Raw genomic sequence first — 57,671 nt, 5'->3', positions numbered from 1 at the left:
AGGCCGATCTTGCCGCCCTTGGCGTAGGGTGCCAGAAGGTCGAGCACCTTGATGCCGGTGATCAGGATCTGGGCTTCCGTCGACTGCTCGACATAGGTCGGAGCCGGCTGGTGGATGGAGCGCATTTCGGTCGCGTCGACCGGGCCTTCTTCGTCGACCGGCTCGCCGATGACGTTGATGATGCGGCCGAGCATGCCCGGGCCGACCGGCACGGTGATCGGCGCCCCGGTGTCACGCACGTCCTGGCCGCGAACCAGACCTTCGGTCGAGTCCATGGCGATGCAGCGCACGGTGTTTTCACCCAGATGCTGGGCAACTTCCAGCACGAGGCGGTTGCCGACATTGGTCGTCTCGAGCGCGTTCAGGATCGCCGGCAGGTGATCGCCGAACTGCACGTCGACGACGGCGCCGATGACCTGGCGGACCTTGCCGACAACGCCGGTTGCCTTGCTGGCCACTGCCGATGTCTTGGCCGCGGCAGCCTTGGTGGGTGCGGCCGCCGACTTTGCCGGAGCTGCCTTCGCTGCTGGAGCCTTGGCCGCCGCCTTCGCGGGGGCTGCGGTCTTCGCGGCTGCCGCCTTGGGGGCCGCCTTCTGGGGGGTCGCTGCTTTCGCCATCGTCTTTACCCTTTTTCGTCCTTTGTTTCTCACGCGGTCCGGTCGCGGATCGATGACCCGCGGACCGCGCCTAGAGCGCCTCGGCGCCCGAAATGATTTCGATCAGTTCCTTGGTGATCTGCGCCTGCCGCTGACGATTGTAGGTGATCGACAGTTTGTTGATCATCTCGCCGGCGTTGCGCGTCGCATTGTCCATGGCGCTCATCTTGGCGCCCATTTCACCGGCGGCGTTTTCGAGCAGTGCCCGGAAAACCTGTACCGAGATGTTGCGCGGAATGAGATCGGAGAGGATTTCGCCCGGCTCCGGCTCGTATTCATAGACAGCGTTGCCGCCGTCGTTCGCCTCGGCCGGAGTCGAAGCCAGGCCGGCCGGGATGATCTGCTGCGCGGTCGGGATCTGGCTGATCACCGACTTGAACTGCGAATAGAACAGCGTGCAGATGTCGAAGGCGCCCTCGTTGAAGAGGTGGATGACCTTCTTGGCGATGGCATCGGCATTGACGAAACCAAGCGTCTTGACCTCGCGCAGATCGACACGGTCAATGATCAGCGATGCATAGTCGCGGCGCAGGATGTCGAAACCCTTCTTGCCGACGCAGATGATCTTCACCTGCTTGCCGTCGGCCAGCAGCTTGCGGATATGGTCGCGGGCAAGGCGAGCGATCTGCGAATTGAAGCCGCCGCACAGGCCGCGCTCGGCGGTGCAGACGACGAGCAGATGCACGTCATCCTTGCCGGTACCGGTCATCAGCGCCGGGGCATCGCCGCCGCCGCCGATTGCCTGGGTGATGTTGGCCAGCACGGAACCCATGCGCTCCGAATAGGGGCGCGCCGCTTCCGCGGCCTCCTGCGCACGGCGCAGCTTCGCCGCGGCGACCATCTGCATCGCCTTGGTGATCTTCTGCGTCGCCTTGACCGAGGCGATACGGTTACGAAGGTCTTTTAATGAAGGCATGCTTCAAACCTGATCCCGTCTTGCAATTCGCTCAAGCGAAGGTCTTGGCGAAAGCGTCGATCTCGGCCTTCAGCTTGGCGCGCAGATCGTCCGACAGCGCCTTTTCCTTGCGGATGGCGTCGAGAACGTCCTTGCCGGCCGCACGCATGTGGCTGAGCAGGCCATGCTCGAACTTGCCGACCTGGTTGACCGGCAGCTTGTCGAGATAGCCGTTGACGCCGGCGAAGATCACCGCGACCTGCTCTTCCGTCTTCAGCGGCGAGAACTGCGGCTGCTTCAGGAGTTCGGTCAGGCGCGATCCACGGTTAAGCAGGCGCTGCGTGGCGGCGTCGAGATCCGAGCCGAACTGCGCGAAGGCCGCCATTTCGCGGTACTGCGCGAGTTCGCCCTTGATCGAGCCGGCGACCTGCTTCATCGCCTTGACCTGCGCGGCCGAGCCGACGCGACTGACCGACAGGCCGACGTTCACGGCAGGACGGATGCCCTGGAAGAACAGGTTGGTTTCGAGGAAGATCTGGCCATCGGTGATCGAGATCACGTTGGTCGGGATATAGGCCGACACGTCGTTGGCCTGCGTTTCGATGATCGGCAGTGCGGTCAGCGATCCACCGCCCAGATCGTCGTTGAGCTTTGCGGCACGCTCGAGCAGGCGCGAATGCAGATAGAAGACGTCGCCCGGATAGGCTTCGCGGCCCGGCGGGCGGCGCAGCAGCAGTGACATCTGGCGATAGGCGACGGCCTGCTTCGACAGATCGTCATAGCTAATCAGCGCATGCATGCCGTTATCGCGGAAATACTCACCCATCGTGCAGCCGGCGAACGGCGCCAGGAACTGCATCGGCGCCGGATCGGAAGCGGTAGCTGCGATGATGATCGAGTATTCGAGCGCGCCGCGCTCTTCCAGCACCTTGACGAACTGCGCGACGGTCGAACGCTTCTGGCCGACGGCGACATAGACGCAGTAGAGTTTTTCCTTCTCGGGGCCGTTGTCGTGCACCGACTTCTGGTTGAGCATCGTGTCGAGGATGATGGCGGTCTTGCCGGTCTGACGGTCGCCGATGACCAGCTCGCGCTGGCCGCGGCCGACCGGGATCAGCGCATCGATGGCCTTGAGGCCGGTCGACATCGGCTCGTTCACCGACTTGCGCGGGATGATGCCGGGCGCCTTGACGTCGACGCGCTTGCGCTCGACTGCCTTGATCGGGCCCTTGCCGTCGATCGGATTGCCGAGTGCGTCGACGACGCGGCCGAGCAGACCGGGACCGACGGGGACGTCGACGATGGCGCCGGTGCGCTTGACGATGTCGCCTTCCTTGATGTCGCGGTCGGCACCGAAGATGACGACGCCGACATTGTCGGCTTCGAGGTTGAGCGCCATGCCGCGGATGCCGCCGGGAAACTCGACCATCTCGCCGGCCTGGACATTGTCGAGGCCGTAGACGCGGGCGATACCGTCACCGACGGACAGCACCTGTCCAACTTCGGAGACCTCGGCCTCCTTGCCGAAATTCTTGATCTGGTTTTTCAGAATTGCGGAAATTTCCGCGGCGCGGATGTCCATCAGCCGACCTCTTTCAGTGCAAGCTTGAGCGAATTGAGTTTGGTTTTGAGCGACGTATCGATCTGGCGCGAGCCCATCTTGACCACCAGCCCGCCAAGCAGCGACGGATCGACGGTGACGGAGATGGCCACGTCCTTGCCGGCAACGCTCTTCAGCGCCGCCTTGAGTTCGGTCTGCTGCGCAGCGGTCAGCTCATGTGCCGACGTCACTTCAGCAGCGGTTTCGCCACGATGTTCGGCGGCGATCTGGCGGAACGCCCTGATCATGCCGGGAATGGCGAACAGCCGGCGGTTTCTGGCGACGACGCGCAGGAAATTGCCGGTGAGGCCGGTAATGCCAGCCTTGTCGGCGATCGCCGCGATGGCCTTGGCCTGGTCCTCGCTGGAGAACACCGGGCTGTTGATCAGACGGGTAAGGTCCGCGCTGCCCGCGAGCATGGCTTCGAAGCTGTTGAGGTCGCCTTCGACCTTGGCGACGGAATTTGCCTGCAGGGCGAGTTCGAACAGCGAACCCGCATAGCGTTCTGCGACACCTGAGATTGGCGATGACGATTGAGCCACGGACCGTCTTTTCTCTTGTCTGACAGGCCGCAGATTGTTGGCGCGAGCAAAAACTCTGGCTAAATCTTTGACCTTACTGCATTTTTTCGAGCACGGAGGCGCGGCTTCCGCTATCCCCGGCCGAAAGTCGATTGCCGTCTAGCACAGGCATTTTAAGACCGCAATGCGTCGTTCCGCATGGTTTTCAGGCACTATTGTCGCATCCGGCGAAAGTCACCCGTCTTCCATCGCGGAATACCCAACGATTCAAGGCAGAAAGCCGAAGGCAAAGGCAAGCGGCAATGCCGCCAGCACCAATTCCACCACGATGGAAACCCAATTGAAAGGCGTGTTGGCGCCATCCGACATCATCGACAGCAGCCGGCCGAAGGCGGTGAACAGCCAGGAGAAGCCGAGCGCCATGTAGATCAGCGGCTGCGCCAAGAGGATGCAACACAAGCCGACGCCGAGATAGAAGCCCGACATCCTGCCACGCCCCTCGGCGATCGCCGCCGCCTTCTCGGGCTTGACCTGCAAACGCAGGGCACGGAAGGCGAGGCTCGGTGCCAGAAAAAACAAAAGCCCGAGCAGCACGGTGAAGACGGCGCTCGACCACGCCAGCCATTCGCCCTGGCTCGTCGGCCACGGAAGCGCAAAATCCATCTTGTCCCCTCGAAATGCCTGTTTTGAAATTCCGGGCATTCTAGCGGAGGAAAACCCCCGCGCCAGATGGCTGCCGGCACTTTAGGAACTTTAGGAGAAGCGTATCAACCGAGCGCGAATTCCACTGCCGCCTCGGCATGAATGCGCGTCGTGTCGAAGACCGGAATGTCGAAATCCTGCTGGCCGATGAGCATGGTGATCTCGGTGCAGCCCATGATGACGCTGTCGGCGGCATCTTCGCGGCGCAGGCGTTCGGTCTCGGCGATATAGGCCGCCTTGGAGGTTTCCGTGACGATGCCCTGGCACAATTCCTCGTAGATGACGCGATGGACCATGTCGCGCCCGGCGGCATCGGGCACGACCGGCTGCAGGCCGTATTTGTCGGCGAGCCGGCCCTTGTAGAAATCCTGCTCCATGGTGAAGCGCGTCGCCAGCAGTGCCGGCCGCTGCATGCCGGCGCGCTTGACCGCCACCGCCGTGGCGTCGGCAATGTGGATCAGCGGGATCGACACCGACGCCTGCACCTGATCGGCCAGTTTGTGCATGGTGTTGGTGCACAGAAGTAGGCCTTCCGCGCCGCCCGCCTCGAGCTTGCGCGCCGCTTCGACGAGAAGAACGCCGGCGCCCTCCCAGTCGCCATGATGCTGCCGCTCGGCGATCTCGGCGAAGTCGAACGACCACAGCAGCAGTTTCGCCGAATGCAGCCCGCCCAGCCGCGAGCGCACGATCTCGTTGAGCAGGCGGTAGTAGATCGCGGTCGATTCCCAGCTCATGCCGCCCAGAAGGCCAAGGGTTTTCATAAGGGCTGTTCCTTTGCTGGGTAGCCGCGATATTATAAACACACGAGACTATAAAGGAGGTCGTCGTGAAAACTATTGAGCTTCGGCAGGCCAAGGTAGGACTCTCGGCAATCGTCGGGGCCGCAGGAAACGGCGAGCCAACCATTATCACGAGAAACGGCAAGCCGACCGCCATGGTCATTCCGGTTGCTGAGGGGCGAAAGCTTTATCCGCAAGACAGCCAGAAAAACTTCGGGGACTTTTTGCTTCGGTATCCGGGCGGCATCGAACTTGAGCGAAATGAATCGCCATTGAGGGACGTCGAATTTTGATCCGCTCTCTATAAGCCCATTTACCGAGAGTGGCCGGCGGCGTTCAACTCACAAAAAGCTCTGCGGATCAATATCGACCTGCACTCTGACTGAGCCGCGCTGTTTTGGCCCGTTGGCCAGCATGGCCCTGATAAAACCTTGCATGTCGGCACGCCGTTCGCCCTGGATCAGCAGGCGGAAGCGATGGCGGCCGCCGAGCAGTGACAATGGCGCCTCGGCTGGCCCCAGTACGAACAGATCGGTGGCCTCCGGCGCGGCGCGGCGCAGGCCGCGAGCATGGCCCTCGGCTTCCGCCCGCGTCACTGCACTGACGATGACACCGGCCAGCCGCCCGAAAGGCGGCAGGGCCGCCCGCTCGCGCTCGGCGATCTCGCGCTCGTAGAAGGCCTCGGCGTCGCCGGAGACGATCGCCCGCATCACCGGATGGTCAGGCTGGAAGGTCTGCAGCAGGCCAAGGCTCTTCTTGCCGGTGCGGCCGGCGCGGCCGGTCACCTGGCTAAGCAGCTGGAAGGTGCGCTCGGCGGCGCGCGGATCGCCATTGGCAAGGCCGAGATCGGCATCGACGACGCCGACCAGCGTCATGTTGGGGAAGTTGTGACCCTTGGCGACAAGCTGCGTGCCGATGACGATGTCGGCCTCGCCATTGGCGATCGCCTCCAGTTCCAGCCGCAGCCGCCGCACGCCGCCCATCAGGTCGGACGACAAAACGATGGTGCGCGCGTCGGGAAAATGCGCGACGACCTCTTCGGCGATACGCTCGACCCCCGGTCCGCAAGCGACCAGATGATCGAGTGTCCCGCATTCAGGGCAGGCTTCGGGACGGCGCTCATTGTGCCCGCAATGATGGCAGACCAGCTGGCCGCGAAAGCGATGCTCGACCAGCCAGGCCGAGCAGACCGGGCAGCCGAAGCGGTGGCCACAGACCCGGCACAGCGTCAGCGGCGCATAACCGCGCCGGTTGAGGAACAGCAGCGACTGTTCCTTCCTCTCCAGCGTCTGGCGCATCTGGTCGAGCAGCACCGGCGACAGGAAGCCGCCGCGCGCCGGCGGTGCGCGCCGCATGTCGACCGCCTTCAGGTGGGGAAGTGCTGCCTCGGCGAAGCGGGCGGAGAGCACCGCCCTGGCGTAGCGCCCCTGGCTGGCATTGACCTGGCTTTCGACCGATGGCGTCGCCGACGCCAGCACGACCGGAAAGCTACCGATATGGCCGCGCACCACCGCCATGTCGCGCGCATTGTAGAAGACGCGGTCCTCCTGCTTGTAGGCAGGATCGTGCTCCTCGTCGACGACGATCAGGCCGAGCTCCTTGAACGGCAGGAACAGCGCCGAGCGCGCGCCGGCGACGACCCGCACGCCGCCCTCCGCCACTTGCCGCCAGACTTTTTCGCGCATCCGCGGCGGCAGGTCGGAATGCCATTCGCCCGGCTTGGCACCGAAGCGCTGCTGGAAGCGCTCGAGAAAGGCATGCGTCAGCGCGATTTCCGGCAGCAGGATCAGCACTTGCTTGCCCTGGTCGAGCGCGGCTGCAACCGCCTCGAAATAGACCTCCGTCTTGCCCGATCCGGTGACGCCGTCGAGCAGCGCGACATTGAACACGCCGGCTGCGACATTGGAGCGCAGCATCAGCGCGGCGTCGTTCTGGTCCGGCATCAGTTCCGGTATGGCGTAGCCGGGGTCGGGTGCCGCCACGACCGGGCGCGGCGGGATCATCACCGTCTCGAACACGCCTTGCGCCCTCAGCCCGTCGATCACCGTCGACGATACACCTGCGGCATGAGCCAACCCGGACCGCGTCCAGGCAAGGCCGCCTTCGGCCGTCTCCAGCACGCGCTCTCTGGCTCCCGTCATCCGATCGGGTACGAGAAGCGTGCGCTGCAGCCCCTCGATCCACGGTTCGGGATCGAATGCTTCCGGTGCCCTGAGCAGCATGCGCGCCACCATGCCCGGCGGCGACAGCGTGTACTGCGCCACCCAGTCGACGAAACGGCGCATGGCGCGGTCGATCGGCGGGCAATCGAAGACCTGCTCGATCGGGCGCAACTTCTTCGCATCGACCTTCTCGACCGCGCCATCCCAGACGATTCCGGCGACCTGGCGCGGCCCGAGCGGCACGCGTACGATCGAGCCCGGCACCACGCGCATGCCGGCGGGCACGGCATAGGTGTAGGGGCGTTCGGCGGGCATCGGCACCAGCACCGGTGCGGCTGCGACAAAGGGCGAATCTTCGATCATGAGGCGTGACCTTGCCCTGACTTTGGTCTAGATCAAAGGCCGACCCCGAATGTGCATGACATGCACATGAGAATCTTCAGGAGACCCGCCATGAAATTTTTTGTCGACACCGCCGACGTCAAGGATATCCGTGAGCTGAACGATCTGGGACTGCTCGACGGCGTCACCACCAATCCGTCGCTGATCCTCAAATCCGGCGGCAAGATCGCCGAGGTCACCAAAGAAATCTGCGACATCGTCAAGGGCCCGGTCTCGGCTGAAGTCACCGCCACCGAATATTCCGAGATGATGCAGCAGGCCAAGGCTCTGGCCAAGATCGCCGACAATGTCTGCATCAAGGTGCCGCTGACGCTGGACGGGCTGAAGGCCTGCAAGACGATCCGCAGCGAGATGAACCGCCTGGTCAACGTCACGCTGTGCTTTTCGGCCAACCAGGCGCTGCTGGCGGCCAAGGCCGGCGCCTCCTTCATCTCGCCCTTCGTCGGCCGCATCGACGACATCGGTATCGACGGCATGGAGCTGATCCAGGAGATCCGGCAGATCTACGACAATTACGATTTCCAGACCGAAATCCTCGTCGCTTCCGTGCGCACTGTGAACCATGTCAAGCAGGCAGCACTCATCGGCGCCGATGTCGTTACCGCGCCGCCGGCGACCCTGAAGGCGCTGGTCAACCATCCGCTGACCGACAAAGGCCTCGCCGCCTTCCTCGCCGACTGGGCAAAGACCGGCCAGAAGATCGGCTGAGATGGCGATCGGCTGAAGCCGCACCACTTTCAATCAGAAAAGGCCGGGGTACCCGGCCTTTTTAATGCGCTTCAGACGAAGTCACGCCGCCAAAGGAGTCCGCGGATCAATCCGTGCCGTCATCGTCAGGCGCGGTCACCGGTGGGCGCCGCCCCATGATGATTTCGCGTTTGCCGACATGGTTGGGTGTGCCGACCAACCCTTCCTTTTCCATACGCTCGACCAGGGATGCGGCGCGGTTGTAGCCTATGCCCAGGCGGCGCTGGATATAGGACGTCGAACACTTCTTGTCGCGCACCACCACCTTGACCGCCTCGTCGTAGATGGCATCACTGTCTTCGGCTGCAACCGATCCCTTGTCGAAGACCGCGCCCTGGTCGGCTTCGGCTTCTTCCTCATCCTCGTCGGCTGTCACGGTTTCCAGATATTCAGGCCGGCCCTGCGCCTTCAGATGCGCCACGACGTGCTCTACCTCCGCATCGGAGACAAAGGGACCATGCACGCGGGAGATGCGTCCCCCACCCATCATGTGCAGCATGTCGCCCTGTCCGAGCAGCTGTTCGGCGCCCTGCTCACCCAGGATAGTGCGGCTGTCGATCTTGGACGTCACCTGGAAGGAAATCCGGGTCGGGAAGTTGGCCTTGATCGTGCCCGTGATGACATCGACGGAAGGACGTTGAGTTGCCATGATCAGGTGAATGCCGGCAGCGCGCGCCATCTGCGCCAGACGCTGGATGGCGCCTTCGATCTCCTTGCCGGCAACCATCATCAGGTCGGCCATCTCGTCGACGATGACGACGATGTAGGGCATCGGCGCAAGGTCGATTTCCTGCTGTTCGAAAAGCGGCTCACCGGTGCCCTTTTCGAAACCGGTCTGCACCGTCATGACGACAGTCTCGCCCTTGTCGCGGGCAGCGGCGGCACGCTCGTTGTAGCCGTCGATGTTGCGCACACCGAGCCGCGCCATCTTGCGATAGCGGTCTTCCATCTCGCGCACCGCCCATTTGAGCGCGGTGACGGCTTTCTTGGGATCCGTGACGACGGGCGTCAGAAGATGCGGGATGCCATCATAGACGGAGAGTTCGAGCATCTTGGGATCGACCATGATCAGCCGGCATTCTTCGGGCTTCAGCCTGTAGAGCAACGACAGGATCATGGTGTTGATGGCAACCGATTTGCCGGAGCCGGTGGTTCCGGCCACGAGCAAATGAGGCATCTTCGCCAACTCGGCGATAACTGGTTCACCGCCGATCGTCTTGCCGAGACAAAGCGCCAGCTTGCAGCTGGTCTTGCGGAAGCCCTCCGATTCGATCAGCTCGCGAAAATAGACGGTTTCGCGCATCTCGTTCGGAAGCTCTATGCCGATGACGTTGCGGCCAGGCACGACGGCGACACGCGCCGAAATCGCCGACATGGAGCGGGCGATGTCATCGGCGAGCCCGATGACACGCGAGGATTTGACACCCGGTGCCGGTTCGAACTCATAGAGCGTGACGACCGGGCCTGGGCGAACGTGAATGATCTCGCCGCGCACGCCGAAATCCTCGAGCACGCTTTCCAACAGATCGGCGTTCTGCTCGAGCCGCTCCTGCGACATGTAGAAGCCTTGCCCCTCCGGTGGCTGCTGCAACAGCTCTTCCGAAGGAAGCTCATAAGGATCGCCCGCGGTTGACAGCACAATTTTTCCAGCCCCGGGCAAGCGGGGAGAGCGAGCGGCAGCGACCCTGACAGTGACGTCCACACCTGGCGCGGCCGGCGCTGGAACGGCATCGCTTTTAGCAGCGGGGATTGCCTCGGCCCGCAGCGGCGCGTTGCCCGCAGATACGTCAGGCTGGACGACGGCCTGGTTCGAATTGGCCGGCCAAACGTCCGGCAACGGCTTCGAGGCCTGGCCTGGAAGACATTCGATGACACGAAACAGCGAGGTGGCATCGGCCGCCATCGGCAGGCTGGTATCGATCCGCGCGGTGGCGGCAGGGGCAGATGAAGCTGGGCGGGCCTGCCGGGCCTGGGACGAAACATCGACCAGATGGGGCGCCATAGCCTCGAAGAAGGCGTGATCCGAAAGATAGGGCCAGCGCGGCTTTTCAGGAGTGGCCGGTTTGATCGGGACGCCCGGAGCGGCGGTCCCGCGCGCGGACGCTCGTCCTGTTGCGGCCGTCATCGGCGGCACCGTAGCAACGACGCGCGCCTGCTCTCTGGCGCGCGCCGGGGGAACGAAAGCCGCAGCCGGCGGTGACGGCCTTTGCGTTGCGGCTCCACGGCCGGCCAATGGCTGGGAGGCATGACTTTTCACCGACGCCGGCAATGCCAGGAGCGAGGGCGCGGAGGATGCCCCATCGGCCATGGCTTGCGCGGCTGCTTGCTGCGTTGGGAGCGCATCTGCATCGCCCTGTTCGACAACACGTTCGTGCTGCGGACGATGCTTCTTGGCCTCATAGTCTGGTGTGCGGGTAAAACGCACGTTGGGCGCGAGGAAGAAATATTCTTGCCAGGCAGGACTTTCGATATCGCCGATTTTCGAGGACGCGTTGCTCGCCTCCGCGCTACCCCTCGGCTCCATATAGGGCCGCTTGTTACCGCCGAGATCGACAACCGGCGCGGAATAGCCGGCCTGGTGTGTGCCGGACTGCCGGCCATCCAGTCCCTTGTGAGCCGTACGATCCGGATTGTCTGTCGCGGCTGAAGACGTTCGCTGACCGCCCCTGTCGCTGATGCCATCGAAACGCTTCACCCCGGGATCATCGGGCGATGCTGCCTTCAACAAATTGACCCGGGAAAAACGCCTGGCTTCCATTCTCAAGACTCACTCTGAACTGTCTGCCGAGCAATAGGGAGCGAGTGGTTAACAGTTGCTTCCCGGATGGGTCGGCAACGATCCTTGAGCAGCAAAATCGCCGTGACAGCCTCTACAAGCGACGAGGCCGGATCGTCATCTCACAGCGCACGCCGGTGGCGCGATCTGCTCGCTGTGCCATGGGGAGTTTGATGGCGTATCGTCGCGGCGATGCCGCACAAGCTCTATTCGGGAACCTGATCGGGGTCTCACGATCATCCCATCATGTGGGGGCGCTAGACCGATAAGCCGCGCTAGCCGGCCTTGCCGTGCCTGACCAGGTCCTGGGCGATCGACAATTGCAGCGCTTCGGCCAGTTCGCGCGCGGCGCGATTCTCGGCATCGATCTGCGCCCGGTATGCGGCGAACTCCTGACGCGGCCTGTCGAAGGACGAGGTGATCGAACGCTTGCCGGATGCGATGACCACACCGGACTTCGCATCGGACAGCGTATAGTTGCCAGTCAGCGTCACAGAACCGGCGGTCGGTTCGTCCTCGTTGGTTCCAACCTGCACAAGTGCCGCTGATTCGACGGCTTCGGTCACGCCGAGATTGAGCGAATAGGCCGGCGAAGCCGGCTCGCCGGCCCCGCGTCCAACGCCGAAAATCAGATCGTTGCGCACCTGCTTGGCATAACGCGAGCTGACCGGCTTGATGGCGATCGAAGCCAGTTCGGCACTGGCGCGCGCCTGCGAACCCGACAGCGACGCGCTCGAATAGAGCGGTCGCACCGTGCAGGCCGAGACAAGCGCGAGCGAGCCGACCAGGCCTGCGAACGCGATATGGCGCAGCACACGGCTCAGCCCTGTCTTTTCCCGATCAGGCAACGACATTGACGATCCTCTGCGGCACGATGATCACCTTGCGCGGAGCCTTTCCTTCGAGCGCTTTCTGCACGAAGTCGAGAGCCAATACCGCTTTTTCGACCGCACCTTGGTCCGCGTCGCGGGCAATTGTCAAATCCCCCCGCTTCTTGCCGTTGACCTGGACCGGATAGGTGACTTCGTTGTCGACGACCAGCGCCGGATCGAAGACCGGCCATGGCCGTTCGGCAACCAGATCGGTGCCGCCGAGCGTTTCCCAGCACTCCTCGGCCAGATGCGGCATGACCGGCGCGATCAGATGCACGAGGATCTCCACGGCCTGCCGACAGGCGCCTTTCAGCGCCGGGTTGGCCTTGCCTTCGGCCACCTCGTTGAGCGGCGTGGTCAGCGCGTTGGCCAGTTCGTAGATGCGGGCGATGGCTCGGTTGAAAGCGAGCTTCTCGATATCCTCGCCGACCGCCTTCAGGATCTTGTGGGCGGCCTTGGAAACCACCGCGGCCTCGCCGCTGCCGGCGGCCGCGGGCTCGATGCCGGCCAGCGTCTCGGCCGCCGTCGACACCAGGCGCCAGATGCGCTGGATGAAGCGATGCGCGCCGGCGGCGCCGTCGTCGGTCCATTCGACATCGCGCTCGGGCGGCGAATCCGACAGCATGAACCAGCGCGCCGTGTCGGCGCCGTAGCCATCGGTGATGTCTTCCGGGCTGACCGTGTTCTTCTTCGACTTCGACATCTTTTCCAGCGGGCCGATGGTGACGGCCTCGCCGGTGGCGATGTCGATGGCGCTGCGCTTGCCGTCGACGTCCTCCAGCCGAACCTCCGTGGGCGCCAGCCAGCGGCCATTCGATGCCGAGCCGACGCGATAGGTCTCGTGCACCACCATGCCTTGCGTGAACAGGCCCTTGAACGGCTCGGCCAGATCGACATGGCCGGCCTCGCGCATGGCGCGGGTGAAGAAGCGCGAGTAGAGCAGATGCAGGATCGCATGCTCGATGCCGCCAATATACTGGTCGACCGGCAGCCATTCATTGGCCGCCTTGGGATCGGTCGGCTCATGCGCCCACGGTGCCGTGAAGCGGGCGAAATACCACGACGAATCGACGAAGGTGTCCATCGTGTCGGTTTCGCGCCGCGCGTCCTTGCCGCATTGCGGGCACTTCACATGGCGCCATGTCGGATGGCGGTCGAGCGGATTGCCCGGCCGGTCGAAATCGACATCGTCGGGCAGCTTGACCGGCAGGTCGGCCTTCGGCACGGGCACCACGCCGCAATCCTCGCAATGGATCATCGGGATCGGGCAGCCCCAGTAGCGCTGGCGCGAAATGCCCCAGTCGCGCAGGCGGAAATTCACCTTGCGCTCGGCCATCGGCCGGTTACCGATGGTCTTCTGTTCCAGCAGCTTCGCCACCTCGTCGAAAGCCTGATCCGGCTTCATGCCGTCGAGGAAGCGCGAATTGATCATCACGCCGTCGCCGTCATAGGCTTCATCGATGATCTGGAAGCTCGCCGGATTCCCGCCTTCCGGCATCACCACCGGAATCACCGGCAGGCCGTATTTGTTGGCGAAGTCGAGGTCGCGCTGGTCGCCCGACGGACAGCCGAAAATGGCGCCGGTGCCGTATTCCATCAGCACGAAATTGGCTACGTAGACAGGCAGCGTCCAGCTGTCATCAAACGGGTGAACAACCCGGATGCCGGTATCAAAACCCTTCTTCTCAGCCGTCTCCAGCGCCGCCACGGAGGTGCCCATATGGCTGATATCCTCGATGAACTTCGCCAGCGCCGGATTGCTTGCCGCGGCCTTCTTGGCCAGCGGATGATCGGCGGCGACCGCCATGAAGGAGGCGCCGAAGATGGTGTCGGGCCGTGTCGTATAGACTTCCAGCTCATGCTCGCCATCAGAGGCGACGGCCAGCGGCCAACGGATCAGCAGCCCTTCCGAGCGGCCGATCCAGTTCTGCTGCATCAGCTTCACTTTTTCAGGCCATTCATCGAGGCCGTCGAGCGAATCCAGCAGGTCCTGCGCAAAGTCGGTGATCTTGAAGAACCACTGCGTCAGTTCGCGCTGTTCGACCAGCGCGCCCGAGCGCCAGCCGCGCCCGTCGATGACCTGCTCGTTAGCGAGCACCGTCATGTCCTCCGGGTCCCAGTTGACCTTGGAGGATTTGCGCGTCACCAGCCCCTTCTCGACGAAATCGAGGAACAGCATCTGCTGGCGGTGATAGTAGTCGACGTCGCAGGTGGCGAATTCTCGGGCCCAGTCCAGCGACAGGCCCATGACCTTGAGCTGCTCGCGCATGGTGGCGATGTTCTGGTAGGTCCATTCCTTGGGATGGACCTTGTTTTGCATCGCCGCGTTCTCGGCCGGCATGCCGAAAGCGTCCCAGCCCATCGGGTGCAGCACGTTGAAGCCCTTGGCCCGCTTGTAGCGCGCCACGACGTCGCCCATCGTGTAATTGCGGGTGTGGCCGATATGGATGCGCCCCGACGGGTAGGGGAACATCTCCAGCACGTAGTATTTCGGGCGCGGATCGTCATTGTGCGCTTCGAACAGCTTCTTGGCGTCCCAGGCCTTCTGCCATTTGGGCTCTGACGCGCGCGGATTGTATCGTTCGGTTGCCATGGGACGTTTTTCACTTAAAAGCATGCGCGAACTGCGGGCGATGGCTCGGCAGTTCAGGGAATGTGGTCCGGGTGTTCACCATGGTTTGGCAAACCCGTCAACCATATGGGTATCGCGTCTGACAAAAACGCGGGCCAAAACAGCAGGATTTGCATATGGGCGACGCCGTTCAGCAATTTTTCGCGGTCAAGGCGAATATCGCCGCAGCGGAGCAGGAGGCCGGACGCGATGCCGGCGCTGTGACGCTGGTCGCGGTCTCCAAGACCTTTGACGCCGCCGACATAGACCCGGTCATCAAGGCCGGCCAGCGCGTCTTCGGCGAAAACCGCGTGCAGGAGGCGCAAGGCAAATGGCCGGCCTTGAAGGACGCATTTCCGGATATCGAACTGCATCTGATCGGTCCGTTGCAGTCGAACAAGGCCAAGGAAGCGGTGGCGCTGTTCGACGTCATCGAGACGGTCGATCGCGAGAAGATCGCCGCCGAACTCGCCAAGGAGATCACAAGGCAGAGCCGCGCCCCAAAACTCTACGTCCAGGTCAACACCGGTTCCGAACCGCAGAAGGCCGGCATCGAGCCACGCGACGCGGTGGCCTTTGTCGCCCGTTGCCGCGATGTCCATGGCCTCGCCATCGAAGGCCTGATGTGCATCCCGCCGGCCGATGAGAATCCCGGTCCCCACTTCGCCTTGCTGGAAAAGCTTGGGCATGAGGCGGGCGTCGCCAGACTGTCGATGGGCATGTCCGGCGACTACGAGACGGCGATCGCCTTCGGCGCCACCAGCGTCCGGGTCGGTTCGGCGATTTTCGGCAGTCGATAGCCATTGATAGCGGCAGTTCGAATGCAGCATTTCTTGCTGCCTCAACGCAACAATGCTCTAGCCAAGCTAGCTAGGACGCACTCTCATGAACTGGCATCTTCAGGACGCAAAGAACAATTTTTCCAAGGTGGTTCAACTAGCGCGCAGCGAGGGACCACAGACGGTGACCCTGCGCGGCGAGCGTGCCGCGGTGGTGCTCTCTGCGGAAGACTACGACCGCTTGGCCGGAAAGAAGAAAAGCCTTGCCGAATATCTTTTGACTGGCCCGGTCTGGGACGATGATTTCGCCAAGGAGGTCAACCGTCGCTCGGATACCATGATCCGGGATGTCGATCTCTGATGTATCTGCTCGACACGAACATCGTTTCGGACGTGGCGGCTACCCAAGCCGACTGAATGGCTTACTTCGGTGGATCCGACATCGGTGAGCCTCAGCGTCATTACCCTTGGCGAGATCGAGCGTGGGATCGTCAAGCTACGCAAGGTCGATTCCGAAAAGGCAACGCGCCTCGATTTGTGGCTACGGGAGCTGCGGCGGACAACGCCGACCGCATTCTTGCCGTTACGGAAGATGTCGCGTTGGCCTGGGGGCGCGTCACTGCTGGTCGTACACGGGGCAGCGCCGACACGCTCATCGCGGCAACCGCGCTTGTCCATGACCTCATTCTCGTGACCCGCAATGTTGCCGACTTTGATGATACCGGCGTGACGGTCTTCAATCCCTGGGTGATCTGACCCGTCCCACATTGCCACAAACCCCGGAGGTTGGATGCGGCAGCCGCGTCATAGCATCGCATTGCGATGCCGCGCCCCCCCCCTACCTCCGTCGGAGACCTTGAGCGACCGTCATGGCCGTTCCTTTGCAATGTCGAAGGAGGGCATCATGAACAACGAATACCTTTCCCACAAACAACCCCGTGACCGGCCTCACAACCGACATGTCTCCGACCGTCTGCATCCAGACATCTATAGTGCGATGGCTGGGCTTGCCGGGTGGTACGCATTGTCCGCTTGGGTAGGCTTCGGCGGCAGCAGCTACGCCGATTATCTTCTCGTCGTCATGACCGGCTTCCTTGTTATCGCGGTGGCATTGCCGGCCCTCGCCGGGCATGTCTGGCATCGGCATCGCCCGTGGACACCCGCGAGCATCGGCAGCTTCGAGGATTGGATCGCCGGCGAATTCGATCTCGGCCAGGGCAACCGCGTTGCCTCCAAGAGAGCGCTGCTCGAAATTCTGCTGCCGCTTGCCGCCGTCGCCTTCGGCATGACAGCCTTCGCGATCGTGGCGCTACTGGCCAGCTGACCGTCGGCACGTCCACGCGTCGGCCAGATGAGAAATTCTTTGGGCCAACACTGGAAACGAAACGTACCGTTCCTATTTGTTTTGCGTCGTCACAAACTCTGGAGCCTCCACCATGCGTTATAACCAGCTTGGAAATACGGGGATGTTCGTCTCCGAACTCTGCCTCGGCACCATGACCTTCGGTGCTGCCGGCGAAAATGCCCAATGGGGTCTGATCGCCAGCCTCGATCAGAAGGGCGTCAACGAGATCGTCGCCCGTTCGCTCGCTGCCGGGATCAATTTCTTCGATACCGCCGACGTCTACTCCTTTGGCGAGTCCGAACGGCTGCTCGGCCAGTCGCTCAGGGACCTTGGCGTCGACAGGCAGAATGTGGTTATCGCCACCAAGGTCCACGGCGCCATAGGCGACGGCCCCAACCAGCGCGGCTCGTCGCGCGGCCACATCATGGATTCGGTCGATGCCAGTTTGGAGCGGCTGCAGCTCGATCATATCGATCTCTATCAGCTGCACGGCACCGACACGGTGACGCCGATCGACGAGACGTTGCGGGCGCTCGACGATCTCGTTGCCAGTGGCAAAGTCCGCTATGTCGGCGTCTCCAACTGGGCGGCATGGCGCATCGCCAAAGCGCTGGGCATCACTGAGCGCAAGGGTTTTGCCCGTTTCGAGACCGTCCAGTCCTACTATTCGATCGCCGGCCGCGACCTTGAGCGCGAAATCGTGCCGCTGCTCAATGAGGAGAAGCTCGGCCTGATGGTGTGGTCGCCGATGGCCGGCGGCCTGCTGTCCGGCAAATACGGCCCCGGCGCGCCGGGCAATGGCGAGGGCCGCCGCGCTGCCTTCAACTTCCCGCCGGTCAATGAGGACCGTGCCTGGGCGGCTGTCGCCGTCATGCGCGAAATCGCCAAAAAGCACGATGTGAGTGTCGCCACGGTGGCGCTCGGCTACGTCCTGGCCAAGCCCTTCGTGATGAGCGTCATCATCGGCGCCAGCCGCATGGAGCAACTGGAGCAGAACCTTGCCGCGACTGAATTGAAGCTCGACACCGACGATCTCGTCCGCCTCGACGAAGTCAGCGCCCTGCCGGCCGAATATCCCGGCTGGATGCTGGAGCGTCAGGCTGCCGGCCGGCGCCCGGCGCCGTTCACGCCGAAGGCATAGGCTCCGCCAGCGCAGACATCTCGGGAGCCCGTCGGCTCCCGAGAGCCTTGTCAGGTCAGCCGCACGCTCTCCCCCAGAAAATCGAGAAAGGCGCGCACCCGCGCCGGCAGATGTCGGCCCTGGCCGACATAGACAGCGTGGGTGGGCTCCTCGTCGCCGGGATTGAATACCTCCAGCAGCGACGCCAGCCGGCCGGCGGCGATATCGGCGGCGACATGCCAGAACGCCAGCCGGGCGATGCCCGCGCCCGCCAGCGCCATCAGTCGCATCGCCTCGCCATCGCTGACCAGCATGTTGCCGGTGATCGGAACCACGATGGCGCGGCCTTCCGCGTCGAGGAACGGCCAGCCATCGACATGCCGCACGAATCCAAAGCCCATGCGGTTGTGCCTGTCGAGATCGGCCGGTGTCAGCGGCGTGCCGTACGTTTCGAGGTACGAGGGCGAGGCAACGACGACCACGGGGCTTTGCCCGAGCTTGCGCGCCACCAGCCGTGACTCACTCAACGGCCCGGCACGGATAGCCACATCGGCGCGTTCCGCCATCAGGTCGATGACGCTGTCGGTCAGCACCAGATCGACCGAAATCTCGGGGTAGCGTTCGAGGAAGCGCGGCAGAAGCGGGATCAGCCGGTGCACCCCGAAGGGCACGTAGCTGTTGACGCGCAGCCGTCCGCGCGGTGCTGCACCCGCCGCGGCCTCCTGTTCGGCCGCCACCATGTCGGCGAGGATGCGCAGGCCGCTTTCGTAGAACGCGGTGCCTTCCGGTGTCAGTTGCAGTTTTCGTGTTGAACGACTGACCAGCCGCGCGCCAAGCCGGGCCTCCAGCCGCGCGATCAGCTTGCTCACCGCCGACGGCGTCATGCGCAACGCGCGTGCCGCGGAGGAGAAGCTGCCATCCTCGACGACGCGCACGAACACTTCAATTTCGCCGGAGCGATTGATGTCGGACCTGGCCATTTGTGAATCTATTTCACAGAAAATGTGCCCAAGGCAAGTCTGGTTCACAATGCATGGCGGCACGATCTTTCGGGCCGGGGCGCGGGACGGCGCTCTTCGTCATCGAAGTGGAAACCGCCATGCCTCTTGCCCTCTACGCCCTCGCCGCCGGTGCCTTCGGCATTGGCGTCACCGAATTTGTCATCATGGGTCTGCTGCTCGATGTCAGCAAGGACCTCGGCGTCTCGATCTCGGCCGCCGGCCAGCTCATTTCGGGCTATGCGCTCGGCGTCGTCATCGGCGCGCCCCTGCTGACCATCGCCACCGGCAACTGGCCGCGCAAGACCGTCCTTCTGGCGCTGATGGCGATCTTCACGCTTGGCAATCTCGCCTGTGCGCTGGCGCCCGACTACTGGACGCTGATGGGCGCCCGCATCATCACCGCCTTCGCCCATGGCACCTTCTTCGGCGTCGGCTCTGTCGTCGCCACCGGGCTGGTCGCACCCAACAAGAAGGCCTCGGCGATCGCGCTGATGTTCACCGGCCTGACCATCGCCAACATCCTCGGCGTCCCCTTCGGCACCTGGCTTGGCCAGGCCTTTGGCTGGCGGGCGACCTTCTGGGCGGTGACATTGGTCGGTCTGGCGGCCTTCGCCGTCATCATGGCTCTGGTGCCACGCAGCCAGACGGCGCCCGAAAAGAGCGACCTGCGCGCCGATCTCGCCGTCTTGCGCCGCATGCCCGTCCTGCTTGGTCTTGCCACCACCGTGCTCGGCTATGCCGGTGTCTTCGCCGTCTTCACTTACATCGCTCCGGTGTTGACGCAGATCAGCGGTTTCCAGGAAGCGGCCGTGTCGCCGATCCTGCTCGTCTTCGGCGGCGGTCTCATCGCCGGCAATTTGCTTGGCGGCAAGGTCGCCGACCGTTGGCTGGTGCCGGCCGTGCTGGGCAGTCTCGTGGTGCTGGCCCTGGTGCTCGCCACCATGACCTTCGCCATCCACAGCCAGGTGATGGCCGTCATCTATGTCGGCCTGCTCGGTGCCGCCGCCTTCGCCACCGTGGCACCGCTGCAGATGTGGGTGCTGGACAAGGCGCAAGGTGCGGGCCAGAGCCTCGCCTCGTCTTTCAACATCGCCGCCTTCAATCTCGGCAACGCCGCCGGCGCCTGGCTTGGTGGCGCGGTCATTGCCCATGGCCTCGGCCTTGGTGCACTCACCTGGGTCGCAGCCCTGCTGCCGCTCGCGGCACTCGCAGTGGCCGGACTGGCGCTGCGCCTCGATCGCACCGCCACGCTCGGCACGCCTGCCTCCGTACGGCCATGAGTATCTGAACCGGATCGCTTTCGACACACTTCTTCCACACCACCAGGAGCTAAAAAAATGGACTATCGACGTCTCGGTGCATCGGGCCTGAAAGTGCCGGCACTCTCATTTGGCGCGGGAACCTTTGGCGGTTCCGGCCCGCTGTTCAGCGCCTGGGGCAACAGCGATGCCAGGGAAGCGCGGCGGCTGATCGACATCTGCCTGGAGGCTGGCGTCAATTTATTCGACACCGCCGACGTCTATTCGAACGGCGCGTCGGAAGAGGTGCTTGGCGAAGCCATAAAAGGCCGCCGCGACGCCGTGCTGATCTCGACCAAGACCTCGCTGCCGATGGGCGACGGCCCTGCCGATTACGGCTCGTCGCGTTCACGGCTGATCAAATCCGTGGACGATGCGCTGAGGCGCCTCTGCACCGACTACATCGACCTTTTGCAGATGCATGCCTTCGATGCAGGTACGCCTGTCGAGGAGGTTCTGTCGACGCTGGACGTACTCGTACGCGCAGGCAAGCTGCGTTATGTCGGCGTCTCCAACTTTTCCGGCTGGCAAGTGATGAAGTCGCTGGGAGAAGCCGGCAAGCACGGCCATCCGCGCTATGTCGCGCATCAGGTCTACTACTCGCTGGTCGGCCGAGACTATGAGTGGGAACTGATGCCGCTCGGTCTCGACCAGGGCGTCGGCGCGCTGGTGTGGAGCCCGCTCGGATGGGGCCGCCTGACCGGCAAGATCCGCCGCGGCCAGCCTTTGCCCGAAAAGAGCCGGCTGCACGACACAGCGAGCTTCGGGCCGCCGGTCGAGGACGAGCATCTCTATAGGGTCATGGATGCTCTGGACGCGGTGGCCCAGGAAACCGGCAAGACCGTGCCGCAGATCGCCATCAACTGGCTGCTGCAGCGCCCGACCGTATCATCCGTCATCATCGGCGCCCGCAACGAGGAGCAACTGCGCCAGAACCTCGGCGCCATTGGCTGGAATTTGACCCCGGAGCAGATGAAAAAGCTAGACGCGGCGAGCGAAGTCACCGCGCCCTACCCGTATTTCCCCTATCGCCGCCAGAAAGGTTTCGCCCGGCTCAACCCGCCAGCGGTGTGAGCGCTGGTGCTGAAGCTGCCGATCTCCCCTTGCGGGGGAGATCGGCTGTGCCAGTCCCTCAGTGCAGCACGAACTCGCCGTCGACCTTGCGCCATTCGTTCGGCGCGATCAGCTTCTGGTGCGTGTAGCTGATCGAATGCAGTGGCCCGTCGAGCTCTGCTCTCCAGAATTCGATGAACTTGATCAGCACCGGAAACTTCGGCGCCAGATCGTAATCCTGCCAGATGAAGCTCTGCAGCAGATGCGGGTGGTCCGGAAAATGATAGAGAATCTTGGCCGTGGTCAGGCCATAGCCTTTGAGCATCAGGTCCATTTCGGAATGGTCGCGCATGGCAGTCCCCCTTGGGCGGTCCCTGGTTGAGTCTCCCTTCCTCCCAACGTCAGAGTGTGCGCGCCGTTGCTTAACTGTCTATTGATTTTTCCTGATCGAGAACGGGTTTTCCGCGCGAAAACATGCAGTTAGCAGCGAGCCGGCTTGAGTGCTGACACGACAGTGCCGTGCGTCCCCTTGGACGCGTAAAGACGCAATAGCATTTTTGATTTGGCGCATGATCCCTTCCGAAAATCGAATCCGATTTTCGGGGTCATGCGCTGCCGGGGAAACACCTGCGGCATCCCGCCGCGCGAATCCAACGTCTAATGTTGCGATGACGGACGAACTGGTAATAATGCCGCCGAATTCGCGGCAGCTTTGCCGCGATCCCGCTGGCGTTTCAAGCCGGCGGATCGGTTTGGGAGGAAAGTGAAGAAATGTCCGAGGTTCATGTCCATCGCGTCCAGCCGGCGTGGAAGAAAAATGCGCTGATCGACAATGAAACCTACCTGAAATGGTATGCCGACAGCGTCAAGAACCCGGACAAGTTCTGGGGCAAGCACGGCAAGCGCATCGACTGGTTCAAGCCCTACAGCAAGGTCAAGAACACCTCCTTCGACGGCAAGGTCTCGATCAAATGGTTCGAGGACGGGCTGACCAACGTCTCGGTCAACTGCATCGACCGGCACCTGAAGAAGCGTGGCAACCAGACGGCCATCGTCTGGGAAGGCGACAATCCGTACGACGACAAGAAGATCACCTACAACGAGCTCTACGAGCATGTCTGCCGGCTCGCCAATGTGATGAAGAAGCACGGCGTCAAGAAGGGCGACCGCGTCACCATCTACATGCCGATGATCCCGGAAGCCGCCTATGCGATGCTGGCCTGCACGCGCATCGGCGCCATCCACTCCATCGTCTTCGGCGGTTTTTCGCCGGATGCGCTGGCCGGTCGCATCGACGATTGCAAGTCGACCTTCGTCATCACCGCCGACGAGGGGCTGCGTGGCGGCAAGCCGATCCCGTTGAAGGAAAACACCGACAAGGCGATCGAGATCGCCGCGAAAGCCGGGACGAAAGTCGAAAAGGTGGTGGTCGTGCGCCGCACCGGCGGCAAGACCGGCTGGGTGGCCGGACGCGACGTCTGGTACCATGACGAGGTCGCGACGGTTAGGCCTGAGTGCAAGCCGGAGAAGATGAAGGCCGAGGATCCGCTGTTCATCCTCTACACGTCGGGCTCGACCGGCAAGCCGAAGGGCGTGCTGCACACCACCGCCGGCTATCTCGTCTACGTCTCGATGACGCACCAATATGTCTTCGACTACCATGACGGCGACATCTACTGGTGCACCGCCGATGTCGGCTGGGTGACCGGCCACAGCTACATCGTCTACGGCCCGCTCGCCAACGGCGGCACCACGCTGATGTTCGAAGGCGTGCCGAACTATCCGTCGCAGTCGCGCTTCTGGGACGTCATCGACAAGCACAAGGTCAACATCTTCTACACCGCGCCGACGGCGCTGCGCGCCCTGATGGGCGCCGGCGACGCGCATGTCACGAAGACGTCGCGCAAGTCGCTGCGCGTGCTGGGTTCGGTCGGCGAACCGATCAATCCGGAAGCCTGGGAGTGGTATTTCAACATCGTCGGCAACGGCAAGGTGCCGATCGTCGACACATGGTGGCAGACCGAGACCGGCGGCATCCTGATCACGCCGCTGCCGGGCGCCACTGACCTCAAGGCAGGTTCGGCGACGCGGCCCTTCTTCGGCATCAAGCCGCAGCTGGTCGACGGCGAAGGCAGGGTGCTGGAGGGTGCCTCTGACGGCAATCTCTGCATCGCCGATTCCTGGCCCGGCCAGATGCGCACCGTCTATGGCGACCATGATCGCTTCATGCAGACCTATTTTTCGACCTACAAGGGCAAGTACTTCACCGGCGACGGCTGCCGCCGCGACGCCGACGGCTACTACTGGATCACCGGCCGCGTCGACGACGTCATCAACGTCTCCGGCCATCGCATGGGCACGGCGGAAGTCGAATCCGCACTGGTCAGCCACGATAAGGTCTCGGAAGCCGCCGTCGTCGGCTATCCGCACGACATCAAGGGCCAGGGCATATACTGCTATGTTACGCTGATGGCCGGCGAACAGCCGAGCGAGGAATTACGCAAGGAGCTGATCGCCCATGTCCGCAAGGAGATCGGCGCCATCGCTTCGCCCGACAAGATCCAGTTCGCGCCCGGCCTGCCGAAGACGCGCTCGGGCAAGATCATGCGCCGCATCCTGCGCAAGATCGCCGAGGATGATTTTTCGGCACTCGGCGACACCTCGACGCTGGCTGACCCGGCTGTCGTCGACGACCTGATCGCCAACCGGCAGAATAAGAAGGCTTGATGCAAACCAGGACTGCACTGGGTTCCGTCACCGAGCTCTGGCGCTATCCGGCGAGTTCGCTCGCCGGCGAGCGGCTCGATGCGATCCTTGTCGGCTCGGAAAGCATCGACGGCGACCGCCTGTTCGGCCTTGTTGACGTGTCCGACAATGAAATCGCACGACCGGATCGCGAGGCGAAATGGCACAAGGTGCCGCGCATCCGGACCCGGCTGTCTTCTGCCCGCGAACTCGAGATCGCCGTCCCGGACGGCGATTGGCTGGCTGCGCCGGGTATCGAGAGCGACCGCGCGGCGTCGGCCTATCTTGGCTTCGGGGTCTCGATCCGGCCGTTTCGCCGGGAGAACGCCGCCTCTGGCTATTCCGGCCCGCTGACGGTGGAACGCTATCGCAAGGCCCCGATCCATCTTCTGACCACGGCGTCGCTGGCACGCCTGAAGGCGCTGCATCCGGAAGGGGCCGCCGACCCACGCCGCTTCCGCCCCAACATCGTCGTCGAGATGGAGGCAATCGAAGGGTCGTTTCCGGAGACGGAATGGATCGGCCGCAAGCTTGCCGTCGGTGATCTCCTGCTGACCATCTCCGAGCCGTGCCGCCGCTGCGGCTTCACCATCATCGCCCAGGATGGCTTCGACCACGATCCGGCGATCCTGCGCAATCTGGTTCGACACAACGCGCACAATCTCGGCGTCTATTGCACGGTCGATCGGCCGGCCGGCGTCGAGGTCGGCGACACGATGCGCTTCCTGTAAGCTATCGGTACAGATCCGCTCGCGTCGGCGGCAGGCCGCTCGGGCCACGCGCCCGCTTGGTGACGACGGTCTGGAAAATCTGTGCCGAGGCGCGTTCGAAGGTGATCGAACAGCCGGTCAGGTAAAGCAGCCACAGGCGTGCCCTCGGTTCGCCCACCTCGGCGATTGCTTCACCAAAGCGTGCGTGCAGGCGCTCGGCCCACAGCTTGCAGGTGCGGGCATAGTGCTCGCGCAGGTTCTCGACATCATAGACGAGAAAACCGTGCGCCTCGAGATTGCCGAGCGTCATGCCGATGGTATCGAGTTCGCCGCCGGGGAAGATGTATTTGATCAGCGCCTTGTATTCCGGCCCCTTGCGCAAGGTTTTTTTCATATCGCCCTTGCTGCGCCTTGTGATGGCGTGATGCAGATAAATGCCGCCCGGTTTGAGCAGGCGATGGACGGTCGAGAAATAGGCGGCATGGTTGGCAAGGCCGAGATGCTCGAACATGCCGATTGACGATATCTTGTCGAACGAGCCGGAGAGTTCGGCATAGGATTTTATCTCGATGGTGATGCGATCCTCCAGCCCTTCCGCGCGGATGCGCTCACGGGCAAGATTGGTCTGCGCCTCCGACAGCGAGACACCATGGCCGATGACGCCATAGTTCTTCACGGCATGGATGAGCATCGCTCCCCAGCCACAGCCGATATCGAGCAGTCTTTCTCCGGGCTTCAGCCGGAGCTTGCGACAGATATGGTCGAGCTTGTCGATCTGCGCTTGATCGATGCTGTTGGCGGAATCCTTGAAGTAGCCGCAGCTATAGACCATGCGCTCGTCGAGGAAGAGCCGATAGAAAGCGTTCGAAATGTCATAGTGATGCTGGATCGCTTCCTGGCTCGAACCGCTGACGAAGGGATTGCGTCCCGAAAGATCGGTCCGCGCCGTCATCTGTTTCCTTGAAAACAGCACCGACGGCAGGTCACGCAGGATCGCCAGCTTCGGCAATGTCTTCAGCTTCGTCCTGAGTTTACCTTGCGAAGGCAAGGCATAGAAATCGAACAGTGATCCCTCTTCGATGTCGACGGTCTTGGAAATCCACATCTCGATCAGCGTCGACAGGGACGGTCGCTTCACGATCTGCCAGACGATGTCCTGGTCGTTGATGGTGAGTACCGGACCAGTGGCGGGGCCGATCCGCTCCCCGGTCCACAGCCTGACCGCAAAGCCTGGCTTCAATGTTTCGATCACCGTTCGAACGATGCGAGCGGCCTTTTCGGCTGCCTCCATGCGATTCCTCCCGAATGCTGGCCCCGGGCAGGAGTTTGCCCGGCCGGCCTGGCAATCGCAAGCCGGCTCGCCCGTTGGCTAATTTCAGACCTGCACCTTGTCTTTTGCTGCAATGCACCCCATCATTGTGGGGTGTTCAACGAATCGAAAGGAGGTGATCCGATGTCGAGTGATTTCGTTTTCCAGAACGTGGCCTCAGCGGATTGCACTTTCGGGAAGCAGTCTTCCCGTTAAGGCGCGAAATGCGCGGCGGGTGACCTGATAGGTCGCCGCCATGGGCCGCGCCACGGACGGAAACACGGAAGGCCGTCGGCTTCGAAAGAAGAGGCGGCCTTTTCCGTTTGGGTCGAGCCCTACTTCGTCAGTGCTAGGGTTTCTATGTTGCGGGCGATCGTCTGAAAGGCCGCATCCAATTCGATACCGCTGGCAGCTTGGTAGAAGTGCTTGACCGAACCGGTATCGGGGCTGGCACAGGTCTGCAGTGTCGTGGCTGCATTGGCCTCGTCGAGTTTGAAACCGATCGTGAATATCTCTATGCCTTTGTCGCGCATGGCGGCGCAGAGTTTCGTCGCCGCCATGCGGGTCGTTTCTTTGCCCGCATCATTATAAACCCCGTCGACGTTGCTCGCATCGAAATAGGACAGGTTGAATTCGCCGTCCGTCATGAGGATCGCGTACTTGCCAACTTTCTTCGGGTCGGCCTGGGCTGGTCGCTGCGAAGCATTAAGCACGCTGCCCCAGCTTTCCGAGAGCATGTACCAGGTCCATTGGACGCCGATATGGCCGGCCGTGCCGCCCGAAGCGACAAGATCCTTGATGACATTTTTGAGCGTGGCGGCGTCGGCTGTCAAAGGCACGAGCGCTGCGACCGGGCAAGCGGCCGTGCGTGTGTTCGCGGCAAAGCCCGACAGCAGATAGTCGCGATTGACCATGCTGGAATCAGGACCCGCGTCGGAATATTGATCGGCGCCCTTGCGTTCGGTGGCGCAATTGTCCGGGCGCGGCGATGCCGAAGCAAGCTGAGCGCTTGTATTGCCAGGCGCCTGTTTGCGCTGGCTGGCGTTGGTTTCGACATAGACGCTGCTGGCCGCAAGCTGACCGGCATTGACCGAATTGGCATAGGGCACGATCGAAACGCGGACCCGTGGCTTGCTCGGAGCCTGGCCGCCCAGGAAGCTGTCCACCGCATTGGCCGCGGCGGTCCTCAGGTCTTTGATTTTTTGGCCGGCCATGGATCCGGTCACATCGAGCATCATCGCCACTTCGATGGTCTTGTCCGAATAAAGCGATGTCGTCGTGGCGGCGACGCGTCTCGTATCGCTCATGCCGAAAATCGGGAAGAACAAGGCAACATCGACATGGGCATCCACTTGGACCGTCTTGGCGGTCTTGTCGACGATCAGCCGGTCAAGGACGACTTGGCCAGCTTGTAGAATTCCGGCGGTATCGTTGGCGTCGAGAAAAGCCTTCACCGAATTGTTGGCATCGGCTTCCTTGATGGCACCGGTCGTCAGGTCGCGCGCCGTCGACGTGACCGCGGCGTCGACCACGCCCTGGAGGCTCGATCTGGCATTGTACAGCTGCGAGACGTTGACGGAAAAGCCAACGCCCAGCGCCAAGACCGAGGCAGCAAGGCCGAACAGGACTGCGAAATTTCCACCGCGATCTCTGGCGAAAACGCCGACCGCGTGAACAAGACCCCCGTAATTCCGCATCCTACAGCCTCCGCTTGCCTCGGCCTCGTCGCCGCAGACAAGGCAATGCAGGATTCCAGCCGGATGACGCCGTTTGGCCGCCGAAAGCACGCCGCCCTTCAGCAATACATTGTTTTTGCTTGATTTCGTCCTTTGCGAAGGTGAATGACTGGTAAACAGAAAAACGCCGCCGCGGCTGCGTTTACGAGCTGGTTACCATGCTCAAGACGAAGCAATCGAAGAAAGCTCAACGACGTCCTGTTGCGGCACAGGGCCTGTGTGCCGAAGCGGATCATGTTTCTGGAACAGTTGCGTCGGTAGGCCTCGCGACTAGGCCAGCATCTGCGCGCTGACGGTCCTGTCGATGCCGTGATAGGGCGGGTTGAACAGATTGCCTTCCTGTTCGTAGGTCCACACCTTGAACAGGCTGAGCCGGTGCGGGCCGAAGCTGTGCAGCAGCGGCACGTCGGTGGCGTCGCGGCCGCGCGCGATGACGACGCGGCCGATCCTCGGCCTGTTGTGGCGGGGATCGAACGTGTACCACTTGCCGTCGAGGAACACTTCCAGCCATGCCGAGAAATCCATCGGCGCCGGATCGATCGGCACGCCGATGTCGCCGAGATAGCCGTTCACATAGCGCGCAGGAATGTTCATGCAGCGGCACAGCGTGATCGCCAGATGGGCGTAGTCGCGGCAGACGCCGACGCGCTCCTCATGCGCCTGCGCCGCGGTGCGGGTCGGGCGCGCATAGCCATAGCCGAACGACAGCCGGTTGTGGACATAGTCGACGATCGCCTGCACCCGCGCCCAGCCGGGCGGGAGATGGCCGAACAGTTGCCAGGCCAGGTCACTGAGATGGTCTGTCTCGCAATAGCGGCTGCCCAGGAGATAACCGAGCACCTCGTCGGGCAGGTCCGCCACCGGCACTTCCCTGGCCAGCGCGTTGACCTCATCCGTCTCGCCGCTGTCCTCGACGACCGCATCGTAGAGGATGCGAAAGCTCCCGGCTGGCGCCGTGAAGCGGCGGCAGGCATTGCCGTGCAGATCGTGGTAGAGTCTGGTCGGCACGGTAGGCGATGTCAGCACCCGCGTCTGCCGCTTGATGTCGGCTTGCCTGTCCTTGTGTATCTCGAGCACCGAAATCACCGGAGTGCCTGCTATGCATTCGATGGCGATTTCGTAGCCGAGCCGGATCAGCATCGCAGTCCCCCTCGATTATCGCGGAAAGCAGTTTGTTGAAACGCGACAGAACGGGCTGTGGTTCCCTTGGGACGTCGCCTTTTCAACAAAAACAGCCAGCTAGCGAATGGTTCACCCAACCATTTTCCTCGTATGCTTTCATATTCGGTGGCGAACCTACTGACCAAGACTTGGAATGAGGTCCGCCCGACGAGGCCGCGCCAGCGGTCGAGGTGACCGCGTCGCAGTATTTCGAGGAATGTCGCCGACGGCACGAAGAACTAAAGTGCCGGTGATGGCGCTGCTGAAATCCAATAATCGGTCGTAATTGCCTGACGGCCGGCCTGACGAACATGTTCTCGAGCATTTTGCTCTATTCTGCGCGGCGATCGGGCGTAGCCGATGAAATAGGTAACTGTGTGAACGTCAGGCTTTGGCGCGGCGCGTCATAAGGTGTCCGCCAAGCATGAATTTCTTCGCTTATGGGTGCCGCTGTTATGAATATGGTGACGGTTGACCGTGGAGCCCTGTGACCTAGCTTAGAGTTCAGGATGGACCGTCCACAGCCGGAAATGGTGGAACGGTACGCACCGTGTGAGATTTCTCGGAACGTTGAGATGCAGAGGCACTGCGCTGGCGGGACCTCGAAGCAAGTGACAACTTCGCGAGCGATCCAAAGCTTAGCCAGCGCCAAGGTGAGGGCCAAAACACCGCTTCACGAGCTTAAGAATACACCCAAGACCGCAAGGGCACGCCAATGCCAAATCTTGCTGAGATTTACGCAAACGAGGTAGATATCGCCGTCCTGGGCGGGATAGCAATACTTGCATCAGTGGGCATCTATCTTGTGCTCCGGCGCATCGCTATCGGAGTGCAAAGGCGTCGCATAAAACCAGATGCCGACCTGAGCGAAGGCATCCCTTATCCTCCCGGGGAGGCTTCTTGGGACTGGCAATGCCCGGTCGACCCTGCAACCGGGCGTGCATCTTCTTCTCAGGTTGCAGCTCTCTCAGACACGGCAGACCTGAATGTTCGGCCTCAGAATGCCAATTACCGTCAGTTCGGGGTGCGGGTCGAACATTTCGACGCAAGTTCCGAAGCTTGCGAGCGCTCGTCAGTGACCACCGCGACGGCCTCACCCTCTCACGTTCCCAGGCCGATCGGTCTTGTACTCCGTTTGGGCGTCGCCGCAATCTGTCTGGCCGTGCCGCTTGGCTATGCGATGACGAGACAAAACTGGATCGAAAGAGCCCCCGCCATTTCGCAGGCGCAAGGCTCCGCCCATCCGGAACCTTCGCGATCCTTCGAGCTTCCGGCGAGTGCTGCGCTAGGCATGCATAGACCAGCCCAGGGAGACGGGCGCACGAATGTCGAATTGCTCAATCCGGATCTTAGGGTAGCTCGGGCGCAAGTCGGGGCAGTTCGTGCTCAAGCAGCCGCTGCCAGGGAATTGGCCCGCCAGGAGCAGGGGGCGGCGGAAGGCGAGCGCGCAAGGAGCGCCGCTCTGCAGAAAGCGCTCCTCGCGTCAAGCAAGCCGATCGACGCGCTGAGGGCAACCATGGCAGCCGCCGACAACGCACGCGAGGAGCGATTGCGCAACGAACTCGCGGCAGCTCGAACCCTTGACGCACTTCGACGCATTGCGGGAGATGCCCGCACGCTGCTGCGCGAGACCGCCAACTATGTTTTTGTGGAGATGCCCGCTGCTCATCTGGAGCGTCAGCGAACGGAGTGGCTGGCGCGCGAGCTATCGCGAGCGCGGGCGCAAATCGAACAGCTTGAGATCGAGACCGCCAAGGATCGCACCAAGGCCAAGGTTTCGCTGGCGCAAGCGAGCGGAATGCTCGATGACGAGCGCCGGAAGTCTGCGGACCTTCGTGGCGATCTCGCCAAAGTCGAACTGTCCAATGCCGCGCTCGTGGAGCGCGCGGACGCGGCTGAGCAGGAACGGACCGCTGCTGTCAAAGCGAGACAGCGTGCCGAACAGACTGCAGCCGAGACGGCGCAGGCTCTGGCACGAGAACGCGCTGCAGCAGTCTCGATCCATGAGGATCTCGACAGAACTCGCCGCGAGCGCGACGCCGCCCGAGCACTCGTGGCAGGGGTCGCCGGCTTGAAGACGGCTCTGGACAAGCAACGCGAAGCCGCTGCTTCTCTTGCCCGCGACCTAGCCACCGCGCGTGCCGACAATGACAGGCTCAGGACTGAGCGCCCCAGCGCGCAGGTCGAACCGTCGCCGAGGCCGCGTTCTGCCCGCGCAGCAGCCGCGACCGGCCAAGTGAAGGCTGTCAGCCAGAAGACTGCACGCAGCAAGGTTCGCAATCCGTCCCGGACGACCCGCGTGCGTTCTATCACACTTCCCTATTCGCTCAGGCCGATACAGACGACATTGGAGTGATTTCCAAAACGACTGCGCGATCCCTCTTTAAGGCCCCGATTATTGAGGTCATAGCCTCGCGCCCTCCGTTAGGCCGGGATGAATCATCTCTTTCGAATTCGTCCTGCTCCCCTCGGCGAGGAGTCTGCGCGATGCGCTATGTCAGTCCGATCACGCTGCCTGTCGCATTCAATTCGCATTGAATCGGCGCCCGCCGCGTCTCTACGTTGCCTTGCCGCACATAGTCGATGCTGACCTCAATGGGAGCCGAGATCGTATCTGGGCTCGGGCGCTGTATGAAACCTGCGCTGCTGACGCGCACACTGGTCGCACCGAACGGGGCGGCAGCCGACTCGACTGCATCATGGCAGGCGCGAACGACTTCATCTGGGACGCCCGGCAGCGCTGCGATTGGACTGACCGTCAATGAATTGTTGCTGTCGTTGGAAGGCTGTAGGGTGGGCGGGAGGCCGAGCGACCGTCCGCGGTCTGCGGACGGGACGGTACTGGCCGTAGTTGGCGCCTCTACGGTCGTTGTAGTGGCGCTGGTCTCGCCGTCGTCCACCGGGGAACTACTGCTGGGGCTGGGGCTGGGCTCGCCGCTAAGCCCTTCGTGCGGACCGCTATTGCGGCCTTCGCTGCGATGGCTGCCAGCGCCGTGGCTTCCGCCACCATTGTCACCATGATGGCCGCCAGCGCCTTGCCCTCGGCCGTTCTGGCCGCCGGCTGCAGTACTTGCGCAGGCTACCGCGATCGAGCAAGCGACTACGAGAAATGCCCAGCTGGATCCACGGGATTGACGCACGACGACCTCCATAGGTGTGCCGGTCTGACCGTCTTTCCGCGGCATGCAGTCAGAACGGCGCAACCGCCGCTGCCCCCAAAGGCGAACTCGCGAGTAAGGCGCCCACGCAAGCAATTAGGGGAGGAGTCCGGCGGAGCAAGGCCCCCGGCCCTTCCTATTGCCGAGCAACCCAGCTACCGATTCGCGCAATGTTCAGCCGGCTGATTGGAGGAGTTAGCTATGCCAACATTCCGGAGGGACCATCGAAAAGGTGACCCCTCACGCCTTCCCATAAGGACGCCGCGACGTTAGGTTCGGCGACCGCCACAAGCACCCCCTTACTCAAGGAAAACCATGTACGCAGGCAGAAAATTCGCGGCCTTCCTCTTCGATATGGACGGCACGCTCATCAATTCCATCGCCTCCGCGGAGCGAGTGTGGAGCGATTGGGCACGCCGCCAAGGCCTCGACGTCGCCGCCTTCCTGCCGACGATCCATGGCGTGCGGGCAATCGAGACCATCACCGGCCTGGCACTCCCAGGCGTCGATCCGGCGCGCGAGGCTGAATTGCTGCTAAAGGCCGAGGCGGCCGATCTGGACGGCATTCTCCAGATCGCCGGCGCCGTGGCGCTTCTCAACGCGCTGCCGCCCGAGCGCTGGGCGATCGTGACCTCCGCGCCACGTGAACTGGCGTTGTTGCGCATGAAGGCTGCCGGCATCCCTGTCCCGGCCGTTCTCGTCGCGGCGGAAGATGTTTCCCGCGGCAAGCCGGCGCCCGATTGCTTCCGGCTTGGCGCGGACCGGCTCGGCTTCGATGCGCGCGACCGTCTCGTGTTCGAGGATGCTCCGGCTGGCATCATCGCAGCCGAGGCGGCGGGGGCGGCTGTCATGGTCATCAACGCCACGCATAAGCTTCCGTTGCCAACACAGCATGCCGCGATCGCTGGCTACGAGACGATCGGCATCACCGTTGACGAGCGTGGCTGGATCGCGCTCGAGCCGCAGCGCAACGCCGCCTAAAGATGTAGCGCAACGCCGTCCAAAGGTGTGTTGAGATTCAGGTCAGGCTTGCAGACCGGCATCACCTGAATATCAACATACCCTTAGAAGTCGCTGGTCAGGCCCTTTACCTCCCAATCGCCATAGCGACCGGGCTCCTTCCCGCCGCGGCCGCCGATTTCCTTCGGCGCCGTGGCTTCCTTCTCCAGATATTTCACGCGTCTCGCTTCGGCCTCCGCGAGCGCACGCCTGGCTGCCGGCGTCAGCGTCTTTGGCTCGACGTCACGGCCAAGGTCGGCATCGATTTTACTGGTTTCGTCGTTCATGCGATATTTCCAGCGGATTGAAACAGGAACTGGCGTTTCCCATCATATAGCGATGAACCCGCGACGATCGACCCCTATTCTCCATTACCTTGACAGGAGCAGACGATGAACACACTTCGCACCGCCATGCTTCTTGCCGCGATGACGGCGCTGTTCATGGGTGTCGGCTTTTTGATCGGCGGATCGGGCGGCATGATGATCGCGCTGCTGATCGCCGCCGGCACCAATCTGTTCAGCTACTGGAACGCCGACAAGATGGTGCTGTCGATGAACCGCGCCGTCGAGGTCGACGAAAGGACCGCGCCCGAATATTATGCTATCGTCCAGTCGCTGGCCAAACAGGCTGGCCTGCCGATGCCGAAGACCTACCTGATCGACAACCCGCAGCCGAACGCCTTCGCCACCGGTCGCAATCCGCAGAACGCGGCGGTCGCCGCCTCCACCGGTCTGTTGCAGGCTTTGACGCATGAAGAGGTCGCAGCTGTCATGGCTCACGAACTCGCCCATGTGCAGCACCGCGACACACTGACCATGACGATCGTCGCCACCTTTGCCGGCGCCATCTCGATGCTCGGCAACTTCGCCTTCTTCCTTGGCGGCAACCGCGACAACAACAGCCCGTTCGGCTTTGTCGGCGTGCTGGTGGCGATGATCGTGGCGCCCTTTGCCGCGATGATCGTGCAGATGGCTGTCAGCCGGACCCGCGAATACGAGGCCGACCGGCGCGGCGCTGAAATCTGTGGACACCCGCTCTGGCTGGCATCCGCCCTTGACAAGATCGCTCGCGGCGCCGAACGCATCCGCAACCCCGATGCCGAGCGCAATCCGGCAACCGCGCATCTCTTCATCATCAATCCTCTTTCCGGCGAGCGCATGGACAGTCTGTTTTCCACACACCCGAACACAGAAAACCGCATCGCTGCTCTGCAGGCGATGGCGCAGCAGATGCAAGGCGGCGAAACCCGGGCCGCCCCGCGCCAGGCCCCGATGCCACGGCAAGCGGACGAACAGCGGCCATCCGGGCCCTGGGACCAGGCCGCGCAGCCCGAACAGCCGGCCGAACCCGCCAAGCCGAAATCCAACCCATGGGGTCGCAACCCGACCGGGCCCAAGGGCCGGTGGTCGTGAGCGTGGCGGACCGAGGGCCTCGACGCACGGTTTCAGGCGACTTCGTTGCCGGCCTTGCCGCCCGCAAGGCGGCGGCGCGCCTGCTTGCCGCCGTCATCGATGCCAGGACACCGCTTGACGGGCTGACCGATCATGAGAACGGCCACCCGCAATACAAGGCGCTCGACCTGCGCGACCGTGGCCTGGTCCGCGCCATTCTGGTCACCGCATTGCGCTATCGCATGACCATATCGGGGCTGCTGGCGCGGCGCCTGGAGAAGCCGCTGCCGCCCAACGCCACCGCGCTGTCGCACATATTGCATGTGGCGGCCGCACAGATCCTGTTCCTCGACATTCCCGACAGCGCCGCGGTCGACCTCGCTGTGACCCACGCCAAGTCCGATCCGCGCACGGTGCGATTCTCCGGCCTGGTCAACGGCGTGCTGCGCACCTTGGCGCGCGCCAAGGAAACGGAACTGCCTGCCGCCCTTGCCGCCACCGACGAAGCGCCCAAATGGTTTTCCGAGCGGCTGAAGGCCACCTATGGCCCAGAGAAGGCAAGGCAGATCCTGGAAGCCCACCGCGTTGAGGCGCCAGTCGACTTTTCGGTCAAAGCCGATCCCGAGCTTTGGGCCGAAAAGCTGGGCGGCATCGTCCTGCCGACCGGCACAATTCGGGTGGAAAAGCTTGCCGGGCCCGTTACCGAACTGCCCGGCTTTGCCGACGGCGCCTGGTGGGTCCAGGACGCCGCGGCCAGTCTGCCTGCCCGGTTGTTCGGCGATGTCAGGGGACTGCGCGTCGCCGATCTCTGCGCAGCCCCCGGCGGCAAGACCGCGCAGCTCATTCTCGCCGGCGCCAAGGTCACCGCCGTCGACACCTCGAAAAACCGGCTGGCCCGGCTGACGCAGAATCTCGACCGCCTCGGCCGGTCGGCCGAGATCGTCCAGGCCGATTTGCTCAAATACGAGCCGAAGGAATTGTTCGATGCCGTTCTCCTCGACGCGCCCTGCTCGTCGACCGGCACGGTACGGCGGCATCCCGACGTGCCATGGACCAAGACGGCGGCCGACGTCGAAAAACTCGCCGACCTGCAACGCAGGCTGCTCGCCCGCGCCGTCACGCTGGTGAAACCCGGCGGCCGGATCGTCTTTTCCAACTGCTCGCTCGACCCGCTCGAAGGCGAGGACCTCTATCACGCCTTTCTGGGCGGCACGGCTGACATAGCCAACGATCCGCTGCGGCAAGGCGAGATCGCCGGCATCGATCCGTTCCTGACGCCACAAGGCACGCTGCGCACCACGCCCGCCGACCTCGACCTTGGTTCGCCCGGGATTTCCGGTCTCGATGGCTTCTTCGCGGCTCGTATCCGCCGAGCCGGCTAATGCATGTCGCCCAAAAATGTGCAGCGGTTTTGGGACAACGACATGCATAAAACATAAAGACGAAGCGCGTTGCATCCGACCGGTCGGGCGCGACGCGCTTTGATTTAACTGCCCGGATTTACCGGCTTTTTTGGCGATTATCGGGGTCAATACCGGGTGAACCGGCATCGTCCGATGGAATTCGCCTTCGCACGAGTCCAGCAATCATGTAAACTCGGTGCCGGGGTAGAGGACGATCAGGAGGGGTTTTGGCAGTTGCTGCCAGCAGCACGACGCGCCTGTGGACGCTTGTCGCGAAGGAATTCTGGCGCAAAACGCGCCGGCGCCTGCGTGCCGGGCCGGTCTACCGCTGGCGCTATTTTGGCCGCACGCCGGAACGTGTGCTGATCGCACCGCCGGACCTGCGCCTCGCCGACCCGCAGATCGCACTCGAGATCTACTACGGCCGCTATCCCCTGTCGGGGCATCTGGTCGAGACTGGCGGCAAGTCGCCTTTCCAGATCAACGTGCCCAATCACGGCTGGCAGAAAACGCTGCACGGTTTTCGCTGGCTGCGCCACATGCGCGCCGCCGCCACCGACCTTGCCGCCGCCAACGCCCGCGCCCTGGTTTCCGACTGGATCGTCATGCATGGCAGCCATATTTCCGGCGTCGCCTGGGAGTCCGGCACGACGGCCAAGCGCATCATCGCCTGGCTGCAGCACTCCTCCGTCGTGTTGCAGGGGGCCGAGTTCCCCTTCTACCGCGCCTTCCTGAAATCGCTCGCCGTCCAGATCCGCTACCTCAGGTCGATGGCGCGCGAAATGCCGGACGGCAAGGACAGGCTGCGCGCCCGTATCGCGCTCGCCTTCGCCGCTTTGTCCCTGCCGGCGCCAGCCTCAGCGCTGCGTGGCGCGACCCGCAACCTTGCCGCGGAACTCGACCGCCAGATCCTTGCCGACGGCGGACACATTTCGCGCAATCCGATGGTCGTCCTGGAAATCCTCGCCGACCTTCTGCCGCTGCGGCAGACCTATGCCAATCAGGCGGAGACGCCGCCGCAGGCGCTGATCGGCGCCATCGACCGCATGCTGCCGGCGCTGCGCTTCTTCCGCCATCAGGACGGCAGCCTCGCCCGCTTCAACGGCATGGGCGCCACCATCCACGACCGCATTGCCACCATCCTGCGCCACGACGACACCGCCGGCGCGCCACTGCTGCACGCGCCGCATTCCGGTTATGAGCGCCTGTCGATGGGCGGCGTGACGGTCATTGCCGACACCGGCCTGCCGCCGCCGATCGACGTGTCCAACGCCGCGCACGCCAGCTGCCTCGCCTTCGAGCTGTCGTCCGGCCGCCAGCACTACATCGTCAATGCCGGCATCGACACCTATGGCGCGGCTGAATTCCGGCCGCTGGCGCGAGCCACTGCCGCGCACTCGACCGCCACCATCAACGACACCTCGTCGGCACGCTTCAGCCATTCGCTGCGCGTCAACGACCTGCTCGGTTCGCCGCTGATCGGCGGCCCGCAGCATGTGCAGTGCAAGCGCACCGACCAGAAGGGCATTCAGGGGTTTATCGCCCGCCATGATGGCTATGTCCCCCGCTTCGGCTTCCTGCATGAGCGCGAACTGAAGCTCTCCTCGGACGGCAATGTGCTGGCCGGCAGGGACCGCTTCCAGCGGCCCGGCAATGCGGCGATCCGCAACAACGGCCGCGACTTCGTCACCGTCCGCTTCCACGTCCACCCCGACATCAACTTGCTGCAGGACGAGCATGATCGCCTGGTGATGACCGCCGACCAGGCCGACACGTGGGTGTTTACAGCAGCCGAAGTGGTGCCGGAGGTCGAAGAGTCGATCTATTTCGCCGGTCTCGGCGGCCCGCGCCGCAGCCGCCAGATCGTGCTTGCCTTCAAGGCCTCGGAAGTCGCCGAAATCCACTGGCAGCTGACGCGCACCAGCATCGCTGGTTATCCGGAAAACAGCTGAGCCTACCTGACCGCCGGTTTGATTTCCGGGCGGCATGTGCTACGGGCGCGGCATCCATCACACCAGTCGTGAAAGGCCGCCACCCATGGCCGTCGCCGCCAAGAACATTCCCGCGCCTGACCTCGTTCCGGTGCGTCGCGCCCTGCTCTCCGTTTTCGACAAGACCGGGCTCATCGATTTCGCCAAAGCGCTGGCAGCGGCCGGCGTCGAGTTGGTCTCGACCGGCGGCACGGCAAAGGCGATCGCCGAAGCGGGCCTGGCGGTGCGCGACGTCTCTGAGCTCACCGGTTTTCCCGAGATCATGGATGGCCGCGTCAAGACCTTGCATCCCAGCGTGCATGGCGCGCTGCTTGGCGTGCGCGACGATCCGGAGCATTCCGCGGCAATGCGCAAATACGGCATCGAGCCGATCGATCTCGTCGTCTCCAATCTCTATCCGTTCGAGGAGGTCCGCCGCTCCGGCGCCGATTACGCATCGATCGTCGAGAACATCGACATCGGCGGACCGGCAATGATCCGCGCCTCGGCAAAGAACCATGCCTATGTCGCCATTGTCACCGATCCCGGCGACTACGCCTCGGTGCTGAACGCGCTGGAGATGAACATCGGCTCGCTGTCGCTGGATTTCCGCAAGAAGCTGGCTGCCAAGGCCTTTGCCCGCACCGCCACCTATGACGCGGCGATCTCCGGCTGGTTCGCGGAAGCGCTCGAGATCGAACACCCGACATGGCGCGCCTTCGGCGGCAAGCTGGTCGAGGTGATGCGCTACGGCGAGAACCCGCATCAGAGCGCCGGCTTCTACGTCAATGGCGACAAGCGGCCGGGCGTCGCCACGGCGCGCCAGCTTCAGGGCAAGCAGCTGTCCTACAACAACATCAACGACACCGACGCCGCCTTCGAACTGGTCGGCGAATTCGATCCAAACCACTCAGCCGCCGTCGCCATCATCAAGCACGCCAACCCGTGCGGCGTCGCCGAAGGCGCTTCGCTGAAGGCGGCCTACGTCAAGGCGCTGGCCTGCGATCCGGTTTCGGCCTTCGGCGGCATCGTCGCTATGAATCGCATCCTCGACGCCGAGGCCGCCGGAAAAATCGTCAAGACCTTCACCGAGGTGATCATCGCGCCCGGCGCGACCGACGAGGCAGCAGCAATCGTCGCGGCAAAGAAAAACCTGCGTCTGCTGGTGACCGGTGGCCTGCCGGACCCGCGCACATCAGGCACGACGGTCAAATCCGTCGCCGGCGGCCTGCTCGTCCAGTCCCGCGACAACGCCGTCGTCGACGACCTTGAGCTGAAAGTGGTGACCAAGCGCGCGCCGACATCGGCCGAAATGGCCGACCTGAAATTCGCCTTCCGCATCGCCAAGCACGTCAAGTCCAACGCCATCGTCTATGTCAAGGACGGTGCCACTGTCGGCATCGGCGCCGGCCAGATGAGCCGGGTCGATTCTTCACGCATCGCCGCGCGCAAGGCGCTCGACGCCGCTGAGGCAGCGGGCCTTGCCGAACCGCTGACCAAGGGCTCGGTCGTCGCTTCCGACGCCTTCTTCCCCTTCGCCGATGGGCTGCTGGCCGCGATCGCCGCCGGCGCCACCGCCGTCATCCAGCCGGGCGGCTCGATGAACGACAAGGACGTCATCGCTGCCGCCGACGAACACGGCATCGCCATGGTGTTTACTGGCGTGAGGCATTTCCGGCATTGAGCGTTCTTCCTTTTCCCTTTGCGGAAAAGGAAGAAGCGCTGTTGCTATTCGCTTGGCCGGTCCGCCGGATAGGGCGTGTTGACCAGGATCGCCATGCCGAGCCCAAGGAACAGCACGATGACCGCCATGCCGAGGCGCGCCGAGCCACTGGCCAGGGTGACGGACGCGACCATGAACGGCGCCAGGAAACTGGTTGCCCTGCCGGCCAGCGCGTAAATGCCGAAATAACGGCCGGATTCGGCGGCTGTGACGCTGCGCGCCATATAGGACCGTGACGACGCCTGCACCGGCCCGAAAGCCACGCCGATCAACAGGCCGAAGAAGATGTAGGCCTTTTCCGCCGCCGTACCGAACAGGCCGCCGCTGTCTGGTCCGGGCATCATCCAGAGGCCGAACAAAGTGTAGCCCGGTCCGGTCGAGACGATGCCGATCGTGGCGATGCTGAGCAGGATCAGTGAGATCATCACGATGGTTTTGGAGCCAAGCGCCGTGTCGAGACGGGCTGCAGCCAGGCAGCCGAAGATGGCGACGACGTTGAGAATGATGCCGAAAATGCCGATCTCGGTGATCGACCAATGGAACATTGCAGCCGCAAATGTACCACCCAGCGCCAGCAGCGCATTGACGCCGTCCTGATAGATCATGCGGGCGACGAGGAAGCGAAAGATACCGCTGCGCTTGCGCACCTCACCCAGTGTTACTTTCAGCTCCGCCAACCCCTCTCGCACCGCCGGCCCGATCGGGATGCCCTTGATGGCGTCCGGCGTGAAGAAGAACATCGGCAGGATGAAGAGGAAATACCAGCCGGCCGACAGCGGCCCGGTGGCCCGGGCGTCCTCGCCGAGCTTCGGGTCGAGGCCGAACAGCGGGTCGATGCCGATGATCGTCTTGCCCGTTTCCGGCGAACCGGCCATGCAGGCGACCACGAAGATCAGCGCGATCATCCCGCCGAGATAACCAAGACCCCAGGCCATGTTGGAAATCCGGCCGATCTCGCTCTTCGGCACCAGGCGCGGCATCATCGAATCGTTGAACACGGTCGAAAATTCGGCCGCGACCGACGCCAGCGAGAACAAGAACACGACAAGGAAAAGGTTCGAACCGGGGGCCGCGAACCAAAGCAGGCAAAGGCTGGTGACCTTGACCGCGGCGAAGAACGCGATCCACGGCTTGCGTGGGCCGGTCTGATCGGCGATCGAGCCGAGGACCGGCGACAGCACGGCGATGACCAGGCCTGCCGCGGCGATGCCGTAACCCCAGGCCGCCTGGCCGGATTCCGGATCGCTCGCCATGCGCGAGACGAAGTAAGGCCCGAAGATAAAGGTGGTGACGACCGTGAAGAACGGCTGCGCCGCCCAGTCGAACAGCATCCATCCCCAGATGCCGCGCCCAGACGCACGCTGCAGTGCTATTTCGGTCATGTCCCCTCCGATCGCCTTCGTAACGCTAGCGGTTGGCCCATGTCTGCATGTTTTGCAGTGCGCATGCAAACGACCACGATTGGCGCAGCTTATCAGCCGGCTGAACGGGCAGCGCCAACCGCGCCAAACGAATCTCGCTCACATCCCCGTCAGATCACTCATCAGCCCGGAAGCGACCGATAGCCGCGACACGGTGATGTCGCCGCCCTCGGTGAGCGCCTGCAGCCGGTCGCGGATGCGCGCCACTCGTTCGCCACCGGCTTCCAGCCAGGCCGCTACCGGATCGGCCGTCTTGGCGTGGCCGGTGAGCGCCGCCACAGCGATGCCGCGCCGTGCGGCGCCGATCATGTCGGTGGCGCGCGAAAGCGCCAGCTGGTCGTAATAGTCCGATGGCGTGATCGAGCGTGCAGCATCCTCGACACGCGGGATACGGAAGGCATCGCTGACCGCGAAGAACGCCCTGGCCGCCACGACGATGTCGGCGCCGGCCGTACGCGCCGTCAGCGCGATGTCGGGGATCAGTTCCGCCACCTCGCTCAGCGCCAGCTGCCCGGCCAGCCGTTCCGGCGCACCGCTCTTGAACAGCCCGTGGCGCTTCTCCTCGATCCGCTCGCGCGAGAAAGCCGGCAGCAGCGAAACGAGCTTGGGCTCCAGCGCCTTGCGGGCTTCCAGCAGCTCAGTGATGCGCTGGCCAAGCGGTGCCGTGCCGGTGTCGTTCTTCAGATACCACCCGCTCGTCACATAGATCAGCCGGCTGACCATCTGATAGAGATCGAGCTGCACCTGGCCGTCGATCTGATTGTCGAGCGCGTCGATCTCGCGATAGAGCGCCGGCAAGGCAAAACCATCGCGCACTACCGCGAAGGTCCGCACCACGTCGGCGGCGGTGCGCCCCGTGGCTTCCTGCAGCCGGTTGACGAAGGACGGGCCGCCGCGATTGACCAGATCGTTGGCGACGACCCGCGTGATGATCTCGCGGCGCAGCCGATGGCCGTGGATCTCGGCGGCGTATTTCTTCGCCATCCGGTCCGGGAAATAGCCCATCAGGTCGCGGTCGAAATGCGCATCGTCCGGCACGTCGCTGGCGACGATGTCGGAAAACAGCACGATCTTGGCATAGGCGAGCAAGACGCCGAGCTCGGCCCTGGTCAGCGGTTCGCCGCGCGCTTCGCGATCGGCAAGCGCTGCCGGCGACGGTAGTGTCTCGACGGCGCGGTCGAGCAGGCCCCGCGCCTCCAGCGCCGTCATGAAACGGCTCTGATGCGCGATGTCGGCGAGGCCGCGCTTGCGGGCGATCGAAAGCGCCAGCGTCTGCTGGTAGTTGTTGGACAGGACGAGCGAGCCGACCTCGTCGGTCATCTCGGCCAGCAGCTTGTTACGTGCCGGGCGCGTCAACGATCCCTTGCGCATGGCGGACGCCAGCGCGATCTTGATGTTGACCTCGACGTCGGAGCAGTTGACGCCGCCGGAATTGTCGATGGCGTCGGAATTGCAGCGGCCGCCATTCATGCCGAACTCGATGCGCGCGCGCTGCGTGACGCCGAGATTGGCGCCCTCGCCGATCACCTTGGCGCGCACCTCCAGCGCGGTGATGCGGATGGCATCATTGGCGCGGTCGCCGACCTCGGCATTGGTCTCGTTCGAAGCCCGCAAATATGTGCCGATGCCGCCGAACCACAGAAGATCGACCGGCGCCTTCAGGATGGCGGTCATGATCTCGACCGGCGTGGCGGTCGTCTTGCCGAGGCCGATCGCTGCTGCCGCTGCCGCCGGCAAGGTGATCGACTTCTGGTTGCGCGAGACGATGATGCCGCCTTCCGACAGTTTGGTCTTGTCGTAGTCCTGCCAGCTCGAGCGGGGGAGAGCGAACATGCGCTCGCGCTCGGACATCGACGCGGCCATGTCCGGATCGGGATCAATGAAGATGTCGCGATGGTCGAAGGCGGCGATCAGCCGGGTCTTCGGCGACAAAAGCATGCCGTTGCCGAACACGTCGCCCGACATGTCGCCGACACCGACGACGGTGAAGGGCGAGGTCTGGATGTCGCGGTTGATCTCGCGGAAATGCCGCTTGACCGCTTCCCAGGCGCCCTTGGCGGTGATGCCCATCTTCTTGTGATCGTAGCCGGCCGAGCCGCCGCTGGCGAAGGCGTCGTCGAGCCAGAAGCCGTGCTTCTCCGAGATCGCATTGGCGGTGTCGGAGAAGGTCGCCGTGCCCTTGTCGGCGGCGACGACGAAATACGGATCGTCCGGGTCGCGGCGCACGACGCCGGCCGGCGGGATGACACCGTCGAGGCCGATATTGTCGGTGATCGACAGCAGGCTGGAGACGAAGTTCTTGTAGGCCGATGTGCCGGCCTCGAAGATCGCATCGCGGCCGGCGCTCATCGGCAGCTTCTTGGGATAGAAGCCGCCCTTGGCGCCGACCGGCACGATGACGGCGTTCTTGACCTGCTGCGCCTTGACCAGGCCGAGCACCTCGGTGCGATAGTCCTGGGCGCGGTCCGACCAGCGCAGGCCGCCGCGCGCCACCGGACCGAAGCGCAGGTGCAGCCCCTCGACCTCGGAACCGTAGACGAAGATCTCCCGCCACGGCCGCGGCGCCGGCAATCCTTCCACCGCATGCGAATCGAGCTTGATCGCCAGCGACTGGCCTTTCTCTTTCGTATCGGCAACGAAATGATTGGTGCGCAGCGAGGCTTCGATCAGATTGAGATAACGCCGGATGATGGTGTCGTCGTCGATATTCGGCACATCTTCCAGCGCGTCCTTGATCTTGGCCTTGAGGTGCTTTGCCGCCACCACGCCTTCTGTCTCGGCCGTTGGGCCAAGCCGGGCGATGAACAGCGCATGCAGGCCGCGCGCGATGTCGGGATAGCGGTTGAGCGCAGCGGCGATGAAATCCTGGCTTTGCGGAATGCCGACCTGCTGCAGATAGCGGCCATAGGCGCGCAGGATGGTGATCTCGCCTGACCACAGGCCGGCGGTCTGGGCAAGGCCGTTATAGCCGTCATTGTCGACGTCGCCGCGCCAGACGGAAAGGAACGCGTCCTCGAACACCGCGCCGCCATCGGCAAGGTCGATCGGCTTGCCGTAGCTGTTCTCCAGCTCCATGTCGTGGATGAAGACCAGGCCGGACTGATCACTACTGATCATGCCGGACTGATCATTACTGATCATGCCGGACTGGTCGTCGCCGACCTCGAAAGTGCGCTCGCTGATGACGCGGAAGCCGATGTTTTCCAGCACAGGCACCCGCCGCGACAACGCCACCGGGCTGCCGTGGTGATAGATCTTCAGCGAAGCCTGGTGCGGCTTCTGCTCGGCATGACGATAATAGTCGATGGCGATCGGATTATCGGCGCTGATTTTGGCAATGCGCCGAGCATCGGCCAGCGCCACCGCCGCGCTGAACGAATCGCGGTAGCTTTCCGGCAGCCGCGCCGCAATCGCCTTCAACGCCTGGTCGCCGCCACTGGCCTCCGCCGCATCGGAAAGGGCATCTTCCCACGTGCGCACGATGTCCCGGATCGCCGCCTCGATCGTCGCCTGCTCGACCTTCGGCGTCTTGCCGCCGGATCGGCCGATGATGAAATGCACTCGCGCCAGCCCGCCTTCGGGGAAGGCCGGGTAATAGGCCGACAGCCGGCCTTCGAACATGGTTTTCAGATAGAGGCCGATCTTCTCGCGTACCACGCTGTCGTAACGGTCGCGCGGCACGAAGACGAGGATCGAGACGAAACGGTCGAACTGGTCGGCGCGCACCAACGCCCGCACCCGCGGCCGCTCGACCAGGCCGAGAATGGCGGCGGCGTGCTTCCTCAGGATCGGCACCGGCACCTGGAACAACTCGTCGCGCGGATAGCTCTCCAAAACGTTGATCAGCGCCTTGCCGGAGTGATCGTGGCGGTCGAAGCCGGACTTGGCGATGATGGTTTCGGCCTTTGAGCGGAGATAAGGGATCTTCATCACCGAGCGCGTGTAGGCGGTCGAGGTGAACAGGCCAACGATACGCAATTCGCCCGCAAGCGTGCCCTTTGCGGTGTAGGTCTTGACACCGATGTAATCGAGATAGATTCGGCGATGCACGGAAGACTTGGCATTGGCCTTGGTGACGATCAGTGGCTCCGGCCCATGCAGGAAAGCGCGGATTTCCGGCGTTGTCGTCACCGCTTCGGTGCCGCGCCTGAGAACCAGCACATCGGGATCGGCGAGGATGCCGAGGCCGGGCTTGTCGGCGCGTTCCAGATTGCCGCTTTCCTCGCCGCCGGTGTATTTGAATTCGCGCATGCCGAGGAAGGTGAAATTGTCGTCGCGCAGCCACTCGAGGAAGGCGATCGCCTCGGCGACGCTCTTCTTGTCGAGCGGCACGGCCGTATAGCGGAACTCGGAAATCGCCTGATCGAGGCGGGCCAGCATCGGTCTCCAGTCGTTGACTGCGGCATGAACCTGGCCGAGCATCTTGCGCAGCCGCTCGGTCAGTCCGCTCGCCTGCTCCGCGGTCAGCCGCGGGATATGGACATGGATGACGCTCAGCCGGTGGTGATTGCCGTCATCCCTAGCGAAATTGCCGTCGCCGAGGATTTCGTCGACACCGCTCTTGCCGTGACGCACCACGATGACAGGGTGGGTGACAAGAGTCGGTTCGCCTGATGTCTCGGTGACCTCGCCGAGGATGGAATCGAACAGGAAGGGCATGTTGTCGTTGACGACCGTGATGACCGTCATCGGGCGGCCGTCTCGCATGACGCCGGAATCGGCATCGACGGCGACAACGCACTCGCCTTTTTTATGAGCGGCAACAGCCCGGCCGGCGAGATCGGCGGCGCGTTCGAGGTCGGCTACCTCATAAGTGGCGATGTCTTCAGCCGGCGCGCGGGCGAGCAGATAATCGGCGAGCCTGGCTGGCCTTTCCTCCGCTTTTGTCGCTGCCGTGGCTCTTTTCTTCGGCTTGCTCGCGGATTTCACGCTGGCCATCACGCACTTCCCTCCCGTCAATGCTTTTACGACTATGGTAGCAGATGACCGCTGTTTGGCGACAAAGGTTTGACGGCTTGCAAAGAAATATCGGAATTCGGCAACAAGACGTCATCCAACGAGGAGAAATGACCCATGACCGGCAAAATCACCGCGCTTGACCTTGGCCTGAGAGATCAGAGCGAGGCGACAAAAGCCTATTTCGCCAAATGCGAGGAGAAGCTCGGCCTCGTCCCCAACGTGCTGCGCGCCTATGCCTTCGACGACAAAAAGCTGCGTGCCTTCACCGACATGTACAACGATTTGATGCTCGGAGAATCCGGCCTGTCGAAGCTGGAGCGCGAGATGATCGCGGTCGCCGTCTCTTCGATCAACCATTGCTACTATTGCCTGACCGCGCATGGCGCGGCGGTACGCCAGCTGTCCGGCGACCCTGCGCTCGGCGAAATGATGGTGATGAATTTCCGCGCCGCCGATCTTTCGCCCAAGCAGACCACGATGCTCGAATTCGCCGTCAAGTTGACCGAGGAGCCGGCGAAGATCGTCGAGGCCGATCGGGCAGCACTTCGCAAGGCCGGCTTCACCGATCGCGACATCTGGGACATCGCCACGACCACTGCCTTCTTCAACATGTCGAACCGGGTGGCCGCGGCGATCGATATGCGGCCAAACGACGAATATCATGCCATGGCGCGGTGAGGTTGGTGGCGGCAACCCGACTAGGCCTTATATTAGCTGTTTCGCATTCTCGTTGCTTGTTTGCCGGTTTGGTCCGATGATCGGCAGGCGGCATGACCGCATGCCGGTTCGATGCCGCTCACCAAGGGAGGAGAACATGGCGAAGTATCTCTACGTCTATCATGGCTCGGGCAAGATGCCGACCGACGAGGCCGAGCGGAAAGCCGCAATGGACGCCTGGAACGGCTGGTACGGCAAGCTCGGCTCGGCCGTGGTCGACGGCGGCAATCCGGTCGGCATGTCGAAGATGGTGCTGCCCGGCGGCAAGGTCGAGAACAATGGCGGCAGCAATCCGACCGCCGGCTACACCATCGTCGAAGCGAAAGACATCGACGATGCCGTAGCCAAGGCCAAGGATTGCCCGATCCTGATGGACCCGGCCTTCAGCGTCGAGATCGCGCCGATCATCGAGATGATGTGACGGGTTACGACCGCGCCGCGATCGCTGCAGCCGCGCCGGCCATCGTAGTGGCACTGATGCGGTTGGCGATCTTCATGGCGCGCTTGCTCCTGAGGAGCTTGCGCGCCTGTGACGCGGCGAGCACCCAGGCCAGATCGATGGCGACCAGCACCACGGCCATGGTCGCCGTCAGCTCGACCCAGCCGACGACGCTGACCGAAGCGAGGTCGATGATGGTCGGCAGCAGCGCCAGGTAGAACATCATGATCTTGGGATTGCCGAGCGTCACCGCCATCCGGCGAAGAACAGCTTTGCCGGGGAATCCTCGCGCGGCATCTCGCTCTCTTTCGCGTCGACAGGTGCGGTCCACATCTTCCAGGCAAGGTAGGCGAGATAGGCGACGCCGACCCATTTCACGACGACAAAGGCAAAATGGAAGGTTTGCGCCACCACAGCCAGCCCGAACACCGCCAGCGACAGCCAGATGCCCTCGCCGATCCACATGGCGAGCAGGAACGGGAACACGTCGCGAAAACCTTTCGAGATGACGCGCGCGACAAGTGCCGCGATCGATGGGCCGGGCGAGCCGGCGGCAACGAACAAAGCGGCGGCGAAGATCAGGAGCGATGTGAGGTGCATGGGCCAGGATCTCTGTTTGAAAACCGTCGATGTCAGACATTAGCGCAAGTAACTTTGCTGCGGTAGCGCCGACAAGAACAGGCTTGCCCGTCCGGCATCTCGCGGCTAGAAGTGCCGCCGCGAAACAATTTTGAGCTTCACTTTGCCTACGTAACCGCCGGTCTCGTCAACTCCCCCGACACACTGCATGACGCCGCATTCGCGGTGTCTGTTTTCATGTTCACGTGTTCTTCTGGGCGGCGGTTCGAGACCGGTTTGGCACTGCTGAACCGCGTCGCGCGGCTTTTGCCCGTGACACCTGATTTCCAAAAACCGCAGCCTACCGCCACGCCGTGCCCGCATGGGCATCTCGACATCGCCGGCCTGATGAACTTCCCGACGGGAAGGGCTTATCGGCATGTCTGGATTTCTGCGTATCCATTGGGCGATCGCGCCCCAAACCCCACCTCGACCGCTCATCAACTGCAATCGCTGCGGCACCGTCAAGGCCTATTGCAGCAGTGGAAAATTCCGCGTCAACGCCAATGGCAAACGCATCGATGTCTGGCTGATCTATCGCTGCATCGACTGCGACAATTCCTGGAATTTCGGCATTTTCGAGCGCTGCAACCGCCGCGATATCGAACCGGCGCTGCTGCAGGCACTCGAAAGCAACGATCCGGCGCTGGCCCGGTGCCATGCCTTCGATGTCGTCGCACTGCGAAACCGGATCGGGCGTGTCGAGGAGTTTCCCGATGTCGCCGTTCACAAGTGCAGGCTTGGCGGCATAAGGGAGACCGCAACCGCGCTGGAACTCCAGCTTAGGCTCGAAATGTCGACATCCCTGCGACTCGACCGGTTGCTTGCCAGCGAACTCGGCATCTCGCGATCACGGCTTCAGGCGCTGGACGAGCGGCGACTGCTGATCGTCGTTGCCGACAGTGCCAACGCCTTGCGCAAGCCGATCCGCCAGGGAATGACGATCCGCATAGATCTGGCCGGTGAGGTCGACCAGGACGACATTATCTCGGCTGCCGGTGGTGAATGAAAAGAGTGCGGAGCAATTGGTTTGCGTCGCCCTCTCAGCTGTTGGAAATAGAGAAGATTACGCGGCGCCGACCGCCTTGGCCGACTTTTCGAAGCGCTTGCGCTCGTTCGGGTCGAGATAAAGCTTGCGCAGCCGGATGGTCTTCGGCGTGACTTCGACCAGCTCGTCGTCCTGGATCCAGGCCAGTGCGCGTTCCAGAGTCATGCGGATCGGCGGCGTCAGCTTCACCGCCTCATCCTTGCCGGCAGCGCGGATGTTGGTCAGCTTCTTGCCCTTGAGCACATTCACTTCGAGATCGTTGTCGCGGCTGTGGATGCCGATGATCATGCCCTGATAGACCTTGACGCCGGGGTCGATGACCATCGGGCCGCGGTCTTCCAGGTTCCACATGGCGTAGGCCACCGCCTCGCCTTGCTCGTTGGAGATCAGAACGCCGTTGGTACGGCCCGGCAGCTCGCCCTTGTAAGGCTCGTAGGCATGGAACAGCCGGTTCATCACGGCGGTGCCGCGCGTATCGGTCAACAGTTCCGACTGGTAGCCGATCAGGCCGCGCGTCGGCGCGTGGAAGACGATGCGCTGGCGGTTGCCGCCGGATGGGCGCAGCTCCACCATCTCCGCTTTGCGCTCCGACATCTTCTGCACGACGATGCCGGCATGCTCCTCGTCGACGTCGATAACGACTTCCTCGATGGGTTCCTGCAACTCGCCGTTCTCGCCCTTCTGCATGACGACGCGCGGACGCGACACGGCGATCTCAAAACCTTCGCGGCGCATCGTCTCGATCAGCACGGCCAGCTGCAATTCGCCGCGGCCGGAGACGAAGAACGAATCCTTGTCGGGCGATTCCTCGATCTTCAGCGCGACATTGCCCTCGGCCTCGCGCAGCAGGCGGTCGCGGATGACGCGGCTGGTCACCTTGTCGCCTTCCGTGCCGGCCAGCGGACTGTCGTTGACGAGGAAGGACATGGTCACGGTCGGCGGATCGATCGGCTGCGCATGCAGCGGCTCGCTCACCGCCGGATCGCAGAACGTGTCGGCGACGGTGCCTTTCGAGAGACCGGCAATGGCGACGATGTCGCCCGCCTGGGCTTCATCGATCGGCTGGCGCTCGAGGCCGCGGAAGGCGAGGATCTTGGAGATACGGCCGGTTTCGACCAGAGTACCGTCATGGTGCAGCACCTTGACCGGCTGGTTGGACTTCAGCGTACCCGATTCGATACGGCCGGTGATGATGCGGCCGAGGAACGGATTGGCTTCCAGGATGGTGCCGATCATGCGGAACGGGCCGGGATGCACGGTCGGCGCCGGCACATGCTTGATGACGAGGTCGAACAGCGGCGCCAACTGCTGGTCCTTCGGCCCTTCCGGGTTCTCCGAAACCCAGCCATCACGGCCCGAACCGTACAGAATCGGGAAGTCGAGCTGCTCATCGGTGGCGTCGAGGGCGGCGAACAGGTCGAACACCTCGTTGACCACTTCGACATGGCGGGCGTCCGGACGGTCGATCTTGTTGATGACCACGATCGGCTTCAGGCCGACCTTGAGCGCCTTGCCTACGACGAATTTGGTCTGCGGCATCGGCCCTTCGGCGGCGTCGACCAGCACGATGGCCGAATCCACCATCGACAGGATGCGTTCAACCTCGCCGCCGAAATCGGCGTGGCCGGGGGTATCGACGATATTGATGCGGGTATCCTTCCAGTCGACCGAGGTCGCCTTGGCCAGGATGGTGATGCCGCGTTCCTTTTCGAGGTCGTTGGAATCCATGGCGCGTTCTGCGACCCGCTGGTTGTCGCGGAAGGAGCCGGATTGCTTCAAAAGCTGATCGACAAGGGTGGTCTTTCCATGGTCGACGTGCGCGATGATCGCGATATTACGGATTTTCATGTTCTGGGTCTCGGGAGCGTTGCAGGCAGCAGGCCAAAAGGCGCTGCCTCTTTCGGTTGGGCGGCTCATACAGGGTTTTTCGCAATTGCGAAAGAGGAGGCGCGATACCAAATACTCATCAAATCTTAAGCATCTGCGTGTGAGATGATTTTGTTAACCAAGGCGGGAACCTTTCAGGGCCCGGGCAGTTCGAACGTCATGACCGATAAACTCAACCGATTTTGGCCGCTTATCGCGTCCGCTGCCTTTGCAATCCTGCTGGCGGCCAATGCCGCGCAGTCCGCCGCGACGCTGCGCGAAGCGCGCCCCGTTGCGCAGTCCGGCATCCAGACAGCCGAGCAGGTCTTCGCCGACGCACCCGACGGCGTCGACCCGATGGTGACCGGCCCGGTCAGCGCCTCTTTCAAGCAAAGACAGGACAGCGCCAACTGCGACAGCGCCGTCTGGCCGAACATTCCAATGGTCTGCTACCCGGACTAAGGCGGCGCTTTACCCCCGCCCGTCTCGCCAGCTTCGCTTTGCGAAGCCGGCGAAAAGTGCGTTTACGCCGACCGCACCGGGTCGAGCGTCACCTTGTAGAGTTCATTGTCGTCGCGATCCATCAGCCGCACGGTCATCTGCTCGCTGGCGCCTGAAATATCGACCAGCCCGAAGAATTGCAGGCCCGCCGATGGCGGCAGGTTCTGACCCTGTTCGGCAGTCGGCGCCTTGATGAACTTCAGTTCCGGCCCGAAGGTCATGTCGAAATCGTTGGGGCCGAACGTGCCGGCATGGATCGGGCCCGACACGAATTCCCAGAACGGATTGAAATCCTGGAACTGAGCCTTGTCCGGGTTGTAGTGGTGAGCGGCCGTGTAATGCACGTCGGCGGTTAGCCAGACGGTGTTGCTGATGCCGGCATTCTTGATGAAGCGCAGCAGGTCGGCGATCTCAAATTCGCGTCCCTTTGGCAAGCCATTATCGCCATTGCTGACTGCCTCGGCGCCAACTTTCTTGGCGCCGTCGTCCCAGACGACCAGGCCGAGCGGCATGTCGGCAGCGATGATTTTCCAGGTCGCCTTCGAATTTGCCAGTTCGCGCTTCAGCCATTTCGTCTGCTGTTCGCCGAGAATGCGCGATTGCGGCGTCATCTCATCCTGCATGTCCGGACCATTGGGGCCGCGATAGGACCGCATGTCGAGGAAGAACACGTCGAGCAGCGGCCCGTAGGCGATCTTGCGATAGACGCGGCCGGGCTCGGACGGTTCGTAGCGGATCGTCGTCATTTCATGGAAGGCGCGCGCCGCACGGGCCGCCAGCACGTGGATGGATTTCTCCGTGTAGCGATTGTCGGCGCTGAGATCCTTCGAATCCGACCAATTGTTGAGCACTTCGTGGTCGTCCCACTGGTAGAAGGTCGGGCAGATGGCACTCAGGCCGAGCACGTTCCTGTCCATCATGTTGTATTTCCACTGGTCCCGGTACTCGTCCAATGTCTCGGCGACCTTGCGCTTGCCGTCGATCAGCACGACGTTCTTCCACTTGCCGCCGCCGGGCAGGTCGACCTCGTCCTTCATGGCGCCGTCGGCGTAGATGGTGTCGCCTGAATGCAGGAAGAAGTCGGGCGTATGCTTGCCGATCGTGGCGTAGGTCTTCATGCCGGTCTCGTCGATGCCCCAGCCCTGGCCGGCGGTGTCGCCCGACCAGGCAAATCGGATGTCGCGCTTCGAGGCCGGCGCCGTCCTGAAGCGGCCGATGATCGGCTCGGAAACGGCGTTGATGTCGGCGAGATCGGCTGATGTCATGCGGTAGAAGATGTCCTGATCGGAAGCGAGGTCGGTAAGCAGCCGCTTGACGGTGTAGTCGCTGGCCGGCGACGTATCGAGCGGCGCCAGGCGCGTCGCATTGGCGAAATTCTCCGTCGACGACACTTCGAACATGACGCGCGACGGGCGGTCGGTGCGCGTCCACACCATGCCGCTAGTGGCGTCGACATCGCCCGACTGGACGCCATGGGTGAAGGCTGGCCGCTGATTGGCGCGCGAATAGTATGGCAGCGCCAAGCTCGAGACCCCGGCCAGGCCAACGGCGCTGGCGGACGTGACGAAGGCGCGGCGGGTCATCGAGAGCTTGTTCATGGCTGTCTCCTGGGTGGCTTGAACGGTGCCACCAAGGTCCAGCGTCAATGTTTCAGGCGCATCTCGGGATGATGAAGGTTTGATAACAGTGAACAGGGTGATCTCCCCCCTTGAGGGGGAGATGTCGCCGAAGGCGACAGAGGGGTCGCCTCGCATGGAGCGCCGACCTCCATCTGCACCAGGAGGCCGAGCCCGGTCGGACCGACCTCCTCTGGCCGCTTCGCGGCCATCTCCCTCTCAAGGGGGGAGATTAGCGCTCCGCCGTCGCAGCTACGCCGCCTGCGGCTCCGGATCGAAAGCCGGCCGGCTGGTGTTGATCAGCAGCGAGATACAGGCGGCGGCAATCGCCGTCATGCCGGCAATCAGGAAGGCCAGTTCGTAATTGCCCTGCAACTCGCGCATGGTGCCGCCGAAAGCGGCGGCGGTGGCCGCGCCGATCTGGTGACCGGCGACGATCCAGCCGAACACGATCGGTCCGCTGCGGTCGCCGAACGCCTCATTGGCGAGCCTCAGCGTCGGCGGCACGGTGGCGATCCAGTCGAGGCCGTAGAGCACGGCGAAGATGATCAGGCTGGTCGCCGAGAAGCCGGAATAGGGCAGATAGATCAGCGACAGGCCGCGAATGCCGTAATAGACGCCAAGCAGCTTGCGCGGATCGTAGCGGTCGGTGAGCCAGCCCGACAGCGTCGTACCGATCAGGTCGAAAATGCCCATCATCGACAGCAGGCCGGCGGCCTGAACCTCGCCGATGCCCATGTCGCCGCAGAAGGCGATCAGATGGGTACCGACCAGACCGTTGGTGGTGAAGCCGCAGACGAAGAAGGTGGCGAACAGGTACCAGAACACCCTTGTGCCGGCGGCACGGCGCAGCGTGTTGAGCGTATGCGCGAGGAAATTGCCTTGCGACGCAGGCGATGTCGGCGGCACGTCGTCGGCCTCGGCGCCGTAGCGCACCATGCCGATCGAAGCCGGACGCTCCGGCACCAGCAGCCAGACCAGCGGTATCAGAGCCGCGGTGGCGATCGCGACCGCTATGACGACCGGCTGCCAGCCACCGGACTGCGCCAGAGCAGCGATCATCGGCAGGAACACCAGCATGCCAGAGGCGCTTGAGGCCGACATCAATCCCATGACAAGGCCGCGATTGGTCTTGAACCAGCGATTGACGATGGTGGCGCCGAGCACGCTGGCGACAGCGCCGGAACCAATGCCCGAGAACACGCCCCAGGTGATGAACAGATGCCAGGGCTTGGTCATCAGCAGGCTGAGCGCGGTTGAGCCCGACATCACCACCAGCGAGGCGAGCAGCGTGCGACGCAGCCCGACGCGCTCCATCAGGGCTGCGGCAAATGGACCGGTGAGACCGTAGAGCAGGATGCCGACACCGGCGGCCAGCGAGATGACGTCGCGCCGCCAGCCGAAACTGTTCTCCAGCGGCAGCATCATGACCGCGGGCGCGGACCGCAGGCCGGCCGCGACCAGCAGGCAGAGGAAGATGACGCCAACCACGACGAAGGCGTAGCGCTGGCCAAAGGGACGGGATTGAGTTATCATGTTACTGACCGGTACGTTGCAGGGTGGGAACCTGTATCGTACCGATCGGTAACATTGTCAATCGAGTCACACGATGCCAACGGACAAAAATATTGATCTGACCATCAGGCGTGGTCATGCATCGGCGCCGCCGAAGGCCGCCAAGAAGATCCTCGATGTGGCCTATGATTTGTTCTACCGGCGCGGCATCAGGGCGATCGGCGTCGACGAGATCGTCAAACGCGCCGGTGTCACCAAGCCCAGCCTCTATCGTAGCTTTCCGTCCAAGGATGAGTTGGCCGCTTCCTATCTCAGGCAATACGATCTTGAATACTGGGAGCGTTTCGATGAGGCGGTCGCCGCTCATCCCGGCGACCCGCGCGCGCAGATCAAGGCTTTCCTGACCCGTATCGGCAAGCGCACGCAAGTGGCGGACTATCGCGGCTGCGGCATGACCAACGCAGCGGTCGAATATCCCGACCACAGCCATCCGGCCCGCGTCGTCAGCGAGGCCAACAAGCAGGAATTGCGCCGCCGCCTGCGCGCCATGGCGGTTGCGATGGGTGCGCAAGACCCTGACACGCTCGGCGACGGCCTGCTGCTCCTGATCGAAGGCGCCTATATCAGCGGCCAGCTGTTCGGGCTTGGCGGCCCGGCGCAAGCGGTCGCCCGCAACGCCGATCTGTTGATCGAAGCCAGCTTGAAGAAATAGCGGCAGGCGATACGCTAGGACAGCCTCCAACGGAGATGTCCCGCGATGCGTAGCCTGCTGATTTCGCTCACCCTCGCCGGCTTCTGCCAGGCTGCACACGCCGACGGCATTGCAAGCGCCTATACCGATCTCGACTCGAAGAAGGATTGCGTGACCTATGCGCAGGCCGAAGAAGGCGACGGCGACTGGGCCGAACTCGCCTGTTCGGGTTATCGCGGCTATCCCGTGCTGATCGCCTATGACGATGCCCGTGAATCGCTGTTTTACGGTTTTCCGCCCGGCGGCGACATGACAACGGTCTGGGAAAGCTTTTCCGGTTTCAATTCATCCGGAGCCAAGATCGAATGGCGCATCGAGACCAAGGGCGAGACGGCGGTGCCCTTTGCCGCCATCCACCGCCGCTCGATCAGCAACCCGGACGACGAAAAAAAGCCGACCGACGTGCTGCTCGTCGCCAAGGTCGGCCAGATGGGCGCCCGCGACGGCTGCACGGTCGGCCTGGTGCTGGCCACCGGCAATCCCGCCGCCAACGACCAGGCGCGCAAGCTTGCCGACGACAAGGCGCGAACCTTCGCCTGCGGCAAGGACAGGCACACCGTCATCGGCAAGGTGCCGGCTTTCGGCCGGGTCGACAACTGACCGGTCGGGCTACTTGCTCTTCTTCGCCCGCTCGATGGCGTCGACGATCATCTTCTTGGCATATTTGGAATCGTGCCAGCCTTCGATCTTGACCCATTTGCCGGGCTCGAGATCCTTGTAGTGCTCGAAGAAGTGCTGCACCTGCTGGCGCGTGATATCGGGCAGATGGGTGTATTCGGTGACGTTTTCGTAGCGCAGCGTCAGTTTTGGTGACGGCACGGCGATCACCTTCTCGTCCTGGCCGGCATTGTCTTCCATCACCAGCACGCCGATCGGCCTGACGTTGATGACGCAGCCGGGCACCAGCGCGCGCGTGTTGCAGACCAGCACGTCGATCGGATCGCCGTCACCCGACAGCGTATGCGGCACGAAGCCGTAATTGCCGGGGTAGCGCATCGAGGTGTGCAGGAAGCGGTCGACGAACAGTGTGCCGGCCTCCTTGTCCATCTCGTACTTGATCGGCTCACCGCCGATCGGCACCTCGATGATGACGTTGATGTCCTCCGGCGGATTCTTTCCGATGGCTATGGCTTCAATGCGCATGGCTTTGTCCCTCTTTTGATGAGAGATCGATAGCGGGCGGCGCGCCATGGTGCAATGCGGCGAATGGTGCTGGGTGTGATAAGACGCGGCGGCCGAAAAGCCGGGCTGTCATTCCCAGACGAAAGCGACCTTCTTCAGCGCCTTCTGCTCGAAGATCTCGACGCCCTCGGCGACATCGCGGCCGCCGGCGCCGGCATAGAAGGCAAGCGCGTTCTGGTTGTCTTCCAGCGCCCAAACCACCATGCCTTTCAGCCCATGATCGGCCAGACGCGCCCTGGCCGCCGCGAACAGCCGGCTGCCAAGCCCGATGCCCTGATATTCCGGCCGCAGGTACAATTCGTAGATTTCGCCCTGCTGGCGCAGTTCGCGGGCACGGTTCTTGCCGATCGTCGCATAGCCGGCGATCTTGCCGCCGATTTCGACCACCAGAACGGTAGCGGCGCGGCGAATCGCATTCGCCCACCAGTCGGCGCCGCGACGGTTGATCATCGATGTCAGGGTACGGTGCGGAATGATGCCGGAATAAGCGCCGCGCCAAGCCTCCAGATGCACCTCGGCGATGGCACTGGCATCGCGCGGGTCAGCTTTTCTGATGTCGATGGTCAGCGTATTCATGATTTGTTAACCATAAACCCGCATCGCCCGATTGCAAGAGTCCGGGCGGCCCGGCGCCGGCTTTCTCACAGGCGATCATCGCATCGGTGAGGCGCCTTCGAAATCTCTCTGGAAGAACTCAGATTTCGACCAGATGGTCGTCCAGTTCGTTGCTGTCACCCGCCGTGACCGGGAAATGCTCGGCAAGCACCGCGCCCACCTGCTCGATCGCCTTGACGAAGCCGTCGGCAAGCCGATCATTGCCGGCATGTGCGGTGAGATCGCGCACGACGCCATCCCAGACATGCTGGCCGACCTTGGCATCGATGCCCGAATCGGCGACCACTTCGGCATAGCGTTCGGCGATCGAGACGAAGACCAGCACGCCGGTGCGCGCCGTGGTGCGGTGGACGTTGCGGGCGAGGAATTGCTTGATCGCATTGGCATGCGCCGCCTGGTAACGCAGCCGCCTCGGCACAAGATGGATGCGCAGGCCGGGCATCGCCCACAACAGGGCCAGCACGCAGGCCAGCGCCAGGAGCTGGGCGAGGACGAAATGCGGCAGCCGGATCGACAGCCACCATGCCTCCAGCCCATAGCCGACGGCCAGACTGACGATCAGCATGCCCACGGTCGCCATGAAGGCGGCCGGGAAGAAATAGCCGTCGCTGGCATGCGCCACGACGCAGTAGATCTCGCCGTCGGTTTTCGATTCGGCGGTGCGGATCGCGGTGGCGATGCGCTCATGATCCTGCGGGCTGATTGGTCGTGTTGCCATGATTTGTCTCACCAGCTTCCTGAAGAACCGCCACCACCGGATGAACCGCCGCCGCCGGAAAAACCGCCACCGCTGCTT

The 57,671-nt window shown here is 63.1% G+C and carries 46 protein-coding genes and 2 pseudogenes (1 of these 48 running past the window's edge); 23 read left to right on the top strand and 25 right to left on the bottom strand.

Annotation, left to right across the window (positions count from 1 at the left end):
* The 6 genes from atpD to NKJ06_RS06960 form a co-directional block, all read right to left on the bottom strand.
* On the bottom strand, positions 1-617 hold the 5' portion of the coding sequence (gene atpD / locus NKJ06_RS06985) for a F0F1 ATP synthase subunit beta (RefSeq protein WP_352809466.1). 976 nt of this gene lie to the left of the window's left edge; 617 of the gene's 1,593 nt are visible here — the first part of the coding sequence; it begins with the start codon at positions 615-617; the stop codon falls past the left edge of the window.
* 70 nt (positions 618-687) lie between these two features.
* Positions 688-1,572: a F0F1 ATP synthase subunit gamma gene (locus tag NKJ06_RS06980; protein ID WP_352632891.1), complete on the bottom strand. Its 885-nt coding sequence runs from the start codon at positions 1,570-1,572 to the stop codon at positions 688-690.
* Positions 1,573-1,603: 31 nt separating this feature from the next.
* Complete coding sequence (gene atpA / locus NKJ06_RS06975) at positions 1,604-3,133, bottom strand: F0F1 ATP synthase subunit alpha (protein WP_352632892.1); 1,530 nt, start codon at positions 3,131-3,133, stop codon at positions 1,604-1,606.
* Positions 3,133-3,693, bottom strand: coding sequence for a F0F1 ATP synthase subunit delta (locus NKJ06_RS06970; RefSeq protein ID WP_352632893.1), 561 nt, complete (start codon positions 3,691-3,693; stop codon positions 3,133-3,135). Before NKJ06_RS06970 ends, atpA begins: the two co-directional genes overlap by 1 nt.
* 246 nt (positions 3,694-3,939) lie before the next feature.
* Positions 3,940-4,335: an AGROH133_08824 family phage infection protein gene (locus NKJ06_RS06965; protein ID WP_136622211.1), complete on the bottom strand. Its 396-nt coding sequence runs from the start codon at positions 4,333-4,335 to the stop codon at positions 3,940-3,942.
* A gap of 104 nt (positions 4,336-4,439) precedes the next feature.
* Positions 4,440-5,135: an aspartate/glutamate racemase family protein gene (locus NKJ06_RS06960; RefSeq protein ID WP_352632894.1), complete on the bottom strand. Its 696-nt coding sequence runs from the start codon at positions 5,133-5,135 to the stop codon at positions 4,440-4,442.
* Positions 5,136-5,200: 65 nt separating this feature from the next.
* On the opposite strand from NKJ06_RS06960, the gene NKJ06_RS06955 reads away from it, so the two are divergent.
* A complete protein-coding gene (locus NKJ06_RS06955; protein ID WP_352629113.1) occupies positions 5,201-5,446 on the top strand; it encodes a type II toxin-antitoxin system Phd/YefM family antitoxin in 246 nt (81 codons plus the stop codon).
* 48 nt (positions 5,447-5,494) lie between these two features.
* Here the strand turns inward: NKJ06_RS06955 and NKJ06_RS06950 are convergent, their stop codons facing one another.
* Positions 5,495-7,678, bottom strand: a complete 2,184-nt coding sequence (locus NKJ06_RS06950; RefSeq protein WP_352632895.1) for a primosomal protein N' — start codon at positions 7,676-7,678, stop codon at positions 5,495-5,497.
* A 90-nt stretch (positions 7,679-7,768) separates the two neighbouring features.
* On the opposite strand from NKJ06_RS06950, the gene fsa reads away from it, so the two are divergent.
* Positions 7,769-8,425, top strand: a complete 657-nt coding sequence (gene fsa / locus NKJ06_RS06945; RefSeq protein WP_352632896.1) for a fructose-6-phosphate aldolase — start codon at positions 7,769-7,771, stop codon at positions 8,423-8,425.
* A 106-nt stretch (positions 8,426-8,531) separates the two neighbouring features.
* Here the strand turns inward: fsa and NKJ06_RS06940 are convergent, their stop codons facing one another.
* The 3 genes from NKJ06_RS06940 to leuS form a co-directional block, all read right to left on the bottom strand.
* A complete protein-coding gene (locus NKJ06_RS06940) occupies positions 8,532-11,222 on the bottom strand; it encodes a DNA translocase FtsK (RefSeq protein ID WP_352632897.1) in 2,691 nt (896 codons plus the stop codon).
* Positions 11,223-11,515: 293 nt separating this feature from the next.
* Positions 11,516-12,094, bottom strand: a complete 579-nt coding sequence (locus NKJ06_RS06935) for an LPS assembly lipoprotein LptE (protein WP_352809465.1) — start codon at positions 12,092-12,094, stop codon at positions 11,516-11,518.
* Positions 12,081-14,705, bottom strand: a complete 2,625-nt coding sequence (leuS, locus tag NKJ06_RS06930) for a leucine--tRNA ligase (RefSeq protein WP_352632899.1) — start codon at positions 14,703-14,705, stop codon at positions 12,081-12,083. The genes NKJ06_RS06935 and leuS overlap by 14 nt, the downstream gene beginning before the upstream one ends.
* A gap of 155 nt (positions 14,706-14,860) precedes the next feature.
* Here leuS and NKJ06_RS06925 point away from each other — a divergent pair, with 155 nt between their 5' ends.
* The 5 genes and pseudogenes from NKJ06_RS06925 to NKJ06_RS06905 all read left to right on the top strand — a co-directional run bounded on the left by NKJ06_RS06925 (position 14,861) and on the right by NKJ06_RS06905 (position 17,988).
* Positions 14,861-15,523 carry a YggS family pyridoxal phosphate-dependent enzyme gene (locus tag NKJ06_RS06925; protein ID WP_352632900.1) on the top strand — a complete coding sequence of 221 codons (663 nt, stop codon included), beginning with the start codon at positions 14,861-14,863 and terminating at the stop codon, positions 15,521-15,523.
* Between the two features lie 85 nt (positions 15,524-15,608).
* Entirely contained in the window at positions 15,609-15,863 is a 255-nt protein-coding gene (locus NKJ06_RS06920; RefSeq protein ID WP_352632901.1) for a type II toxin-antitoxin system Phd/YefM family antitoxin, read from the top strand.
* Positions 15,863-16,258, top strand: a pseudogene (locus tag NKJ06_RS06915) (type II toxin-antitoxin system VapC family toxin). The gene NKJ06_RS06920 and the pseudogene NKJ06_RS06915 overlap by 1 nt, the downstream one beginning before the upstream one ends.
* A 148-nt stretch (positions 16,259-16,406) precedes the next feature.
* Positions 16,407-16,826, top strand: coding sequence for a hypothetical protein (locus NKJ06_RS06910; RefSeq protein ID WP_352809462.1), 420 nt, complete (start codon positions 16,407-16,409; stop codon positions 16,824-16,826).
* A 112-nt stretch (positions 16,827-16,938) separates the two neighbouring features.
* Positions 16,939-17,988, top strand: a complete 1,050-nt coding sequence (locus NKJ06_RS06905; protein WP_352632903.1) for an aldo/keto reductase — start codon at positions 16,939-16,941, stop codon at positions 17,986-17,988.
* Positions 17,989-18,038: 50 nt separating this feature from the next.
* Here the strand turns inward: NKJ06_RS06905 and NKJ06_RS06900 are convergent, their stop codons facing one another.
* On the bottom strand, positions 18,039-18,947 hold the full coding sequence (locus tag NKJ06_RS06900) for a LysR family transcriptional regulator (RefSeq protein ID WP_352632904.1): 909 nt from the start codon (positions 18,945-18,947) through the stop codon (positions 18,039-18,041).
* A 119-nt stretch (positions 18,948-19,066) separates the two neighbouring features.
* Here NKJ06_RS06900 and NKJ06_RS06895 point away from each other — a divergent pair, with 119 nt between their 5' ends.
* Together NKJ06_RS06895 and NKJ06_RS06890 are read left to right on the top strand one after the other, a co-directional pair.
* Positions 19,067-20,248 (top strand): MFS transporter, encoded by a 1,182-nt coding sequence (locus tag NKJ06_RS06895; RefSeq protein ID WP_352632936.1) that lies wholly within the window; start codon positions 19,067-19,069, stop codon positions 20,246-20,248.
* A gap of 57 nt (positions 20,249-20,305) precedes the next feature.
* Positions 20,306-21,340: an aldo/keto reductase gene (locus NKJ06_RS06890; protein ID WP_352632905.1), complete on the top strand. Its 1,035-nt coding sequence runs from the start codon at positions 20,306-20,308 to the stop codon at positions 21,338-21,340.
* A 58-nt stretch (positions 21,341-21,398) separates the two neighbouring features.
* Here NKJ06_RS06890 and NKJ06_RS06885 read toward each other — a convergent pair whose 3' ends face one another.
* Complete coding sequence (locus NKJ06_RS06885) at positions 21,399-21,671, bottom strand: usg protein (RefSeq protein WP_352632906.1); 273 nt, start codon at positions 21,669-21,671, stop codon at positions 21,399-21,401.
* A 419-nt stretch (positions 21,672-22,090) separates the two neighbouring features.
* On the opposite strand from NKJ06_RS06885, the gene acs reads away from it, so the two are divergent.
* Together acs and NKJ06_RS06875 are read left to right on the top strand one after the other, a co-directional pair.
* Positions 22,091-24,046 carry an acetate--CoA ligase gene (gene acs, locus NKJ06_RS06880; protein ID WP_352632907.1) on the top strand — a complete coding sequence of 652 codons (1,956 nt, stop codon included), beginning with the start codon at positions 22,091-22,093 and terminating at the stop codon, positions 24,044-24,046.
* On the top strand, positions 24,046-24,795 hold the full coding sequence (locus NKJ06_RS06875) for an MOSC domain-containing protein (protein ID WP_352632908.1): 750 nt from the start codon (positions 24,046-24,048) through the stop codon (positions 24,793-24,795). Before acs ends, NKJ06_RS06875 begins: the two co-directional genes overlap by 1 nt.
* A 1-nt stretch (position 24,796) precedes the next feature.
* Here NKJ06_RS06875 and NKJ06_RS06870 read toward each other — a convergent pair whose 3' ends face one another.
* From NKJ06_RS06870 to NKJ06_RS06860, 3 genes are all read right to left on the bottom strand, one after another.
* Complete coding sequence (locus tag NKJ06_RS06870; RefSeq protein ID WP_352632909.1) at positions 24,797-26,065, bottom strand: class I SAM-dependent methyltransferase; 1,269 nt, start codon at positions 26,063-26,065, stop codon at positions 24,797-24,799.
* A gap of 353 nt (positions 26,066-26,418) precedes the next feature.
* Positions 26,419-27,780, bottom strand: a complete 1,362-nt coding sequence (locus tag NKJ06_RS06865; protein ID WP_352632910.1) for a pilus assembly protein TadG-related protein — start codon at positions 27,778-27,780, stop codon at positions 26,419-26,421.
* A gap of 309 nt (positions 27,781-28,089) precedes the next feature.
* Positions 28,090-28,959 (bottom strand): transglutaminase-like domain-containing protein, encoded by an 870-nt coding sequence (locus NKJ06_RS06860; RefSeq protein WP_352632911.1) that lies wholly within the window; start codon positions 28,957-28,959, stop codon positions 28,090-28,092.
* Between the two features lie 1,537 nt (positions 28,960-30,496).
* On the opposite strand from NKJ06_RS06860, the gene NKJ06_RS06855 reads away from it, so the two are divergent.
* Positions 30,497-31,336 (top strand): coiled-coil domain-containing protein, encoded by an 840-nt coding sequence (locus NKJ06_RS06855; protein WP_352809457.1) that lies wholly within the window; start codon positions 30,497-30,499, stop codon positions 31,334-31,336.
* 1,117 nt (positions 31,337-32,453) lie between these two features.
* Positions 32,454-33,119 (top strand): HAD-IA family hydrolase, encoded by a 666-nt coding sequence (locus NKJ06_RS06850; protein WP_352809455.1) that lies wholly within the window; start codon positions 32,454-32,456, stop codon positions 33,117-33,119.
* Between the two features lie 83 nt (positions 33,120-33,202).
* Here NKJ06_RS06850 and NKJ06_RS06845 read toward each other — a convergent pair whose 3' ends face one another.
* Positions 33,203-33,424, bottom strand: coding sequence for a DUF1674 domain-containing protein (locus tag NKJ06_RS06845; protein WP_352809453.1), 222 nt, complete (start codon positions 33,422-33,424; stop codon positions 33,203-33,205).
* A 105-nt stretch (positions 33,425-33,529) separates the two neighbouring features.
* Here NKJ06_RS06845 and htpX point away from each other — a divergent pair, with 105 nt between their 5' ends.
* From htpX to purH, 4 genes are all read left to right on the top strand, one after another.
* A complete protein-coding gene (htpX, locus tag NKJ06_RS06840; RefSeq protein WP_352809451.1) occupies positions 33,530-34,552 on the top strand; it encodes a zinc metalloprotease HtpX in 1,023 nt (340 codons plus the stop codon).
* Positions 34,510-35,913, top strand: a complete 1,404-nt coding sequence (locus tag NKJ06_RS06835) for an RsmB/NOP family class I SAM-dependent RNA methyltransferase (RefSeq protein ID WP_502905588.1) — start codon at positions 34,510-34,512, stop codon at positions 35,911-35,913. The genes htpX and NKJ06_RS06835 overlap by 43 nt, the downstream gene beginning before the upstream one ends.
* A gap of 248 nt (positions 35,914-36,161) precedes the next feature.
* Entirely contained in the window at positions 36,162-37,886 is a 1,725-nt protein-coding gene (locus tag NKJ06_RS06830; protein ID WP_352809447.1) for a heparinase II/III family protein, read from the top strand.
* 85 nt (positions 37,887-37,971) lie between these two features.
* Complete coding sequence (gene purH, locus NKJ06_RS06825) at positions 37,972-39,588, top strand: bifunctional phosphoribosylaminoimidazolecarboxamide formyltransferase/IMP cyclohydrolase (RefSeq protein WP_352809445.1); 1,617 nt, start codon at positions 37,972-37,974, stop codon at positions 39,586-39,588.
* 44 nt (positions 39,589-39,632) lie between these two features.
* Here the strand turns inward: purH and NKJ06_RS06820 are convergent, their stop codons facing one another.
* Positions 39,633-41,009 carry an MFS transporter gene (locus tag NKJ06_RS06820; protein WP_352632919.1) on the bottom strand — a complete coding sequence of 459 codons (1,377 nt, stop codon included), beginning with the start codon at positions 41,007-41,009 and terminating at the stop codon, positions 39,633-39,635.
* A gap of 138 nt (positions 41,010-41,147) precedes the next feature.
* Positions 41,148-45,986 (bottom strand): NAD-glutamate dehydrogenase, encoded by a 4,839-nt coding sequence (locus tag NKJ06_RS06815; protein WP_352809443.1) that lies wholly within the window; start codon positions 45,984-45,986, stop codon positions 41,148-41,150.
* A gap of 135 nt (positions 45,987-46,121) precedes the next feature.
* On the opposite strand from NKJ06_RS06815, the gene NKJ06_RS06810 reads away from it, so the two are divergent.
* Positions 46,122-46,685 (top strand): peroxidase-related enzyme, encoded by a 564-nt coding sequence (locus NKJ06_RS06810; RefSeq protein WP_352632921.1) that lies wholly within the window; start codon positions 46,122-46,124, stop codon positions 46,683-46,685.
* A gap of 136 nt (positions 46,686-46,821) precedes the next feature.
* Positions 46,822-47,145 carry a YciI family protein gene (locus tag NKJ06_RS06805; protein ID WP_352632922.1) on the top strand — a complete coding sequence of 108 codons (324 nt, stop codon included), beginning with the start codon at positions 46,822-46,824 and terminating at the stop codon, positions 47,143-47,145.
* A 4-nt stretch (positions 47,146-47,149) separates the two neighbouring features.
* Here the strand turns inward: NKJ06_RS06805 and NKJ06_RS06800 are convergent.
* A pseudogene (locus NKJ06_RS06800) lies at positions 47,150-47,763 on the bottom strand (LysE family translocator).
* A gap of 397 nt (positions 47,764-48,160) precedes the next feature.
* Here NKJ06_RS06800 and NKJ06_RS06795 point away from each other — a divergent pair.
* Positions 48,161-48,790: a DUF1062 domain-containing protein gene (locus NKJ06_RS06795; protein WP_352809441.1), complete on the top strand. Its 630-nt coding sequence runs from the start codon at positions 48,161-48,163 to the stop codon at positions 48,788-48,790.
* A gap of 57 nt (positions 48,791-48,847) precedes the next feature.
* On the opposite strand, the gene typA is transcribed toward NKJ06_RS06795, so the two are convergent.
* A complete protein-coding gene (gene typA / locus NKJ06_RS06790) occupies positions 48,848-50,677 on the bottom strand; it encodes a translational GTPase TypA (protein ID WP_352632924.1) in 1,830 nt (609 codons plus the stop codon).
* 198 nt (positions 50,678-50,875) lie between these two features.
* Between typA and NKJ06_RS06785 the strand changes: the two genes are divergently transcribed.
* Positions 50,876-51,157, top strand: coding sequence for a hypothetical protein (locus tag NKJ06_RS06785; RefSeq protein ID WP_352632925.1), 282 nt, complete (start codon positions 50,876-50,878; stop codon positions 51,155-51,157).
* Positions 51,158-51,219: 62 nt separating this feature from the next.
* On the opposite strand, the gene NKJ06_RS06780 is transcribed toward NKJ06_RS06785, so the two are convergent.
* Positions 51,220-52,794 carry an alkaline phosphatase D family protein gene (locus NKJ06_RS06780; protein WP_352809438.1) on the bottom strand — a complete coding sequence of 525 codons (1,575 nt, stop codon included), beginning with the start codon at positions 52,792-52,794 and terminating at the stop codon, positions 51,220-51,222.
* A gap of 270 nt (positions 52,795-53,064) precedes the next feature.
* A complete protein-coding gene (locus NKJ06_RS06775; RefSeq protein ID WP_352632927.1) occupies positions 53,065-54,348 on the bottom strand; it encodes an MFS transporter in 1,284 nt (427 codons plus the stop codon).
* 73 nt (positions 54,349-54,421) lie between these two features.
* Between NKJ06_RS06775 and NKJ06_RS06770 the strand changes: the two genes are divergently transcribed.
* Both NKJ06_RS06770 and NKJ06_RS06765 read left to right on the top strand, forming a co-directional pair.
* Entirely contained in the window at positions 54,422-55,039 is a 618-nt protein-coding gene (locus NKJ06_RS06770) for a TetR/AcrR family transcriptional regulator (RefSeq protein ID WP_352632928.1), read from the top strand.
* 45 nt (positions 55,040-55,084) lie between these two features.
* Positions 55,085-55,678, top strand: coding sequence for a hypothetical protein (locus NKJ06_RS06765; RefSeq protein ID WP_352632929.1), 594 nt, complete (start codon positions 55,085-55,087; stop codon positions 55,676-55,678).
* A gap of 9 nt (positions 55,679-55,687) precedes the next feature.
* Here NKJ06_RS06765 and ppa read toward each other — a convergent pair whose 3' ends face one another.
* From ppa to NKJ06_RS06750, 3 genes are all read right to left on the bottom strand, one after another.
* Entirely contained in the window at positions 55,688-56,221 is a 534-nt protein-coding gene (gene ppa, locus NKJ06_RS06760; protein WP_258590510.1) for an inorganic diphosphatase, read from the bottom strand.
* Between the two features lie 108 nt (positions 56,222-56,329).
* Positions 56,330-56,836 carry a GNAT family N-acetyltransferase gene (locus NKJ06_RS06755; protein ID WP_056586049.1) on the bottom strand — a complete coding sequence of 169 codons (507 nt, stop codon included), beginning with the start codon at positions 56,834-56,836 and terminating at the stop codon, positions 56,330-56,332.
* A gap of 118 nt (positions 56,837-56,954) precedes the next feature.
* Positions 56,955-57,593 (bottom strand): TPM domain-containing protein, encoded by a 639-nt coding sequence (locus NKJ06_RS06750; protein WP_352632930.1) that lies wholly within the window; start codon positions 57,591-57,593, stop codon positions 56,955-56,957.
* Positions 57,594-57,671: the final 78 nt, after the last annotated feature.

This window comes from Mesorhizobium sp. M0293, from assembly GCF_040321735.1.
Taxonomy (GTDB): Bacteria; Pseudomonadota; Alphaproteobacteria; order Rhizobiales; family Rhizobiaceae; genus Mesorhizobium.
Note: the sequence above shows the minus strand (reverse complement) of the source record. Positions and strands in the feature narration are given on the sequence as shown.

Bases quoted from the DNA above. Each gene is read 5' to 3' on its own strand.
- fsa (WP_352632896.1), top strand. From the start codon at position 7,769: ATGAAATTTTTTGTCGACACCGCCGACGTCAAGGATATCCGTGAGCTG.
- NKJ06_RS06925 (WP_352632900.1), top strand. From the start codon at position 14,861: ATGGGCGACGCCGTTCAGCAATTTTTCGCGGTCAAGGCGAATATCGCC.
- ppa (WP_258590510.1), bottom strand. From the start codon at position 56,221: ATGCGCATTGAAGCCATAGCCATCGGAAAGAATCCGCCGGAGGACATC.
- NKJ06_RS06845 (WP_352809453.1), bottom strand. From the start codon at position 33,424: ATGAACGACGAAACCAGTAAAATCGATGCCGACCTTGGCCGTGACGTC.
- NKJ06_RS06900 (WP_352632904.1), bottom strand. From the start codon at position 18,947: ATGGCCAGGTCCGACATCAATCGCTCCGGCGAAATTGAAGTGTTCGTG.
- NKJ06_RS06860 (WP_352632911.1), bottom strand. From the start codon at position 28,959: ATGCTGATCCGGCTCGGCTACGAAATCGCCATCGAATGCATAGCAGGC.
- leuS (WP_352632899.1), bottom strand. From the start codon at position 14,705: ATGGCAACCGAACGATACAATCCGCGCGCGTCAGAGCCCAAATGGCAG.
- NKJ06_RS06750 (WP_352632930.1), bottom strand. From the start codon at position 57,593: ATGGCAACACGACCAATCAGCCCGCAGGATCATGAGCGCATCGCCACC.
- atpA (WP_352632892.1), bottom strand. From the start codon at position 3,133: ATGGACATCCGCGCCGCGGAAATTTCCGCAATTCTGAAAAACCAGATC.
- NKJ06_RS06770 (WP_352632928.1), top strand. From the start codon at position 54,422: ATGCCAACGGACAAAAATATTGATCTGACCATCAGGCGTGGTCATGCA.
- NKJ06_RS06950 (WP_352632895.1), bottom strand. From the start codon at position 7,678: ATGATCGAAGATTCGCCCTTTGTCGCAGCCGCACCGGTGCTGGTGCCG.
- NKJ06_RS06875 (WP_352632908.1), top strand. From the start codon at position 24,046: ATGCAAACCAGGACTGCACTGGGTTCCGTCACCGAGCTCTGGCGCTAT.
- NKJ06_RS06815 (WP_352809443.1), bottom strand. From the start codon at position 45,986: ATGGCCAGCGTGAAATCCGCGAGCAAGCCGAAGAAAAGAGCCACGGCA.
- NKJ06_RS06895 (WP_352632936.1), top strand. From the start codon at position 19,067: ATGCCTCTTGCCCTCTACGCCCTCGCCGCCGGTGCCTTCGGCATTGGC.
- htpX (WP_352809451.1), top strand. From the start codon at position 33,530: ATGAACACACTTCGCACCGCCATGCTTCTTGCCGCGATGACGGCGCTG.
- NKJ06_RS06810 (WP_352632921.1), top strand. From the start codon at position 46,122: ATGACCGGCAAAATCACCGCGCTTGACCTTGGCCTGAGAGATCAGAGC.
- NKJ06_RS06820 (WP_352632919.1), bottom strand. From the start codon at position 41,009: ATGACCGAAATAGCACTGCAGCGTGCGTCTGGGCGCGGCATCTGGGGA.
- NKJ06_RS06835 (WP_502905588.1), top strand. From the start codon at position 34,510: ATGGGGTCGCAACCCGACCGGGCCCAAGGGCCGGTGGTCGTGAGCGTG.
- NKJ06_RS06940 (WP_352632897.1), bottom strand. From the start codon at position 11,222: ATGGAAGCCAGGCGTTTTTCCCGGGTCAATTTGTTGAAGGCAGCATCG.
- NKJ06_RS06755 (WP_056586049.1), bottom strand. From the start codon at position 56,836: ATGAATACGCTGACCATCGACATCAGAAAAGCTGACCCGCGCGATGCC.
- NKJ06_RS06805 (WP_352632922.1), top strand. From the start codon at position 46,822: ATGGCGAAGTATCTCTACGTCTATCATGGCTCGGGCAAGATGCCGACC.
- NKJ06_RS06890 (WP_352632905.1), top strand. From the start codon at position 20,306: ATGGACTATCGACGTCTCGGTGCATCGGGCCTGAAAGTGCCGGCACTC.
- NKJ06_RS06935 (WP_352809465.1), bottom strand. From the start codon at position 12,094: ATGTCGTTGCCTGATCGGGAAAAGACAGGGCTGAGCCGTGTGCTGCGC.
- NKJ06_RS06885 (WP_352632906.1), bottom strand. From the start codon at position 21,671: ATGCGCGACCATTCCGAAATGGACCTGATGCTCAAAGGCTATGGCCTG.
- NKJ06_RS06965 (WP_136622211.1), bottom strand. From the start codon at position 4,335: ATGGATTTTGCGCTTCCGTGGCCGACGAGCCAGGGCGAATGGCTGGCG.
- NKJ06_RS06910 (WP_352809462.1), top strand. From the start codon at position 16,407: ATGAACAACGAATACCTTTCCCACAAACAACCCCGTGACCGGCCTCAC.
- acs (WP_352632907.1), top strand. From the start codon at position 22,091: ATGTCCGAGGTTCATGTCCATCGCGTCCAGCCGGCGTGGAAGAAAAAT.
- typA (WP_352632924.1), bottom strand. From the start codon at position 50,677: ATGAAAATCCGTAATATCGCGATCATCGCGCACGTCGACCATGGAAAG.
- purH (WP_352809445.1), top strand. From the start codon at position 37,972: ATGGCCGTCGCCGCCAAGAACATTCCCGCGCCTGACCTCGTTCCGGTG.
- NKJ06_RS06765 (WP_352632929.1), top strand. From the start codon at position 55,085: ATGCGTAGCCTGCTGATTTCGCTCACCCTCGCCGGCTTCTGCCAGGCT.
- NKJ06_RS06920 (WP_352632901.1), top strand. From the start codon at position 15,609: ATGAACTGGCATCTTCAGGACGCAAAGAACAATTTTTCCAAGGTGGTT.
- NKJ06_RS06870 (WP_352632909.1), bottom strand. From the start codon at position 26,065: ATGGAGGCAGCCGAAAAGGCCGCTCGCATCGTTCGAACGGTGATCGAA.
- NKJ06_RS06960 (WP_352632894.1), bottom strand. From the start codon at position 5,135: ATGAAAACCCTTGGCCTTCTGGGCGGCATGAGCTGGGAATCGACCGCG.
- NKJ06_RS06905 (WP_352632903.1), top strand. From the start codon at position 16,939: ATGCGTTATAACCAGCTTGGAAATACGGGGATGTTCGTCTCCGAACTC.
- NKJ06_RS06780 (WP_352809438.1), bottom strand. From the start codon at position 52,794: ATGAACAAGCTCTCGATGACCCGCCGCGCCTTCGTCACGTCCGCCAGC.
- NKJ06_RS06980 (WP_352632891.1), bottom strand. From the start codon at position 1,572: ATGCCTTCATTAAAAGACCTTCGTAACCGTATCGCCTCGGTCAAGGCG.
- NKJ06_RS06785 (WP_352632925.1), top strand. From the start codon at position 50,876: ATGACCGATAAACTCAACCGATTTTGGCCGCTTATCGCGTCCGCTGCC.
- NKJ06_RS06855 (WP_352809457.1), top strand. From the start codon at position 30,497: ATGGCAGCCGCCGACAACGCACGCGAGGAGCGATTGCGCAACGAACTC.
- NKJ06_RS06795 (WP_352809441.1), top strand. From the start codon at position 48,161: ATGTCTGGATTTCTGCGTATCCATTGGGCGATCGCGCCCCAAACCCCA.
- NKJ06_RS06850 (WP_352809455.1), top strand. From the start codon at position 32,454: ATGTACGCAGGCAGAAAATTCGCGGCCTTCCTCTTCGATATGGACGGC.
- NKJ06_RS06865 (WP_352632910.1), bottom strand. From the start codon at position 27,780: ATGCGGAATTACGGGGGTCTTGTTCACGCGGTCGGCGTTTTCGCCAGA.
- NKJ06_RS06775 (WP_352632927.1), bottom strand. From the start codon at position 54,348: ATGATAACTCAATCCCGTCCCTTTGGCCAGCGCTACGCCTTCGTCGTG.